This window comes from Azoarcus sp. KH32C (assembly GCF_000349945.1).
In the GTDB taxonomy this organism is placed as follows: Bacteria; Pseudomonadota; Gammaproteobacteria; order Burkholderiales; family Rhodocyclaceae; genus Aromatoleum.
Map to the genome: position 1 here is coordinate 2,801,000 of NC_020516.1, position 57,671 is coordinate 2,858,670.

A 57,671-nucleotide genomic window follows, 5' to 3' on the forward strand; every position below is an offset into this window, starting at 1 on the left:
GATACCGCTCCGAAAGCGCCGCTGCAGATGGCAGCCCAGCTTCCGGATGCGGCGCTTTTCTTCCCTCCCTCTTCAGGACAAGATCATGTCGACGACAGCCTTGCGTACGCACCAGCTGATCTCTGATCTGCAAAGCCACGGCTTCCGCTTCGAAGGCGTGCCCGACGGCATCCACAGCCGCCGCGGCGGCGCCGGCCCGTCGGACCATGCAGCGGTCACGATCGAAGGTCACCCGATCATGATCCCGATCCACACCGGCCGCGCGATGCATTCGCCCTACCAGGCCTCACGCCCGGACGCGAGCGGGCACGCGACGATCAGCCGCGACGGCCGGACCGTGGCGCGGATCGCCTTCCCGCGCCAGCCGCGCTTCTACCGTCTGCAGACACTCGACGGCATCCCCTACAACAAGATCGCGACGCTGCACAGCACCGACGTGCTCGCGACGACCGTACTGCAAACCTGCATCCGCTACCAAAGCCGCAGCAAGAGCTGCCAGTTCTGCAGCATCGGGCAGTCGCTCGCCGCCGGCCGCACCATCGCGCGCAAGACGCCCGCACAGCTCGCGGAGGTCGCACGCGCTGCGGTACTGCTCGACGGCGTGGGCCACATGGTGATGACGACCGGCACGCCACCGACGCCGGACCGCGGCGCGCAAATCATGTGCGAGAGCGCCGCGGCGATCCGCGCGGCCGTCGACCTGCCGCTGCAGGCCCAGTTCGAACCGCCGGACGACTTCGCGTGGTTCCGCCGCGTGCGCGACGCGGGCGTCGACAGCCTCGGGATGCATCTCGAAGTCGTCACCCCGGCACTGCGCCAGCGCCTCATGCCGGGCAAGGCGACGATCCCCGTGGAACGCTACGACGAAGCCTTCGCCTCCGCGGTCGAGGTTTTCGGCCGCGGCCAGGTCTCGACCTACATCCTCGCAGGGCTGGGCGACAGCCGCGAGGCGATCCTCGACGCCTGCCGCCGGCTGATCGACATCGGCGTCTATCCCTTCGTCGTGCCCTTCGTGCCGATCGCCGGTACGCCACTCGAAGACCACCCGGCGCCGGACGCGGCCTTCATGGACGCCCTGCTTGCCCCCCTCGCCGACCTGCTGCGCGCGGGCGGCCTCAGCGGCGGCGGGATGAAGGCCGGCTGCGGCAAATGCGGCGCCTGCTCCGCGCTGGCAAGCTACGAGGCAAAGCCATGAACGGACCGCTGCCGCTCGCGGCCCGCATCCAGCTGCCGCGCCACTACCGCGTCGAACATGCCGACGCCGAGAGCCGCGCCGCCGCGTTGCACCTGCGGCGGGCGGTGTTCTGCGACGAACAAGGGCTTTTCATCGGCGATGATCGCGACGCGATCGACGACCACGCAATGCTGCTGGTCGCGCGTCCCGTCCTTGACGATGCCGACTTCGGGCCCGTCGTCGGTACCGTGCGTATCCACAGGATCGCGCCGCGCGTATGGCAGGGCTCGCGCCTTGCCGTCGCGGCCGAGTTCCGTCGCGTCGGCGCGATCGGCGGAGCGCTGATCCAGCTCGCGGTCCGCAGCGCCAACACGCTCGGCTGCGACCACTTCATCGCTCAGGTGCAGGCGCCCAACGTTCCATTCTTTCGCCGTCTGCACTGGAAGAGCGTCGAGGCGATCACGCTCCACGGCCAGCCACATTGGCTGATGGAGGCGGATCTCGCGCACTACCCGCCGTTCGCGCACGGCACAGCGATGCGCGTCGAAGTCCGCCGCGGAGTCTGACCATGCCGCACGTCCCCCTCTCGCTCGCCTCCCTCATCGACAGCCTGCGCCGACACAAGGGCATCGCGCACAAGCGCGACATCGACCGCGTGCTCGACGCACTCCGCGCTCCCGGTTTGCCTGAAGCTTCCGCCTGGATCGGCGACGACTGTGCCGCCCTGCCCCACGGCGAGGGCAAGCATCTGCTCTTCGCCATCGAAGGCTTCATGAACGAGTTCGTCGCGCACGACCCGTGGTTCGCCGGCTGGTGCGGCGTGATGGTGAACCTCTCCGACATCGCCGCGATGGGCGGACGTCCGCTCGCCGTCGTCGATGCCCTTTGGAGCGATGGCGAAGCGCAGGCCCAGGCGGTGATGGCGGGGATGGCCGCGGCATCGAAGGCCTTCGGCGTGCCCATCGTCGGCGGCCACAGCAACACCCGAACCGCCCAGGGTCAGCTCGCCGTCGCGGTGCTGGGCGAAGCGCAGCAGTTGCTCACGAGCTTCGCCGCCCGTCCTGGTGATCGCCTCGTCGCGGCGATCGACCTGCGCGGCGCCTACCGCGAACCCTTCGACAACTGGAACGCCGCAACCGAAGCGCCGCCCGAGCGCCTGCGCGGCGACCTCGGCTTGCTGCCGACGATTGCCGAAGCTCGCCTCGCCCACGCCGGCAAGGACATCAGCCAGGCGGGTCTCCTCGGGACCGTGCTGATGCTGATGGAGTGCTCGCGCGTCGGCGTCCGCATCGACCTCGACCGCGTGCCGCGCGCAGAAAACGTCCCGTTGGAGCGCTGGCTGCGCTCCTTCCCGAGCTTCGGCTACGTGCTCGCCTGCGCGCCGGATCGAGTCGGAGCACTCGTCGAACGCTTTCGGGCACGTGACATCTCCGCCGCCGACATCGGTGACATCGTTGAAGGCGCACGGCTGGAACTCACGCTCGCCGGCGGCATGGGCACCGAACACGGCGTGTTCTGGAACCTCGCGCAGGACACGCTGATGGGCATCACGCCCAGTCCGGCACACGTGGAGGCGATCGACCATGTCCCCGCCTGACGGCCCGCTGCGCATCGCACTGCTCACGCATTCGATCAATCCGCGCGGCGGTGTCGTGCATTGCCTCGAGCTTGCAGACGCCCTCACCGCGCTCGGGCACAGCGTCACCGTGCACGCCCCCGGCCCCGCGGGCGCTAGCTTCTTTCGCCCGACGCGCTGCCGCACCTGCCTGATCCCCGCGCGCCCCGTGACGGGCGGCCTGAGGTCCCTTGTCGAGGCGCGCATCCGCGACTTCGTCGCCCGGTTCGAGACACCCGGTCATGCGGACTTCGACGTCTTCCACGCCCACGACGGCATCGGCGCGAATGCCTTGTTCGAACTGCGGCAACGTGGGCTGATCTCCGGCTACGTCCGCACCGTGCATCACCTCGATGCGAGCTATGGCGACGCGGTCGTCGATGCGCTGGAAGAACGCTCGATCCGCCACGCCGCCCGGCTGCTATGCGTCAGCCCGACGTGGCAGCGCAAGCTGGGGGCACGCTTTGGTCTGAATGCGGACGTCGTCGGCAACGGCGTCGATACCGCACGCTTTTCGCCCGTGTCGAGCGATCCCGATGTGCGGCTGAAGGCCCGTCTCGGTCTCGGCGAAGGCCCGGTCTTTCTCGTCGTCGGCGGCATCGAGGAACGCAAGAACACCGTGACGACGCTACGCGCATTCGCCCGCCTGCGCCGCACGCTGACGAACGCCCAGCTCGTGATCGCCGGCGGTGCGAGCCTGCTCGACCACGGCGCCTGCCGCCGCGAATTCGACGCTGCGCTCGCGCAGGAAGGACTTGTCGCGGCCTCGCCGGACGGCGCCTATCACCCCGTCGTCCTCGCCGGCGTGCTCGCCGATGACGAGATGCCCGCCGTCTACCGCCTCGCCGATGTGCTGGTGTTCGCCTCCCTGCTCGAAGGCTTCGGCCTCGCGATCATCGAGGCGATGGCGTGCGGCACCCCGGTCGTCGTGTCGCGCATCGCCCCCTTCACCGACTTTCTCGGCAAAGACGACTGCCTGTGGGCAGACCCGTGCGACAGCGAATCGATCGCCAACGCGATGTGCCGCGCGCTGATGCCCGGCACCCGCACCCGCATCGCCGCGGCCGGACGCCTCGTCGCCGCCAGTCACGACTGGCCCGGCTGCGCCCGCCGCCACCTGCGCGCCTATGCCGCCTTGCCTTCCCCGACTACCCCGACGGAGCTCCACCATGCCTGAAATGTGCTTCCAGATCCGCTGGCCCGACGGCCAGGAGGAAAACTGCTATTCGCCCTCGCTCGTCATCGGCGACTTCCTCACCCCCGGCCAGCAATACCCGGTGCGTGACTTCGTCGCCCGCTGCGAGCAGGCGCTCACCGAGGCGAGTAGTCGCGTGCAACAGAAGTACGGCTACTTCTGCTCGAGCGCGATGGACCAGCTCGGCCGCATCCAGGAACGCGCCGGACACTTCGAAACCGACCCGGACGGAAGCGTCGCCGTCGAAGCCTTCAAGCCGGGACGACGCTGAGCGGCGCCCTCCCAAAGCCCCCCAAACCACAACGAACCCACCCCGCAGGAGTCCGACATGAACACCCTCTTCCCGCAATCCACCCAATTGCTATCCCGCGTCCACTACCCCGTGATTGTCGTCGGCGGTGGCCAGGCGGGGCTGTCGATCAGCTACCACCTGCAGCAGAACGGCATCGACCACGTCGTCTTCGAAAAGAACCGCGTCGCCCACTCGTGGCGCAACGACCGCTGGGACACGTTCTGCCTCGTCACACCGAACTGGCAATGCCGCCTGCCGGACTTTCCCTATCAGGGCGACGATCCGCAGGGCTTCATGCTCAAGGACCAGATCGTCGAATACGTCGAGGCCTTCGCACGCAAGACCGAACCGCCGATCGTCGAAGGCGTCGGCGTGCAGCACGTCGTTCGCGGCAAATCGGGCAGACTGGAAGTCAGCACCAACGCCGGCCACTTCACGACCGACCACATCGTCGTCGCGACCGGCGGCTACGACATCCCCATCGTGCCTGCCTACGCGGCGAGCCTGCCGGCGCACATCAAACAGATCCATTCGGTCGACTACCGCAATCCCGAATCGCTGCCGCCGGGCGAAGTGCTGGTCGTCGGCTCCGGCCAGTCGGGCGTGCAGATCATGGAGGACCTGCATCTCGCCGGCCGCAAGGTGCATCTGTGCGTCGGACCCGCACCGCGTTCGCCGCGCGTCTATCGCGGCCGCGAAGCCACCGAGTGGCTGATGGAGATGGGCTACTACGAGCTCACGATCGACCGCCATCCGCTCGGCGAAAAGGCGCGCGAAAAGACCAACCACTACATGACCGGACGCGACGGCGGCCACGAGATCGACCTGCGCAAGTTCGCGCTCGAAGGCGTCAAGCTCTACGGCAGCATGGCCAACATCCGCGGCGCCGAACTGGAGTTCCTGCCCGACCTCACGCGCAACCTCGATGACGCCGACGACGTGTACGTCAGCATCCGTCGCGACATCGACAAGTACATCGCCGCCAACGGCATCGACGCACCCGAAGAAGCACCGTTCGAGAAGGTCTGGACGCCGGAAACCGACCCGCTGAAGCTCGACGGCGACGCCGCCGGCATCACATCCATCGTGTGGGCAATCGGCTTCCGTCCGGACTATCGCTGGATCGAACTGCCGGCCTTCGACGGGCGCGGCAACCCGAAGTACAGCCGCGGCGTGTCGCCGGTGGCTGGCCTCTACTTCCTCGGGCTGCCCTGGCTCAACACCTGGGGCTCGGGCCGCTTCCTGGGGGTCGCCGACGACGCCCGCCATCTGGCCGGAACCATCGCCCAACTGATCGAGAGCGCGGCAAGGGCCAGTGGGGACGGAGGCGATGCACCACAGGCCGCCGTCGCCTGACCCGCTCACGGAGTCCGCATCATGCTCGACACCACCCTTCTGGCGCCGCACCGCGTCGCGATTTCACCCGGCCGCTACCGCGTCGGCATGCCGCAACTCGCCCTGAACGGTCTCTCCGAGAGCTGGCTGCTGGCCGAATGCGGCGACCGCCACTGGCAGTTGCTGGCGCGAGCTGGTGGCACACCGATCGCGCAGCTGCGCGACGCCGGCGGACGGCAGGTCTACCCGGCCTTCCGCTCCGTGCGCCTGCGCAATGCCGACCTTGACGCGATCGCCGAGAACGACGTGCTGGAGATCGCGAGCACGCTCGGCCGCGTCAGCCGCACCCAGTTCTACAGCAAACACGTGGTCTCCACCTGCAATGGCTTGCGCGGGGTTGTCGAAATGCTGTCCGTATTCGTCGCGCGCGAAACGGCCGGGGTGAACGCCTCGGCCGTGCGTAGCGCGGTGAACGGATTTGACGAGGTTGCGGATTGCAACGAAGGGCTACGCTTCGCCGCGCACTACCGCGCCTCGGTGCAGGCCCGCCGCGGCCATGACACTCGCAATGGGCTCCACGACTGCAGCTACGCCCCCGTGCCGATCCGCCCCTGCCCTTCGGTGCACTTCAACGGCGCAGGCTTCCTCTACTTCGCGCGCTTTCACGAGCTCGTTGATCAGGCCGAATGGGCGTGGTTCGGTCCGCACACAGTCCCCGGCATCGCGACCGATCGCCAGATCCAGTACCACGGCAATGCGGATGTCGGCGCGATGCTGATCGTTGAGTTGTGTCAGATGGAACAGGGAGGCTCACTGGGGGAATATCACGCCAGACTCATACGTGCTGATGACAAAAAAGTCATTGCGGACATCACGACACGACGGCGCGCGGACCACTGAGCAGGAACGCCCGGCAGCCGGGCGTTCCTGTAAGAAAATCGAGTTTTCGACTCTATTGCCTAGTTGTCGACTTTAATGACCAGTTTTCGACTTTATTTGTCAGGAACAACGATCGACCTCGGCCACCGGCTGGACCTCGAAGTCGTCGCCGAAGGCGTCGAAACCGAATCGGCGTGGAAACGACTCGTCGATCTCGGCTGCGATACCGCCCAGGGCTACTACGTCGCCCGGCCGATGCCCGCGGAGCAGTTCAAGGATTGGCAAGTCCGTTACGAATCCGCGCTCGCGTGATTCATGCGCTGCTTGTTCACGCCTCCTGTAGCGGTACTTACCCTAGCCGCTTACAGGCCGATGGCGACGCGCACACCCTCATCGATGGCGCGCATGGCATCAAGTTCGGCGGCCTTCGATGCGCCGCCGATGACCGAGACTTCGACGCCACGACGCCGCAGCGGCTCGAGCAAGTCGGAGCGCGACTGCTGGCCCGCGCAGACAACGACGGTGTCGGCAGGGATCACACGCGGTTCATCGCCGACCACGATCTGGATTCCGGCTTCGTCGATGCGCTCATATCGCACGCCTCCCAGCATGTGCACTCCCTTGCGCTCCAGGATCGCGCGGCGGATCCAGCCAGTGGTCTTGGCGAGGCCCTGGCCCAGCCGCGTCGGCTTGCGCTGCAGCAGCCACACCTCGCGGGGAGACGCCGCGTCGCGCGCCGGCACTAGGCCGCCGCGTGCCTGCACGTCGAGGTCGATGCCCCACGCGGCCGCGAACCGCTCCGTCGGCGTTTTACCTTCCGGGTCTGCATGGGTCAGCAGCTCGGCCACGTCGAACCCGATCCCACCCGCGCCGATGACGGCCACCCGGCGGCCGGCCGTGACCCGCCCGGTGATGAGGTCCGCGTAGCTGACGACCGATGGATGGTCGATGCCGACGATGTCCGGCAGACGTGGCATGACACCGGTCGCCAGCACCACGTGGTCGTAGCCCGCGTCCGCCAGCTCGTCGGCGGCAATGGCACGCCCGAGGCGCAGATCGACGCCGGTAGCTTCGAGGCGGCGCGAAAAGTAGCGCAGCGTGTGCTGGAACTCCTCCTTGCCCGGGATGCGACGGGCCAGGTTGAACTGGCCGCCGATGGCGGCTGCCGCGTCGTACAACACCACGTCATGGCCGCGTTCAGCCGCGGTCACCGCACACGCCAGTCCGGCCGGACCTGCGCCGACGACGGCCACGCGGCGGCGCCGCCGCGCAGGTTCGATGCGAAGCTCGGTCTCGCGGCCCGCGCGCGGGTTGACCAGGCAGGAGGTCTGGCCGCCGGTGATGGCCTGGTCAAGGCAGGCCTGGTTGCACGCGATGCAGGTGTTGATCTCGTCGGCACGGCCGGCGGCGGCCTTGCGCACGAAGTCCGGGTCCGCCAACAGTGGCCGCGCCATCGAGACCATGTCCGCGTCGCCGCGCGCGAGGATGGCCTCGGCCACCTCCGGATCGTTGATGCGGTTGCTCGCGACCACCGGGATGCGCAGCTCGCGCTTCAGGCGCGCGGTGAGGGACACAAAGGCCGCCCGTGGGACCAGGGTCGCGATGGTCGGGATGCGCGCCTCATGCCAGCCCACGTAGGGGTTGATCATCGTCGCGCCGGCGTCCTGTATGGCGTGGGCGAGCGTCACGATCTCGTCCCAGGTGCAGCCGCCCTCCACGAGATCGAGCATCGAGATCCGGTACGCGACGATGAACGGCGCAGGCGTCTGCCGGCGCACGCGCTGCATCACCTCCACCGCGAAGCGCATGCGGTTGGCCGCGCTGCCGCCCCATGCATCGGTCCGCTGATTCGCCCGCGGGGCGAGGAACTGGTTGATCAGGTAGCCTTCGGCACCCATGATCTCCACGCCGTCGTACCCGCCCTCTCGGGCCAGCTCCGCCGCCCTGGCATAGTCGTCGATGGTGCGCTCGATGTCGTCTTCGCTCATCTCGCGCGGAGTGAAGGCCGACAGTGGCGAACGGATGGCCGACGGTGCCACGCCTTGAGCATGCCGCGCATAACGGCCGGCGTGCAGCAGTTGCATGAGAATCCGCCCGCCCTCGGCATGCACCGCGTCGGTGATGTGCAGGTGGCCGGCAACGTTGGTAGCGTCAGCTAGTGTGGCCATGCCTTCGAACATGTTGCCTTCGGCGTTCGGCGACAGGCCGCCCGCCACAATGAGCCCCACGCCACCGCGGGCCCGCTCACTGTAGAACTCTGCCAGGCGCTCGAAGCCGTTCGCCGCCTCTTCCAGGCCGGTGTGCATGGACCCCATAAGCACGCGGTTCGGCAGGACGATGCCGCCTGGTAGCTCGATCGGGCTCAGCAGGTGCGGACAGGGCACCGGGCCGTGCATCGGCGCATTGAACAATTCTCCCATCCGGCGGCTGGATGCGTGGTGTGAGGCAATGGAATGCATGCGTTTGTCTCCTGGTGTCGGGCGGACCCGCCTGTTGGGGGCTTGGTGTCACGCGAACACAGGTTAGACGGCGCCTGGACCGGAGTCTTGCGCGAGCTTGCTACCCCTTTTCAGCGCAGCGTGACGCGCATCTTCGAGAGCAGCGCCACCGGCTTGTACGAGAGCTTCGTACGGCGGAAGCTGGCCAGGTCGAGGTCCTGCTCGAAGTTGAGCCAGGCCAGCTGCGGCATCGCCTGGCAGTAGTGCTGGAACATGTGCTGATAGAGACCTTTGAAGCCGTCCATTCCCTTGGCGAAGCGGATCACCGACACGCCGGGGCGGATCGGCTGCGCGAGCACGAAGCCGACCGCACGCCCTGCGACGCGATGCAAGAAGCCGTGCAGCCCCAGCGTGCCGCAGAGCGCCAGCGCCTCCAGGCAGGCGGCGTCGTCAGCCTCGCCCCGCTGCTTGCCCTTGGCGGCCATCCAGGCTTCGAGCACCTGCCGGGCCTCGTCGGCCATGGTCTCGTCATAGGGCGTGGCGTCCACGCGATGCGCGGCATGCAACTGCTTGACGAGATTGCGCTTCTTGTTCAGGCCGGCGCCGCGATAGTGGCGAAAATGCTCCGCGGGATACAGATAGTCCGCATCGTCGCGGGAGCTATGCAAGGCAAAGCGTTGCGTGTCCAGCCGTGCAGCCTGGAGCTCGCTCAGCGGGCCAAAGGCATCATGGCCGCGGAGACGCTCCCGCAGCAATTCGTGCGGGGCGGACTGCAGGTTGAACAAGGGGATCAGAAGACGCGCGCCATCGTAGCCGCGCCCCGCGATGCATGGCAGCGGCGCACGCAGCAGCCGCCAATCGTGGACACCCCGGAAGAGGTAGAGGTTGGCGAACCAGGGGTCGGACAGCGTCCGCTCCGGCGGCCCCTCCTCCGCCCAGCGCGCCCTCAGCAGCGGCTCGACCTCGGTACGGTGCGCCAGCGAAAGCGGCTCGCCCGTGCATTCGAGGTCGCGGCCGCCGGCAAGGTCGGCAGCGTTCATCCTGCGTAGGCAAGCTGTCGAACGCCCGGCTTCGGGCCCTCGGCGGGCGGCCCAGCAAAGCACTGCGCCATGTGCAGCCAGTCACTCACCGGCCCGTCGGTGTACTCCAGGGAGGTATCGTGAACGTGGCGGCGCTGGGTGACCAGCAGGCAGAAGTCTTCTGCCGTGCCGCTCACGCGATGCGGGGACCCGGCATCGCCCCACTCCCAGATGCTGCCGTCCGGCGCCCGCAAGGCGACGTGAGGAACGATCTCGGGGACGGGCTGCCTCCGGTTCGCGAAGGTCCAGCCGAAGGTGGTGAAACCCAGATGCGCGATGTGCTTCAGCCGCGCCGTCGGCGGGCGTCGGCGGCGCATCACGTCCCACACGTCCTGCCCATGCGCCCAAGTCTCCATCAGGCGGGCGCTGGCGAATGAACGCGCGCTCATTAGCGGCCCGTACCACGGCAGCCTCGCCGTCGGGGCAAGCAGGGACAACTCGTGGGCCAGCGCCTCATGGCGTTCGCGCCAGAGTGCGAGCAGGGCCGGACCGTCGAGCTGGCCGAAGGTCTCACGCTGGATCGCGCTGAACTCCGCGCCGCCCGAGATGCGGGCGTTCAGCGCCGCCGCCTCGGACACGAAGCGCTCGGGCTCGCGCACGGCCTGCAGTGCGGTCTCGTCGAAGTAGCACAGGTGCGCAATCTCGTCCCATGGCGTCCAGTCGTAGAAGGCACTGGGAGCCCTCCATTGTGCCGCCGTGAGGGTGTCGCACAGAGCGGCGAGCTCTCGGTACTCGGCCAGCAGGTCGAGCGCGGTGTCATTCTTCATGGTGGTCCTATCTCCTCAGCGTATTGACCTTCGCAGCGCGAGTCTTGCGCCAACTGGCTGCCGGGACGCGGCCCTCACCCCTCCGACGGCCTCCTCGGCTCGCGGTGCAAGGCAAGGCGGCGGCAGCCGGCGATAAATTCTTTCGGTTGCAGACCAAAGACTTGCCGCACCGATCGGCTGAAATGCGCAGAGTCCGCATAGCCGATGCGAAGAGCAATGTCGGTCAGGTTGGTCTCCTCGGTGACATGCTTCAGCCAGCCCCGCGCACGCTTCCAGCTTCGGAAGGTCCGCAGCGGGACACCGACTTCGCTGCTGAAGAGATGCAAAAACCGATGGAAGGACAGTCGCGCGCGATCTGCCAGTTCCTGAGCGCTTGCGTCCAGGTTGTCGTCGTCCTCCAATGTCTCGAGCGCCGCAATGATCCGCGGATCGAGCGCCGGCTTGCGCATCGTCGTGCCGAACACGAGCGCGTCGAAGGCCACGTCATCGGCGGGCAGCAGGTCGACCTGTGACGCAAGGCGCTCATGTGCTGCACACAGGCGCTCCAGCAGTCCGCCGAAAACGGGCTGCGCCGTGTCGAGCATCCCTTCGCCCTGCAGCACCGCCCGCAGTGGATCGTCAAGTCCTGCCGCATCGATCGTTTCCGGTTCGATCAGGATGTCGCACACGTGGCGTGCCGCGCTCATCAGGCGGTGAGACCGGTATGGCGGTACCACGGCGAGCCGGCCCTCGTGCCATCCGGCATCGCCGCCCGTTTCGATGGATAGGCGCAGCGTCGTGTCGCACGAGAAGTACAGGGTCCACGAGCCGAGCCGGCGCAAGGTCGGAGCCCCCAGGGGACCGCCGTAGAACACGCGGCCCGGCGTGATCCACATGAAGCGGGTGGAAGCGCCCTTCGCGACAGTGTGTCGGAGCGGAGTCGGTCGGTTCATGAGGAGCTTCCCCGCAATGCGTCCCGCTTGGGGCCCGTTTACTTTTTCGTGCTTATGAGGAAACTCGCCAATGCGGGGAGCAACAGAATCGCCCCGAACACATTCACCAGGAACATGAAGGCCAACAGGATGCCCATGTCTGCCTGGAGTTTGAGTGGCGAAAACACCCAGGTGGCCACGGAAATCGTCATCGTCACCGCGGTGAACAGCGATGCGGCACCCCGCTGCCTCAAGGCCTCGACGAAGGCATCGCGCAAACTATGGCCTCGCGACTCCATCTCGTGCCGGATCCGCTCAAAAAGGTAGATGCCGTAATCGACACCCACACCGACACCCAGAGCGACAACGGGCAAGGTGTTCACCTTCATTCCGATCCCGAGCCAGGCCATGATGCCTTGGCACCATAGCGTCACCAGAGCCAAGGGCAGAATGATGCACAGCGTTGCACGCATCGACTTGAGCATGACCAGACACAGCACCCCGACCGCTCCGAACAATGCGAAGTTGACCCACTTGTCCGCGGCGGCGACCGATTCGTTGGTGGCCGCCATCACTCCGACATTGCCACTTGCAAGACGAAAGCGCAGAACGTCATCGTCGTACTTGGTCTTGAATGCTTTGACGTCGTCGATGATTGCGTCGATGGTCGCCGCCTGATGGTCGCGCGTGAACACCGAGATCGGCATCGCGGTACAGGTCGAGTTCATGAGTTCGTTGCCCAGACGCGTCGCGAAACCAACGCCTTGTGCAATCTGCGCCTTGCTCTCAGGCAAGGCGTACCACTTCATGAAGGCCTCGGCATAGGACTGGGTTACAGAATTGACGAACCCCGCGAGGCCACGAACGGCGGCGACGCCATCGTTCTGGCGCAACATGAGTTCGAACTCCTCCACCCGGTCCATCACTGCACGATCTACACACGGTGATTCCTGTCCTTTGGCTTCGGCGATGATCTGCAACACATCGACGCCAACGGCAAAATCCTTCGTGATCAGCGCGACATCGCGGTTGTAGCGCGACTGCGGACGCAGTTCGGGCACCCCCTCCCCCAGGTCACCGATCTGCAAGCCACGCGCCAGGTGCCAACCCCAGCCGAGAGCGATAACAGCGATGGAAATCGCGACGGCGCCACCACGCCGGGTTGCCAGGACGCCAAGCTTGCCCCAGAAGGCGTCGCCAAAGCTCTCATGGCCGGCCATCTGTCTTGCCGACGCTGCAGGCAGACGGCGATAAGACAGGAGGATAGGGAGCAGCAGCTTGTTCGTGATGATCATGACCGTCACACCGAGTGTCGCGGTAATGGTCATTTCCTGCACCATCTCGATCTGCACGAATGCGATGACAAGGAAGCCGACAGCGTTGGCAAGCAGCGCCACCGCACCGGGAACGAACAGTTTTTGGAACGCGATGCGCGAAGCACTGACGCCATCGGCCCCCGACAGCATCTCCTGCTTCCACACGCTCGTCATTTGCACGGCGTGAGATACGGCGATGGCGAAGATGAGGAAGGGCACGAGGATCGACATCGGATCGAGTTCGAGTCCGAGCAAAGGCAGCAGGCCAAGCAACCACACGACCGGCACGACCGCGCAGATCAGAGCGTAGGCGGCAAGCATTGCCGAGCCGGAATACCAGTACAGCAGAATGGCGGTGATGGCGAAGGCCACGGCAAAGTAGCCGATTACGCCCCTTGCGCCATCGGCAATGTCGCCGGTCGATTTTGCGAAACCGACGATATGTATCGAAACCGCATCGTTCTCGTGAGCGGCACGAATTGCCTCGAAGCGGTGAGCGGCCTCCCGCAGATCGAGCCGCGCTCCGGTGTCGGGATCGCGCTCCTGTAGAGTCGCAACCACCAATGCTGCAGTTCCATCGCTGGCCACGATGCGTCCGCCCCAATCAGATTTCGCAACGTTCGCTCGCACCTCGGCAAGTTGCGCGTCGGTGCCTGAAAAGTCGGCGGCAATGATATTGCCGCCGCGAAATCCGTCCTCGACGACCTCCGTATACCTCACATTGGAGGTGAACAACGACGTCACCGAACTGCGCTCGACGCCCTTGATGTAAAAGACCTCCTCCGTCACCTTGCGCAGCGTTTCCAGGAACGGCCCGGTATAGATATCTCCCTGGCGCGCCTTGATCGCGACCAGCATCTTGTTCGCCCCGCCGAAATCGGTCTCGTACTCCTTGAAGGTCGTCATGTACTCGTGTTTCAGCGGCACCATCTTGGAGAACCCGGCGCCGACCGACAACTGCGCTGCCGAGTATCCCAAGAGGATCGTGATCAACACGAACAGTGCGAGCAGCGGATTCCGCCAATGAAAGATGCGGTAGGAGATCCTGCCCACCAGGTTGTGAGCGAACCTGCGCTCCTCCAACCCACGCTCGTCGGCGAGGATTTCATCTCTTTTCACAAGCGTTCTCCAATAGTTGCCGGCAGTGGACGCAGCCCCTGTGCGCCGAAGCCGACCACAACGTGATCAGGACGCTCGAACACCCCGGAAATCCCCTTTCCGCCGACCTTTTCGAGTGTGAAACTCCTTCCATCATCACGGCTCGACGCAATCCAACCTGCATTTCCGGACAAGACGACTGTTCCGTTGTCTAGAGAGGCTCCGCCGAAGAACGGAATTTCCGTCTTGATTTGGGCGGGTTCCCACGTCTTGCCCGAATCGTCCGACCGATAGACCCGACCGCGCATCCCGAAGATCAGCAGACTGCCGCTCGCCGTCTGCATTCCTCCGAAAAAGGAGCCGCCATAGGGACTCTCCAGCGCAGCGAAAGTCTGCCCCCCGTCGGACGATCGAGCGATGGCTCCCGACTCGCCCAGGAGCAGCAGATCCGAGTTCGCCAGCACGACAATCCGATTGATATGGCGATCGAAGTCCTCGTCGATCACGCGCGAACGCGTCCACGTTCGTCCCGCATCGGTCGAGCGCAACAACATGCCGAATGCGCCGTAAGCGAGGACCGTGTGGTCGTCGACTGGAGTCAGACCGATAAAGGAATCCGTCCCCCCATCGCCCACCACGGCGTTCCAGTTTTCGCCTCCGTCCTGACTCCGAAACAGGACGCCGCCATGGCCCGCCGCGATCCAGTTGAGCTCGTCCAGCGCGATCACGCTGGTCAAGGTTCGCGTGGAGGACACGCGGCGACCATGCCACGTCGCACCGCCATCGCCGGACACGAACACCGCCCCGCGCTCGCCAACCGCTACGGCTCGCGTTCCGGCCCGCTGGGCGGCGAGCACCACCGTCCGGTCGCTGCGTAATCCGACGTCCGCCTGAACCGGGGCCGGTTCGGCCGCAGCGCACGGCCAGGCTGCCGTCAGCGCCGCAACCAACAGCGCCGTCGCTGAAATCCTCACGCTCACTCTGAATACCTCGTCTCGCGAAAGAATTGGGCGATTAGCGGGTGCCGGACCGACGCAGGGCGTCGGCCTGGAAATCGGACCACTGGCCCCGGACTCCGAAGCGGATCGGCGCCTTGACCTCGTTGTCGAGGTGCGAAGCGAGGTAGTTCCCGTTCGTCAGATCGTGCCAGACCTCAACGCTGTGCCATGGCACCAAGGCGTCGTAGTTCTGGCGGAAGCCATGGACGCCAACGCGCCAGAGTTCTCCGCGGGTGTCGTACGCGTCCTCGACCAGCACCATCCAGCTGTCTTCGTCGAGATAAAAGGTTCGCTTGCCGTAAATATGCTTCTGACCGGACTTGAGGGTGGCTTCGATAACCCATACCCGATGGAGCTCGTAACGCATCAGGTCGCTCTTGACGGTGTTCTTGTCCAGGACATCGGAGTATTTGAGCTTCTTGTCGCCGATCTTGTACGTGTTGTATGGCACGTACATTTCCTTCTTGCCGACCAGCTTCCAGTCATAACGGTCGGTCGCGCCGTTATACCCAAGGTACTGGTCTGTCACGCGCATCGCCTCCACGCCATCGGAAATGTTGTCGTAAGCGAGATCCGGAGCACGGCGCACCCGGCGCAGTCCCGAGTTATAGATCCACGCCGACCGTGCCTCCTTCACCTGATCCACCGTTTCATGTACGAGATACACCGTGCCGTCGAGCGTGGCGGGAGAAGTGAAGCCCCCGGCGAATACGAAGTTCAGATTCCCGCCCCGCGACGGGTCGACATTGCCTGCCGTCACCAGGCGCTCGGCGAAGCTGACCTTGTAGGTATCGCCATTGGCGCGCACCGGGAACCATGCATACTCGCGCTCAAAACCGCCGCCCACATAACGGAGGATATGGTTCTGAATAGCCTCATCTCCGGTTTTCGGAATCGGGAACGGAACGGTTGATGTCTGGCGTCCCTCAATGTGTCCCTCGCGCATGGAGATCTTCGTGCCCTCCGCCTTGATCGCATCGGCGACCGCCTGCGGCAGTGCAGCCGTGCGATGCGTGGGGTACACCGGTATCGTGAAGTTCGGGTATTTACGCAGCAACGCCAGCAGCCCGGCGGACAGCTTGTCCTTGTACTGCTCCGCGTTGGCCGCCGTGATGGTGACCGTCGGCTTTTCGTTCGCGAACGGATCGATGTAGCCCAGTTCAGGCTTCCAGCCCGCGGGGGGCGCGGTCAGTCCTCCGGACCACGGCGGAATGGTGCCATCAGCATTTCCCTCCTTGGCCGCTCCGGTCGGGGTGAGTTGAGTACCCAGCTTCTCCGCGTCGGCTTGCGAGAGCGCTGCGGCTGCAGTGCCGCAGATAACGCCGCACAGGACTGCCAGGGTGAGTTTTGAGATCCCGATTTTCATACCTTGTCTCCTCGTTTTCTTCGGCATTGCCGTCTCAGAATGTCGTGCTCACCGAGACGCTGTAGTAGTCGCGGTCGCGATAGGGGTCGAACTTCGCGCGATCTCCGTACTTCGTGTATCCGAGATTGATCGTGTACTTCTTGAGGTAGTCAGCCTGCACGCCCAAGCCGATCACAGTACGGTTCTCGAGGAACTGCCCGTCGCTCGAATAGCCCTTGACGTCGTGCGCCAGGAAAACGCCCGGAGAAATGGTGAAGCCGCTCCCGAACGCATTGCCGTAGGAAAGCCCGGCGCGCACACGATAGCCCCATGCGAAATCGGTGACGTAGCCGTCATTTTTGCAGCCGTCGCGCTGGGGATTGGTACCACCATCCGCGGTACACGTACTCCCTCCGTAAGTCGGATGAGAACCGGCGCCAAAAATGAATGCGCGACCGAACCGACGGCCGTCGTTCGGCAGGTCGTTCCACTGCATTCCGACCTCTGCGGCGAGCACTCCCTGCTCGGCGCCGAGCATGGCGGGGAGTACCTTGACAGTGTTGAACTGGAACTGGCTCTTCTTGACCCGCTCGTATCCGTGAACCGCGGCGCCGGCGCCACTGCCCGTCGCGACGATGTTCTCGGGGCCAGCCGGGCCAACGCCACGCAGGAGTCCGGCGACGAGATCGTTGCCGTTGATCTGGATGGGCTGATTGGGGGAATGACTGAGCTCTGCACCAAGGGACCAGCCAGCGAGATTGGTCGACAGGCTAACGCCATACAGATTGATACCGTCGGGATACTCCCAGAACCCGGTTCCCGCCTTGACCCCGGCTGCACCGAGCGCGGCCTCATGAGCCGCCAGTGGGTTCAGGAACGGCGCGATGCCGCTGGCGCCCCAGCTTCCCGCCTTCGTCGAGATGATCGGCGTGCGCGAGTTGAAGCGCATTGCGTACACGCCAAGCTCCGCGTCGACCGCGTCCACCGGAATCCGCAGGGCCAAACCCCATTGCCCACCGTCCTGGCCGTCCTTCCCGTCCGATAGGGGAACGTATTGACCGGTAGCGAGGGAACCGGCATTGCCGCGCGCCGCGTTGACTGTCGTCGCCACCGCCCTGCAACCGGAACCGGCTGATGTCGTAATCTGCCATTCCGCCGCCGACCAGTACCCGCCGCAGCTGTCAATGACGGTCTCTTCCCACTTGAGCTGGTAGAAGGCCTCCAGCGACATCCCGCCACCGAGGCCAAGGTTGCCATAGAGACTCCAGACGGGCAGCAGTGCCTCCTTGATCTCCGTGGCGGGCTTTCGCAGGGCAGGGGCATCGACCGGGTTGAGCTGGTTGAGCCCCTGAATGAAGAGGCTTTCCCCCCAATTCACCACCTGACGTCCGACACGTGCCTGGAGTGGCTTGTCGCCAAGATCGAAGGTGTTGAACACATAGGCATCGAGCAGCGCCACGCCGTCGTACTTGTTGAGCGCGGGCTGGCTCGCATCGGACAGCCGATTCCCGGGTCGAAAGCCGTTGTCGCCATTGCCCAGGCGAACATCTTCGTCCTTCAGCGCCTGGTCGTACCACGCTTTCGCACGCATGAAACCACCCATGTCGCCCTTCTTCACCGACAGTTCCGACACGAGCTTGACCAGCGTTGTAATACGGTCCCCCTTGTCCCAGTTCAGGTTGCCGCTATCCGTGTTCGATCCTCCCTTACCCGGCTTCGAGTAACCGGCCGCGGCGCCGTCTCCGGCGCTGTAGAGCTTCGGGTCCGGCGACTGGGCGCGCCAGCTTGCGCCGATCGATACGGTATTGTTGAAGGTCCCCCGCCAGCCGTCGTCGGTTTCGAACTCGAACGCCGCGACAGGGGTGCTGAATGCCAGCACCAATACTGATGCGACGCCCGCTCTCCCCTGCGTGCCTCGAGTTGCTCGCTGATTTCGCTGCTTCACCGTGGTCTCCTCGTCATTGTTATCGGCCAACGGGCTAAGGCTGGTTCCGCGGGACCGCTTACCCAAAATGCTCGTCGGCACATCCAACGTCGCACTCGGGCCGGTTTCGCGACTCGGCCAACCACGCCCATCTGGGAGGGAACCTTATCGAACGCGCAGGTGTGTCCGCATTCCCCCGGTTGGGGGGAGCGATTTGAGCGCGCCCCTCCCCCAACAAGGGGCGTGATCGCTTCCGATGTGCCGGGGGAAGATATCGACCGCGAGTCGCACGAACCGCGCAGGCGCGGACGGGGAATAAGGCAGCATGATCGCGCGGTCGGCACTAGGCGTTCCGATCAGCGTCTGCACTGAGCCGGCTAGACTATCGAGGGAACCAGAATGATTGCACGCACGCTCTTCCGCGAGGAGCATCGGCGGTTCCGTGAGGCCCTGCGGAGCTTTATCGAGACCGAATTTGTAGTCGATTACCGCCGCATTCGCGATCAGGGTCATGTCGATCGCGAGACATGGCGCAAGACCGGTGCGGGCGGCCTGCTGGGCACGGTACTTTCGCAGACATGCGGCGGCGACCTGGCGGGCGGGCTTCGCAGGATCGTCCTTCTCGAGGAGCTGGGGCGAGCCGATGCTCCGGAGTTGCTAGGCATGCTGCTCCATTCGGACCGGGCAGCAAGGCTCATTGCCGGTCATGGCAGCGACGCTCTGAAGCGAAAGTACCTGCCGCGGATGGCCGCAGGCGAGTTGATTGGCGCATTGGCCGATGACGACTCGCTCGACCCCTTGGCTCACACGGGGTCGGATATCACTGCGGTACGCAGGGGCGATCACTATGTGGTGAATGGCGTCAAACGGCTCGTAGCAAACGGGCATCCAGCCGATCTGGTGGTCCTCGCGGTGGCGTTCGATCCGTCGAGGCGTGCCGATTCTGCGAGCTTGCTGGTGGTGGATACCTCGATGCCCGGCTTCAGCAAGGGCCCGAGAGTCGGTGACTTGGCATGCGGATATCTTGGCCTGGCCGAGCTGCACTTCGACGAGGTGCCTGTACCTGCAGAAAATCTGCTCGGCGAGGAGAACGCCAGCTACCGTTATCTGGAGCAAGAAAGGCCGGGGTACTGCATGGAAGCCGCAATCTGCGCAGTTGCTCGAATGGAGGCCGCGCTCGAGAGCACGGGCCCGTGCACATGCGAGGGTGGCTGCCGCTCAAGCACCGCCGGGAATCCGGCAAGCGTCCGTCCCCCATTGTGTGAGACGAGAACCGAAATACGTGTTGCGCGCGTATTTGTCGATCGTTGTATAGAGTTGCTTCTGGCCGGCGTGCTTTCCTCAGCAGACGCTTTACTGGCGCGGCAATGGATTTCGCACCTCGCCCGCAGGGTCCTGCAGACGTGCCGCAAGTTCGACCATAACGGGGGCCTCTGGCTGAGTTTGCTTGTAGCGGAAGCGGTGGACCGATCCGAATCCGGCTGATCCGTCAGCTTAATCGGCAAGCACCAGGTTCAGGCGCCGTCCCACGATAACCGCATGGGTGCGACACAGCGATGGCCAGGGCGCGAACGCCCTTGGCCCTGGAACTCGAACCGGAAGGTTCAGAAATTACCACAGTTAGACGGCGCCGGGAGTCCGTCGAATCGGCTCTGAATGTACGAGAGGGCCAGCGGTACCGACGCAATAAGCGCGGCGAGGTGCGTGGGTGCCGTCAGCGCGGTGAACTGTACCGTCGCGCCACGGTCGCACCAACTGACGGCCATATCGTGCCCGGGCTGGTAAGGCGCGATATCGTCGAGCGGGGTGTGCACGACGAAAACCGGGACGGTCGGCGCAACGAGTCCCAACAGTTGCTGATTCACCGGTGAAGCGAGCGGTTGCTCGGCGAAGTGCGCGGGAATCGAGCGACCGTCATTGGTCAGTGTCGAGGTTTGCAAGAGGGCGTGCTGAGCAAGCGTCTGCACCCAGCATTCATTGAGCGCCTGGGATGCAAGCAGCCGGCCGACCGGATTGAGCATGTTAAGGAAGCCCGCTTTCGGATAGGCTGCGTTCATACCGTTTACCATATACAGCAGGACGCCGGCGGCCGGCTTGCCGTCCAGGTATTGCGCCAATTGCTGGAGGTTGGCCGGGGCGGCTCCGACGTAGGCCCCCGCCACCTGCAGCTCCGGCGCATAGCTCACCTGCAGTTGAGCGGCAGCGCCCGACGCCAGGCCGCCTTCCGAATAGCCCCAGAGGGCAACCGGCCCCACAGCGGGCAGAAAGGCCGAAGTCAGGCGCTGCGCTGCACGGATCGAGTCCAGCACTGCGTAGCCCAGGGCGTTGCGATTGAGGTAGCTCGGTACCCCTGGCGTGCCCATCCCCTGATAGTCGGAAATTGTCACGCCGTAGCCAGCGTCCAACAGTGCGGTAATCGCAGCGAGTTCATACTCCGTCGGGTTCGCTGTGGTGACTTGATATGACGGCGCACACTGGTCCCCCATTCCCTGCGTGCCGACAGCAAAGCCGATAATCGGGCGCAGCCCGGATCCGGCCCACGACAACTCGGGTGTGATCACTGTCCCGGTGACCGCCACGCGCGCGCCGTTGGTGTCCCGGGTGCAGTACATGATGCGCCGGGCAGAATATGGTGTCTGGGTCGGGAGCACGAAATTCGACGGCTCGTCCTTGATGACGTCCCCATCATTCAAACAATAGGGCGCCAGTGGAGACGGCGGGTCGTAGAAGCCGCCCAGGACACCGGCCCGTGCCGGCTTGGGGAGCATGACCATCGAGACGATGGCAACGATCGTGGCAAAAGCGGCAATCAGGCTACGACTAAAAGGAATACGCATGATCTCTCCTGAGTGTTGGAATGACTGCTCCGCACTCGGCTATGCTGTCGGTTGCGGGGGTTGTCGTACTCGTCTCAACCCGATGAGGACCATATCGACACGCTGGTGCGCCCGCATTCCCCCGATTGGGGGGCGAGATCAATCGGCAGGCACCAGATTCAGGCGCCGTCCCTCGATAACCGCGCGGGTGCGGTTATCGACCTCAAGCTTGATGAAGATGCTCTTGATATAAGACTTGACCGTTTCCGGGCTCACCCCGAGCGCCGCAGCGATGCGCTTGTTGGAGCTTCCGGTGCCCATGAGTTGCAGCACCTCGGTCTCCCGACGCGAAAGGGGCGTGTCGATGCTCCGTGAGCTCGCCACACCGATCGTGGAATCCTCTTCCCTCGTCCGCACGTGCACAAGCAGCTGTTCCGCATAGGAGGTCAGGCGGCGACCGTCCGGCAGGGCGACCAAGCGATCACGCACGTACTCGAGCGCCGGCTCCAGCACAAAGCCATGATCGACGATGGTACGAACGAGAGCCCCCTTTCGTCCCCACTCCAACACCTGAACCAGTCGCTCGTAGGCCCGGTCTCGCTCACCGCATCCGAACTCTGCCGCGGCAAGCAGGCTGCCGACCCTGCACGCAAAGTACAAGTCTCCGGCCTTGAGGCTATCGTCCCACGCCGGTTGGAGGAACGCCGCCGCGGCAGAAAAGCTTCCTCCCGTCAGCTCGACATGGGCGTGTGCGAGTGCGTGGTAGGCTCGCAGACGATCCGCGATGGCGTACTCGCCACCTGGAGCCGCCATCGCAAGACGTTCCAAAGTTGCCAATGCATGCGACATCGTCCAATCGTCCCCCTCTTCCAGGCACAGCCGCACGCGTTCGACGACCAATGCCGATCGCATCCTGGGCCAGGGTTCGCTAGCGGCAACCGCTTCGCCCTGCTCGATCAGTTCGTGCGCGAGCCTGCGATCCTGCTTGCAGCGGGCGATACGGACCAGAGTGGTATAGGCGCGAAGCGGAATCTCGAGAAAGCCGGCGGCATTCACTGCATCGAGCCGGCTGGCGACAAGCCGCTCGGCCTCATCCAGCCGATTGGACTCGTAAGCCAGTTGCCCGAGCAGGACCTCCGGCGTCGCCGCAAGACTCGACTTCGGCCGCAAGTCGCGCACGGCGACCGCTCGCGCCTGGATAAAGCACGCCTGTGCCTCGGCGAGCTCAAGGCGGCGGGACAGGGCAAGCCCCTTGACCATGTGGCGGTACACCTCCGTCGGCGCGGCACGCGACTTGTCGCCATTCTCCATCACGTACCATGGCATCTCCCTGACCTGATCGTGGCGTCCGGCCATGAGATGGCTGAAGCAGATGACGTTGCCCACCGTGTTTTTCGTCCATGCGTCGGCAAGCGGATTCTCCATGTACGCCAGGCCGTACTTCAATCCGGCGTCCGGTGCGTCGGACAGGCCATGGGCCACGGTACGGATCGCCAGGCATTCGCGCCGGGTGGCGTCTTCGCGTTCATCGCCGACGACGTCCGCTTCGATCTCGTCGACCCAGGCGAATACATCGCTTCGGCGGGGCGCCAGCGCGAGCGACCAAGCGATGGCCAGGCGGAGGGAAAACTGCGGACGCATCAGCTCCTTTGGGAGCCAGTTTCGCCAACTCAACACCTCGCGGATATCGCCGGCCCTGATCATGCGCATGGCACACGCCTCGATCCATGAGGTTGCCAGTTCGACCTCGCCCGCTTCGATAGCGTGACGGATGGCATCCGCGTACCGGCTCCTCTCATGAAACCACTGGGCCGCCCGGCGGTGCAGCGTCCTGATGTCTTCCGTCGGCAGACGCTTAGATTGACGCCGCAAGTATGTCGCGATCAGTGGGTGGTAGCGGAAGGCCGCCTCACGCCCGGCTTCCACCTCGCCCCCGGCTTCCGCCTCGACCAACTGGTATCGGTAATGCAGCGTTTCAAGAATTGCCGAGGCGTTGTCGGTTTCGAGCACTGCATCGCACAGATCGGGTACCAGCGACTTGAGGACCGAGCTCTTCACCATGAAGTCGCGCAGGTCCGAAGGAAAGCGCGCGAATATTTCACCCAAATAGGGTTCGATGTCCCGCCCGCTGCTACGCATGGCACGCAGGATTTGCTCGGGTGATGCTCCCGAACGCAAGGAGGTGGCGGCGATGCGCAGCGCCGCGGCCCAACCGCCGGTCTCGTGCTGGAATGCCTGGATATCGTCATCGGACAAGCACGCCGACTCCAGCTGGAAGAATCGGCCGGCCTCTTCGAGCGAAAACCGCAACTGGCCGGCATCGATTTCCAGCAGTTCGCCAGCGGCACGCAGGTGCCCCAGCGGCAACTTCGGCTCTTCGCGCGAGGTGATCACCAGACGGAAGTGACGCGGCGCGTGAGCGTGAAGGAAGCGGATTGCACAGTGAATCTCGTCGTTCACCAGCAAGTGGTAGTCGTCGATGAAGAGACACAACTCCTCCCCACTCTCGGCAATACCATTGACCACGGCCGCAATCACCGCATACACCGGGGCGAGGCGGCTGTCATTTAGCATATCGAGGGCGATAGCGGCTGCGCCAGGACACGCCACCTCGATGGCGCGCGCAAGGTAGAGCAGGAAGACGGCCGGTTCGTTATGCTCCGCCTCGGCTCGCAACCAACTCACCGCCAGTCCCGTCGACTGCTGCCGGGTGCTCCAGTCGACTGCCAGCGTCGTCTTGCCATAGCCTGCGGGCGCCGTGATTGTCACCAGGCGGGCTTCGCTCCGCGCGAGCAGGTCGATCAGCCGCGGCCGCGCGATGCGCGTTCGCATGACGGGAGGGACTTCCGTCGTCGTCGCCATTGGAACGAATGGGGATATGCTCACTGCGCCGCTCCACTCAACTGACAGGAACACGAGCCTGCGCCCGAGGGGCAACAGGCCCAGCCAAAGGCGGCCTTATCCGATCGCCCGGTCCTTCCCTTCCCAGTACGGCGCGCGCAACGCACGCTTCATCAACTTGCCCGACGGATTGCGCGGGAGCGCGGGCAGAAAATCGATCGACTTCGGGCACTTGTAATGAGCAAGGCGCTGGCGTGCGAATGCAAGCAAGTCGGCAGCGTCCGCCTGCACGCCTTCCTTCAATACGACGCAGGCCTTGACCGCCTCACCCCACGTCGGATCCGGCACGCCGATCACTGCCACGTCGGAAACTGCCGGATGAGCGCTGAGAGCGTTCTCCACCTCCGTCGGATAAATGTTCTCCCCTCCCGAGATGATCATTTCCTTCAAACGATCGACGATGAACAGATAGCCTTTCTTCAGGTAGCCGACATCACCACTGCGCAGCCATCCGTCAGCGGATTCCGGAATGACTTCGGAGGTCGCTTCCGGATTCCGGAAGTAGCCCTTCATCACTGAGGGCGACCGGATCCAGACTTCGCCCGCTTCCCCCTCCTCGCAGACCTGCCCGTCGTCGCTGCGCCTGATGCTCAGTTCGATGCCCGGCAAAGCACGTCCGGCGGAACGCAGCAGCTCCGGATCGGCATGATCATCCGCCCCAAGACAGGTGGCGATCCCTGAAAGCTCCGTCATCCCGTAGATCTGCACCAGCGAACTGCTCGACACCGCCTGAACTTCCCGCAAGACGGCTTCACTGACCGGCGATCCTCCGTAACCGAGGACTCGCAAACTGGGCAGGCTCTTGCGCTTTGCAAGCAGCGCTTGAACGAGCATGCGGATCATCGTCGGCACCATGACCGCGTGGGTCACGGCATAGCCCTCGATCGTTTCCAATATTTGCTCCGGGGCGAACTCGGGGCGAGTGACAACCACTGCTCCGACATGTAGCCCTGTCAGAAAGACGACGCTCCCCGATACGTGGAAATTGGGCAAGACATCGAGCAGCACCGTCCGGTCGCTGGCTCGAATGCCGAAACAGTCGCCGATCACCGAACACTGGTAAAGGAGGCCGGCGTGGGTGATCTCGACCCCCTTCGGTCTGCCTGTGGTGCCCGAGGAGTAAAGCTGCAACACCGTCTCGTCGCTGCGCGAGGGGTACTCCGGATCCACCGGATCGAAACCGGCAGCCCATGCCGCGAGCGATCCATCGAAACCGGGCTCGGCAATCAGAAATTTCTCGACACGCGACAGGTCGAGACTCTTGATGTTGGGGAGGAACGCACTGTCGACGAGGAGCAGCCTTGCCTCGCTGTGACCGATCACGAATTCGAGTTCCGACGGTGCCAGGCGCCAGTTCATGGGCGTACACACGGCCCCCATCTTGGCGGCGGCGAAAAGCACTATCAGACACTCGGCGCTGTTGCGGGTAAGGCAGCCGACACGGTCGCCCGATTTGATCCCGAGAGACAGGAGGCCTTGAGCGACGCGATTGCTCTCCTCATCGAGCTCCGCGTAGGTCCAGCTGCGGAAGGGCGAAACAACGGCCGTCGCCGCTCCCGTGCAACGGCCCCAATGACGTACGATCTGTGCAATGGATGTGAACATGGTAGTCATCGGATCAGCCAAGAAATAGACCTTCAAACTGACTGCGAAGGACCTGCTTGCGTATCTTGCCGGTGGCAGTGACCGGCAATTGCTCGACGAAGCGAATGGCCTTCGGCACCTCGAACTTTCCTAAGCGCTCTCGACACCAGGCGTCCAGCTCCGCTTCGCCGCACGGCATGTCCGGCTTCAGCACGACCACGGCGCAGATCGCCTCGCTCCAGTGCGGATGTGGCAGGCCCAGCACCGCAACACTCGCGACGGCCGCGTGACCCAGGATCGCCGATTCGACCTTGATGCTCGCCACGTTCTCACCGCCAGTCTTGATCATGTCCTTCTTGCGATCGAGAAACTGAAGTTGGCCGCCGTCATCGAACTTGCCGATGTCGCCGGTATGATGCCAGCCGAACTTCTGAGCCGCGGCGGTTGCCTCGGGATCCTTGAAGTAGCCGAGCATCACATTCGGACCACGATGTACGATCTCGCCGACCTTGCCGGGCGGCAGCAGATTCCCCTCGTCATCCATGACGGCGGTCTCCACGATCGACGACGAAACGCCCCAATAATTGGCATTCCGCCCGTCATTCAGGGACGGTCGATAGGACATCGTGACCGGGTAGATCTCCGTCTGCCCGGTGGCAAGCATCAGGTTCGGACACATTGTCTGGCTGATCGCAGCAACGAGCTCTTGTGACATCGGCGCCATCGCATAGACGCACAAGCGAAGCGACGAGAAGTCCGCAGTCCGGGCCGACGGGTGGGCCAGGACCGCCCCGTACATCATCGGAAGTCCGACGATCACAGAAACGCGCCGCTCGACAATGTCGGCGATAAGGTTCCCGGCGTTGAAGCCTCTTGCGATGACGAGGCTCGCCCCTGCCGCCAGGGCGGCAGCACCGGCGTTATGCTGGCCGCAATGGAACAGCGGCAACATGCAGGTGACAACGTCCGCGTGGCTGTAGCCGAAGGTCGCAATGTTGGCGATCAGGGCATGGTGCACCGAGCCGTGGGAGTGAACGACGCCCTTGGGATTCCCCGTGGTGCCGCTGGTGTACATGATCAGCGCTGGCTGGTCGGCATCGATGTCCACCTCCGGCAGGTGGTCGGGCCTGCCGTGGAGCGCATCGGAAAACGTCATTGTCGAGACGGAGGTCTTGCCGGTAGCGCGTGTGACGACGACCGGCAGGCCGAGCTCGGTCAATAGCGCAGCCATCTTCGGCTCGAGGCAAACCTCCTCGTCCACGACGATGCCGACGACTTCCGCATGGCGAAGGATGTAGCCGATTTGCGCCACATCCAGCTTGATGTTGACCGGGACCCATACGGCGCCCGCCTTGTGGATGCCGTTGATGGCAACCACCAATTCGGCCGAATTTTCGCAAAGGGTCGCGACTTGACCACCTTTCGGCAAGGCCGCGCAGAGGAAATGGGCGAACTGCGAACTGCGCGCATCGAGTTCGGCGTGGGTCAGGCGCTCGTCGCCATCGATCACCGCAATGCGCGCACCGGCGCGTTGCGCACTGCGATGCACGATGTCCCCCAGGGCGATTCGGCCGATGCGCCTGGCCTCCGCGCTCTTCTGAATATCGATCACACTTGTCTCCTCACAATGGCCCGGATTCATGCGATCAAGCAGTCCGGGGCTTCATCTCTTGCGCCGCGGCCTCGACCATCGACTTGATGCTCTCGGATGCGCCGCCACCGTCGCAGGGGACAATTGCGCCGGACACGTAGGACGCTGCCGACGACGCGAGGAACATGGCAAGTTGAGCGATGTCTTCAGGCGTACCCATACGACCGAGCGGCACCGCGCTGTTGACCATCGCATCGCCTTCTTCCCCTTGAGGCGCCAGGCGGCGCATGCCTTCCGTACCGGCGATCGGCCCGGGAGAGATGGCGTTGACCCGCACGCCCGCCGCGCCCCACTCGATCGCCAGCACGCGGGTCAGTTGGTCGACGCCGGCCTTGGCCGCGCAGACGTGAGACTGGAAGCGCATCGGGATCATGGACTGCGGCGCCGTGATATTGATCACCGAAGCCCCTGGCCGGGCGAGGTACTGAAATGCCTGGCGCATGACATGAAAGGTGCCGTTCAGGTCGATGTCGACGACGACCTTGAAAGCATTCGAGGAGAGGTCGTTGGCCTCCGCCAGGAAATTTCCCGCCGCGCCGGAAACCAGCACGTCGATCGGGCCGAAGCGCTCATGGGCCAGCGCCAGCGCCCGGCCGACCGCATCGAAATCGCGCACGTCGGCCGTGACGCCCAGCACCTCACCTCCAAACTGCCGCAGCGCTTCGACGGCTGCGTCCACGTTCTCCTGCTTGCGGCTGGCCACGCATACGCGTGCACCGCTGCGTGCGAAGGCCTTGGCGATACCAAGGTTGATCCCCGTGGTGCCACCGAAAACGAATACGTGGCGACCGGAAAAATCGAATTTGATGTCCATGAATGTCTCCCGGATCAGCGCGCAGCGCGCAAGAGTTCTTCGGCGATGATGACGCGACGGATCTCGTTGGTCCCGCCGCCGATCGTTCCGATCTTGACGTTTCGGTATGCACGATTGACTTCGGTCTCCCAGATGAAGCCGTTGCCGCCGTGGATCTGCACCGCCTTGTCGGCCACGCTCAGGGCCATCTGGCTGACGGTCAGGATCGAGGCGGCGCAAAGTTTGTGGATGTCGCCCCGGCCGCCGCCGCCCGTTTCGAGATCGTTGCACGCCATCAGTGCACGATAGGCGATGGCGCGCGACGCTTCGATTTCGGCGTACATGTCGGCCAGCATCCCCTGCACCAGCTGGAAGCTGCCGATCGTTCTGTTGAACTGCTGACGCGTATTGGCGTAGTCGATGGAGAGATCCAGACAGCGCTGGGCCGTGCCGAGAAAGGGCATCGAGAGGAAGGCGCGTTCGATGTCCAGCCCGCTCATCACCACCGCCACGCCTGCGTTTTCGCCGCCGATCAGGTTCGCCACCGGAACCCGGCACTCGTCGAAGACCAGCTCGCCGGTCGGGCAGCCGCGCCAGCCCATCTTGACGAGCTTCTGCGCGACCGAGTAACCCGGCATGCCCTTTTCCACGATGAAGGCGGAAATCCCCTTCGCACCCGCTTCCGGATTGGTCTTGGCGTAGACGAGGATCACGTCCGCGATCGGGCCGTTGGAGATGAACATCTTGCGGCCGTTGAGCACGTAATGGTCGCCCTCCCTGCGTGCCGTCGTCCGCATGCTGCCCATGGCATCCGAACCGGCTCCCGGCTCGGTCAGTGCCAGCGCCCCCACCCACTCGCCGGAACACAGCTTGGGGAGATAGCGCTGCTTCTGCTCGGCATTGCCGTTGCGCAGGATGTTGTTGAGGCAGAGGTTTTCATGCGGTCCCCACACGAAGCTGGCATTGTGGTTCCAATAGCCGAATGCCTCGGCGACCATGCCCGCGGAAAAGAGGTCCATGCCCGAGCCGCCATACTCTTCCGGAGCAGTGATGCCGAAATAGCCGTTCTCTCCGAGCAGTTTCATCAATTGCGGCGGACACCAGTCCTCGTCGTCCATCCGCGCCAACAAAGGCGCCAGTTCCTTCTGTGCAAAGCGGAACGCCTGGTCGTAGATCCCGCGCTGGTCCGCGGTCAGTTCGAACTGCATTGAATGGATGCTCACGTTGTCTCCTTTTTTATTCGCATGAGGAAGCCGCTCAGATCCGAAGTACGCCCTGCCGGCGTTCGGCGAAGGGCGCATTGAGCGAAGCCGACAAGGCGATGCCCAGGGCGTTGCGCGTATCGACCATGTCGAGCACGCCGTCGTCGCGCAGTTCGGACGTCTGGTAATAGACGCTGTTGCTGCGCGTGTAGTCGTCGTGGATCTGGTCGTGGATGGCTTTGATGGCTTCCGGCTCGAGCTTTTTCCCTTCACGAGCCAGCGCAGCAATCTTGATTTGCGACAGCGTCTTCGCCGCCTGCTCCGCGCCCATCGTCGCGCATTGGGAATGAGGCCAGGCAAAGAGGAAACGCGGCTCGTAACCCCGTCCTGCCATGCCGTAATTGCCGGCGCCGAACGAGGCGTGGCACAGCACGCTGAACTTGGGCACGCGAAGATTGCTCTGCACCATGATCATCTTCGCGCCGTCCTTGGTGATGCCGCGATGCTCGTAATCGCGCCCGATCATGAAGCCGGTGATGTTGTGCAGGAACAGCACCGGCACGCCGTCGCGGTCGCACAGCTCCATGAAGTTGGTCGCCTTCTCGGCGGCCTCGCTGAACAGCACGCCATTGTTGGCGAGGATGCCGATCTTGTAGCCCCACAGGTAGGCATAGCCGCAGACCAGGGTGGTACCGTAATCGGGCTTGTATTCGTGGAACAGGCTGCCATCCACCAGGCGGGCGATCACCTCGCGCATCTCGAACTGCTTCTTGATGTCGTCCGGAATGATGCCGTAGAGCTCTTCGGGGTCGTAATACGGCGCCTCGGGTTCGCGCATGTCGACCGCTTGCTTGTCGCGGCGGCGCAGCGTCCCGACGATCTCACGCGCCATCGCGATGCCCTGGGCCTCGGAATCGACGGCATAGTCGGCGGTACCCGAAATGCGCGTGTGCACGTCGGCGCCCCCCAATTCGGCCGCCCCGATGTCCTCGCCGGTGGCCGCTTTCACCAGCGGCGGCCCCCCGAGGAAGACTCCGCTCGTGCCGCGCACCATGATCGAGTAATCCGACAACGTCGGGACATAGGCACCGCCCGCGGTGCAGTGACCGAGCGCCACCGCGACCTGCTCCACGCCCGCCGCCGAGAGCCGGCACAGGTTGTAGAAAAGATGGCCGCCCTCGTGGAAGATATCCATCTGCATCGGCAGATAGGCACCGGCGCTATCCACCAGATGCACCACCGGGATGCGGTTTTCCAGCGCAACCTTCAGCGCGCGGATGGTCTTCTTTGCACCGAGCGGGTACACCGCACCGCCCTTGATGCTCGAGTCGTTGGCCACCACCATGACCTCCCGGCCATTGACGACCCCGATGCCGGTCACCATCCCGGCGCCCTTGATGTGGGCGTCGTAGTCGGCGAGGTTGGCGGCGAGCGCGGACAGCTCGAGGAAAGGCGTGCCGGGATCCAGGAGCAGATCGACCCGCTCGCGCACCAGCAGCTTGCCCTGATCGCGCAGCCGCTTGATGTCGCGCTCGGGACGTTCGGAGCGCACCTCATGCAGCTTCGCTCGAAACTCGTCACGCACGCGCAGGTTGTGGTCGCGGTTGGCCTTGTAGCTCTCGGAACGGGTATTCACCCGGGATTCGATGCGGCGCATGCTCAGTCCTCCTTGGGCGCCAAACGGATCAGTACCGCGTCGCGGTCGAAGACCTCGCCCCGGGCACAGTTGATTTCGGCCACCACCCCATCCCGTGCCGCTTCCAGATTCATCTGCATCTTCATGCTCTCGATCACCATCAGGACCTGTCCCGCCGCCACGGCGTCGCCTGCTGCGACCCGCAGCTCGACGACGGTGCCCGGCATGGGCGCAATGCATGCATCGCTGGCGTCTGCCGCTGCCGACGCGTCACGCACCGGATCGTGCAGAACAACGGTCCAGGCACGGCCGAAGGCATGCACCAGCGCCTTGTCGCCTCGCTGAACGACACGAACTGAATACTTCCGGTCATCCAGAACGACTTCATGACTTCCATCGGTCTGTAGGCTCGACGCCACGCGGTACGGGACACCGTCGATTTGAATGCGGGCAACCGACGCATCACGCACGAGTTCGACCTCGCTGTTGCCGACTCCTGCAACTTCGGCGGTAAGGCTCATTGATTGCTCCAGGCGCCCATGGCGGCGCAGATGGCCGGCGGGGTGAAGCGCGCATCGGCCAGGGTTCGATTGGTAAGAAGCGCCGCCGACAGCACGACCGCGAGCTGCTCGGGTGTCGGCACGAGATCTTCGAGAGCTGCCTTGTGCTCCTCGAGGAAACTGGTCGTCGTGTCGCCCGCCGCAAAGGCATCGTGGGCCAGTACCCGCCCGAGATAAGTCGCGTTGGTGGTTACACCCAACACCGCCATCTCTTCGAGCACCGCGCGCATCTTGGCAATGGCTTCCTCGCGGGTCGTGCCATGGACGATCAGCTTGGCCAGCATGGAATCGAAGGACGAACCGATCGTGTCCCCTTCCCTGACCCCCGAGTCGAGACGAAACCCGTCCATCTCCGGCGAATCGAAACACTCGAGGCGCCCCGTGGCCGGCATGAAGTCGCGAGCGGAATCTTCGGCACAGAGCCGGCATTCGATTGCGTGGCCATTGAGCTTGATGTCGTCCTGCCCATAGCCGAGGGCTTCGCCTTCGGCGACCCGGATCTGCTCCGCGACGAGGTCGAGGCCGGTGATCATCTCGGTGACCGGGTGTTCGACCTGGATCCGCGTGTTCATCTCGAGGAAGTAGAAACCGCCCTTCGCATCGACGACAAACTCCACGGTGCCCGCGGAGGCATAGCCCACGGCCTCGGCCAATGCCACGGCCTGACTGCCCATCTCCTGGCGCAGCCGACCGTCGACGAAGGACGAAGGCGCCTCCTCGATGATCTTCTGGTGGCGGCGCTGGATCGAGCATTCGCGCTCGCCCAGATGCACGACATTGCCGTGCTGGTCCGCCAGGATCTGGATTTCGATATGGCGCGGGCGCTCGATGTATTTCTCGATGAAGACGCGCGCGTCGCCAAAGGCCGCCAGTGCCTCGGCACGGGTACGCTCGAACGCTGCACGGCAGGCGCCCTTGTCGGCGTAATGGATGACGCGCATGCCCTTACCGCCGCCCCCGGCGCTCGCCTTGATGATGACCGGCAGGCCGATCTCGCGGGCCACTTCGTAGGCCTGGTCGGCATCGACGATCTCGCCGTCGAAACCGGGGATGGTGTTCACTCCGGCCTTCTGGGCGAGCCGCTTCGACTCGATCTTGTCGCCCATCGCTGCAATCGCGTCGGCGCCCGGGCCGATGAAGCGCACGCCGGCCGCTTCGAGTCGACGCGCGAACTCGGCGTTCTCCGAAAGAAAGCCGAAGCCCGGATGGACCGCATCGGCGCCGAGCGCCGCGCAGGCGGCCAGGATGTTGTCGATCGACAGATAAGCCGCGACGGGGGTCGGGCCGTCGATGCGGAAGGCCGCATCGGCAAGCTGAACGGGCAATGAGTCGCGGTCGGCATCGTGATAGACGATGACCGCGCGTTTACCCAGCCGGTGGCAGGTGCGGATGATGCGTGCCGCTATCTCGCCGCGGTTGGCGATCAAGACCGTGTTGATGGAGGTCATGTTTCCCAATTCCATGATTGATCCGTGTCAGGCCGAAGCCGCCGTGCTGTCGAGCAAGCCTCCGGAGGCGCACCACTGCGCCGGCACCCGGATCGGCAAGTCCATCAGCATTTGCGCCCAGCTCTTGCCTTGCGGGTCGTAGCGCAGGGAGGCGATACCGCCGCCGCCCAGCGCCCCCGCGAGCAGGAAGTTCAGCGCATGAATCCCCGGCAACTCCCAGCGCCGCACCTCCCCGGTGAGGTAGTGGGCAAAGAAAGCCGCCACGCGCTCCGCGGAAAGCTCGCGGCGCAGCACCGGCAGGAATTCGGGACGCCGGGCAATGATGCCGATGTTCGAATCGTTGCCCTTGTCGCCGCTGCGTCCCCAGGCCAGGGCGATCAGCGGAACCTCGAGCGTGTCGCCGGAAGCGCTCAGTTTCGTGCCCTCGACGGCACCCTCAGGCGCGCTGCGGGGCACCAGCTTCGTGCCGCGAGGCACATCGACGGACTGGGTCTCTCCGCCCACGTCCACCGTCACCGGCGCCTCGGCCTTGTCGATCAGGAAGGAAAACAGCCGCACAACGGGTGACGGCGTGGGCCGACCGCCGAAGAGACCCGTCGTGCCCTGGGCCATGGCCACGCCCGCCTGGGTCATTTCCTTCGCGAACAGCTCGAGCGCCGCCTTGTCGCCATGGCGCAAGCCCATCTTCAGGACCACCTCGCGTGCGCAGTCGGCGAAACGGCCTGCAGCGCCGTAGGTATCTTCCGCGCCGATGACCTCGATGGAGGTCTCACGGTAGTCGCCACGACCTGCCGCCTGATTGAGCTTGCGGGTACGGTCGATGATGGCAGCGCCCATGCGCCGCGCCTTGGCGGCAGCATCGCGGCCGGCCACCATCATGGTGGCGATCACCCGCCAGCCGTCGCTCCAGGTCGCGCTCACCTTGTAGCTGGGCGTCGGCGCGTGGCCGCGGGTATTACTGACCCGCACCCGATTCTCGCCAACTTGCTCAAGCTTCACCTCGGTGAAGTCGCAAACCACGTCGGGCAGGATGTAGTTGGCCGGATCGCCGATCTCATAGACGATCTGCTCGGCGACCGTTGCCGTCGACACCAGCCCGCCGGTGCCCTCCGGCTTGGTCACGACGAAGCTGCCGTCCGCAGAGCATTCGACGATCGGGTAGCCCATGTCCTCCCAGCCCGGCACGTCGGCCCAGTCGGTGAAGATGCCGCCGGTGCACTGCGGCCCGCATTCGATCACGTGTCCGGCGAGGCTGCCGGCGGCAAGCAGGTCGTAGTCGCCGTCGCGCCAACCGAACTCGTGCATGAGAATGCCCAAGGTCACCGCCGAATCGACACAGCGGCCGGTCAGCACGACGTCGGCCCCGGCATCGAGGGCGAGCGCGATGGCGCGCGCACCCAGGTAGGCATTGCAACTGAGCAGTTGAGACGGCAAAGGCTCGCCGGTAAACATCTCCCGCGGCGCCATAGCCTGAATCGCTTCCGCCCTCGGCATGAGGTCGTCGCCCTCCACCACCGCCACACGGAGGGGAATGCCGACCTTGTCGGCGGCGGCCACGAGCGCCTCGCGGCAGGCGCGCGGGTTTACACCCCCTGCGTTGGAAACCACGCGGATGCCGCGCGCCCGAATTTCGGGCAGCAAGGGGACGAGGGACTCCACAAAATCCGGCGGATATCCACCGGCCGGATTCTTCGCCCTGGCGCGGGCGAGCAGCGACATCGTGATCTCGGCGAGATAGTCGGAGACCAGATAGTCGATCCTGCCGCTCCTCACCAATTGCGCGGCGGCGTAGCTGCTGTCGCCCCAAAAGCCGGATGAGCAGCCGATGGCAATCGTGTCCTTGCGCGGCTTCATTGCGCCACCCCTTCTGCCCAGCGCGGCGCGCGCTTTTCCGCGAATGCCGCCCGCCCCTCGCGGGCCTCCTCGGTGGCGGCAAGCTTTTCGATCATCAGATCCGCATAGACGAGCGTCTGATCGAACGACATGTCCTGCATCACGTCCAGCGCCTGCTTACCCATTCGCAGAGCCGTCGGCGCATTGCGCAACAGCTTGTCGACCACCACGCCGAGTTGGGCATCCAGGTCCGCCCTCGGTATCGCGCGATTGACCAATCCGCATTGCTGCGCTTCGGCAGCGGTCAGCGGATCGCCAAGGAAGGCCATCTCCCAATAGCGCCGGCGCGGGAGCTGGCGCATCAGATACGCCGAAATCATCATCGGAAACACACCGACCTTCACTTCGGGCGTTCCGAAGCGCACGTCGTCCGCGCAGTACGCAAGGTCGCAAGCGGCGACCAGGCCCAAGCCGCCGCCGAGTGCAGAGCCGACAATACGACCGACGATGGGCTTGCGGCAGGCGCGCATCGCGCGAAAGACGCGCACCAACGGGTTTTCGCCGCCGGCCGCCGAGAAGGTGCTGGCGCCGGCGGCGTCCTTGAGGTCCGCACCGGCACAGAAGGTCTTGTCGCCGCCGGCCGTCAGGACGACGACCCGCACGAGCTCGTCGCTCGCGGCCAGTTCGAAGGCATCGACCAGGGCGTCGGTCAGCGCCCGGTTGATCGCGTTGTGCGCTTCGGGACGATTGAGGGTGAGCCACAGAGCAGCGCCCCGGCGCTCGATGAGTAGGACTTCAGACACGGGATCTCCTTCCGGTAATCACTTGAAGTTCGAAAAATCGGCTGGACGCTTCTCGAAGAAGGCGGCGATCGCCTCCTGCAGTTCGCGAGACTCATAGCCCGCCTCGAGCGCCTTGCCCTCCATCACCAGTGCGGTTTCGATGGCAGCGCGATGGCCCGCTTTCAGCAGGCGCTTGCTCTCCCTCATCGAGCGCGGCGGCATGTCCGCGAGGGCTCGCGCCGTCTCGCGCGCCTTGGCCAGTACGTCTTGCGCAGGGGTGATCGCAGTCACGATTCCGGCGCGCAGCGCCAGATCGGCATCGAAGGAGCGCCCGAGCAACACCATCTCGGTGGCCCGGCGTATCCCGGCATAAAGCGGCGCGAGGTAGCTGGAGCCGAACTCCGGCACCAGGCCGAGCCGGACGAAAGGCATCTGGAACGTGGTTCCCTCCGCCGCGTACACGAAGTCGCAATGCAGGAGCAGCGTGGTGCCGCCACCGATCGCGTAGCCATGCACGGCTGCCACGATGGGCTTGTCGAAATCCACCAGCCGCGCTACCAGGCGGGCAAAGCGCGAGCGCAGATAGCCGTCGGGAAGCGGGCCTTCGCGGAAGGCATCGAGGTCGCCACCCGCGCAGAACCCGTCGGCCTCCGAGTACAGCAGCACGGCGCGCACATCGCCATCGGTCTGCGCCTCGTGCAGATGTTCCTCGAGCGCATCGAACCACGCTTCGTTCATCACGTTGCGCCGCCCCGACTCGCCAAGACGCAACTCAAGAATATGGCCCGCCCGTGCCACCCGGATTGTCATTTGATGCTCCTCCAAGGGTTTCCTGTCGCCACATCGGCGTTCATCCAATGTGGTGCCAGTCTAGGGAGCTCAAATTAAAAAAGCAAGCGCTTGGTTTGTTAGCGCAACGGCGATGCGCTATATTCGCGCATTCGCAATTCGACTGAAGGAACGGAAAACATGGCGAGACCGAAACGCGCCGACATCAGCGACGTCAACCGGCGCAACGAACTCATCGCCACGGCGGCGAAGCTATTCAAGGAGAAGGGTTTCCACGCGACGACGACGCGGGATATCGCAAAGGCGTCGAACATGACGGCCGGCAGCCCCTTCTACCACTTCGCAAGCAAGCAGGACCTGCTCTTCGCGGGGGTCGAATCCAGCCTCCTCGACTGCCTTTCCACGCTCGAGGCGGTCGACCCGACGTCGATGCCTCCAATGGATTACTTTCGCACCCTCACCCGCTTGCACCTCGGGCGCCTACTCGACACGGACAGCGGTGTCGTCCCCATGGTGGTCGATGAATGGAGGCATCTGGAGGGCGAGCACCGCGAACAAGTCATCACCATCCGGCGGCGGTTCGAGCGGCTGTGGCGTGGAGCTTTCGAGCGGGTGAAGGAGGCCGGGCTGGTTCCGCGTGCAGACACACGGGCAGTGGCGTACTTCCTGAGCGCCCTTCACGGAGTCGTGAACTGGTACGCGCCAGGTGGGCCCCTGTCGCCCGAGCAGATCGCCGACGACTTGGTCGACTGGCTTACCGGCTTCCCGGAGCGCTCCGCCAAGATTCGTTGAACCGTCGATTCCCGTTCATCCGGGCTTAGCCAGCGCGAACAAGCTCACGTCATAGGTCGCAGGCAACAAGCCATCGGCTCTCCGATGCCTTTCGTAGCGGCCGACAAGCGTGCGCCAGACGCCCTTCCCCAGCAGTTGATGGCGACGCTCCGGACCCACCTGATGAGCGCCGATGGCTTTGATGTCTCTCAGAAGCCCGCCCAGATCAGGAGCGAGGGCGAAGACGGTTTCGACTCCCTGTCCAGCCACCTCCAGCCCTGCACTAGCCGCCCGAGCTGTAAGCTGTTCCAGCGGCTCGAAGTGGATGACGTGCTGCGCGTCGTCGACATGGGAAAAGGCCTCGCTCAATTCCCATAAGGTACGCGGCCCCAAGGTCGCAAGCCAAGCACGCCCTCCCGGCCGCAATACCCGGGCAATCTCCGTGAGGCTGCGTTGCGAGTCACACCATTGCAGCATGAGACTTGACCAGAGCACATCAACCGACCGGGTGGCCAGCGGGAGCTGCTCGGCGTCCGCACATAGCGGAATGCAGCCATCCGCATCGGTTGCCGGCATGCGAAGCAGCATCGCAGGCGCAAAATCCATCGCGATGATTTCGGCATCCGGGAATCGGGCGCCCAAAAGCCCCAACGCGTAGCCCGTACCACAGCCGGCATCGACGACGCGCCGGGCGCTGCGGGTCACGGGATGGCGGTCGGCAAAATCCAACAGGCGTCCACACACCTCGCGCTGAACCACAGCCGCGGCATCATATGTTTCGGCCGCGCGGTCGAAAGCCGCGCGGACACTCTGCTTGTCAGGCTTGGACACCTCCGCCGCTCCTCTCCACGAACGCAACTCCGCTCACTGTTCGCCGACCTTCCCGCGTCGTCCCGCTCAACTGTCCGCAGCTGCCTCCGCCCTGAGCCCCAGGCGCTGGAAGAACTGCCGATCCTCGTCGAAGTCCGGATTGCCGGTCGTAAGCAACTTGTCGCCGTAGAAGATGGAATTCGCGCCGGCCAGGAAACAAAGCGCCTGTACTCCTTCCCCCAGTTCCCGGCGGCCGGCCGATAGGCGTATCCGGGATTTGGGCATCGTGATCCGTGCCGCCGCGACGACTCGCACGAATTCGATCGGATCCAGGGGCGGTGCATCCTCCATCGGCGTGCCAGGGATGGCCACCAGGTTGTTGATGGGCACGGATTCCGGATACGGCTCCAGATTGGCCAGCTCGGCGATGAGGCCGGCCCGCTGCGCACGGCTTTCGCCCATGCCGAGGATGCCGCCGCTACAGACCTTGAGACCGGCCTCGCGCACCGTCGCAAGGGTGTCGAGGCGGTCCTGATAGCTGCGAGTGGTGACGACCTGGCCGTAGTAGCCCGGATCCGTATCCAGGTTGTGGTTGTAGTAATCAAGGCCCGCGTCCTTGAGGACTTGTGCCTGGTGGGGCTTAAGCATCCCTGCTGTGAGGCAACTCTCCATGCCGAGGCCTACGACCGTCTCGACCAGGCGGCCGAGCGCGGGAAGATCCCGGTCCCGCACTTGACGCCAGGCAGCCCCCATGCAAAAGCGCGTGGCCCCCGCCTCCTTGGCGGCGACGGCGGCAGCCCGCACGGCCGCCTCGTCGAGCATCGGCTCGGCCGGAACTCGTCCGTCGTGGTGGGCCGACTGGGAGCAATAGCCGCAGTTCTCGGCGCACCCGCCGGTCTTGATCGACAGCAGCGTGGAAAGCTGGATCTCAGTCGGGTCGAAGTGTTGCCGATGGACCTCCTGGGCGCGGAACAGGAGATCCGGCAGAGGCAGATCCAGTAGGGCGGCCACATCCGTCACCGACCAGCGGGCGGTATGGCAATCGCGCATTTGAGCTGCGGGTTCGCCGCGGCGATGCATGGTGATGGGTTCGGTTTGCATTTGATGGTGTCTCCTCTTGCCTGCTGACGGAAGAATAAGCAGCACGGAGCAACCACGTGCGCCAATGAGGTTGCAGATTCCGCCAGACAGCATTAGCACCCCGCGCCGCCACCTGGACGCAACTCGCCCATCTTCACCCCCATCCGGGGGATAGAAAGCTCCGTATTTGCGCTCGACGATCGGTATCGAAGGATGCCTGTAGTCACAACCTGACGAGCGTACCCCCTCACAAAAGTTGCAAATACTGCCAACTATCCCGCGCGTTTGTCGGTGGACGGGCAAGTCGCCCGACGCCTTTCGCGACGAAGTGGAAGCAGAACCTCGCGAGGAGTGACAGGCCGCCGGTTCCCCCCATTCAGGGGGTAGGCGCACTCCAACGCACGCTCGATGATGGAGACAAGCAGCGCCCACCCCAACGATCGGGCGGCGCGTCTCATGCCCATCATTCAGAAAGGAGATGTGATGAACTCCAACTTCCGTCGCATAGCGGTGCTCGGGGCCGGGGTCATGGGTGCGCAGATTGCTGCGCACCTCGCGAACGCCGACGTTCCAGTGCTCCTGTTCGATCTCCCGGCACCCGAAGGCAATCCGAACGGGATCGTCCTCAAAGCGCTACAGGGCCTGCAGAAGATGGAACCGGCACCATTCGTCACCCGCGACCGGTTGAACTACATCGATGCCGCCAACTACGACCAGCATCTCGACCAGCTTCGGGAGTGCGACCTGATCATCGAAGCCATTGCCGAGAAGCTAGAACTCAAGGAACGCCTTTACCAGCGGATCGCACCCTTCATCTCACCCGACGCAATCTTCGCCACCAACACTTCCGGCTTGCCGCTCGCACAGTTGTCCGCAGTGCTTCCGGAACACCTCCGGAACCGGTTCTGCGGCGTGCACTTCTTCAATCCGCCACGCTACATGCCGCTGGTCGAGTTCATTGCCGGTCCGCAGACGGATGCGGACGTGCTCGACCGACTCGAGCCGTGGCTGGTATCACGCCTCGGCAAAGGCGTCGTCAGGGCCAAGGACACCCCGAACTTTATCGCCAACCGCATTGGCGTGATGTGGATGCTGACCGTCATCCACCACACAGAACGGCTAGGCCTGGATTTCGACGAAGTGGATGCCCTCACGGGGCCGAAGATCGGCCTGCCGAAAAGCGCCACTTATCGCCTGCTGGACGTCGTCGGCCTCGACACGATCGCCAACGTCATCGAAGGAATGCGCCGCAATTTGCCCGACGATCCCTGGGCTCCCCATTTCAGCGTACCGGCCTGGGCTGCCGCGCTGACCGGCCGGAGGCAACTCGGACAGAAGACCGGCGGCGGCATCTACCGGAGAGAGGGGCGCGACACCAAGGTTCTCGATCACGCCACAGGCGACTTCCGCCTCGCAGGCGCCAAGATCGCCCCGGAAGTCGACGGCATCCTGAAGATCGGCGACGCTGCGGCGCGCCTCACGGCCTTGCGCAGCAGCGATCACCCGCAGGCCCAACTCTTGTGGTCCTGCCTGCGCGACATCTTTCATTACTGCGCGGCGACTTTGGCCGAGATCGCCGACTGCGCCCGAGACGTCGACTACGCGATACGCTGGGGCTACGGATGGAAGCAAGGACCGTTCGAAATGTGGCAGGCGGCCGGGTGGCAGACGGTGGCGAGCATGATCCGGGAAGACATCGAGGCGGGCAAGACCATGGCCGCCGCGCCGCTGCCGGCATGGGTAGCGACCCGCAACGGGGTCCATGAGGCAGAGGGATCATGGTCTGCAGCCGCCGGACGGCTCATGCCGCGCTCCTCGCTGCCGGTCTATCGTCGGCAGATCTTCCCCACCCAACTGTTGGGCGAGTCAAGGAACCATGGCGACACGGTATGGGAGAACGAGGCAGTGCGGCTGTGGACGCTGCCCGCCGTTGATCCGCGCATCCTGATCGCGAGTCTGCAAACGAAGTCACATGCGGTGAGCAAGGCGGCGCTTGCCGGCCTCTGCGAGGGCGTGACGCTGGCCGAACGTGACTACGACGGGCTGGTGCTCTGGAACGAACCGCCCTTCGCCGTAGGTGCGAATCTCGTCGAAGTGCTCGCATTGATCGATGACGGCAAATTCGACGAGCTCGAGCGCTTTGTTGCCGACTTCCAGCGGACCGCGGGATTGCTGCGTTACAGCCAAGTACCGACAGTCGCCGCGGTGCAGGCGACGGCCCTCGGCGGGGGATGCGAGTTCCAGATGCAATGCACGCATCGGGTGGTTGCCCTCGAATCGCGCATCGGGCTCGTCGAAGCCGGTGTCGGCCTGATCCCGTCCGGCGGAGGATGCAAGGAGCTCGCCCTGCGCGCCGCTTTCCTGGCTGGCCAACAACAGTACGGCGAACCGAACCCGGCTGTGTATGCAGCCTTCCAGCACGTTTCCACCGGCAAAGCCGCGAAGAATGCGCTGGAGGCCCAAGGCATGGGACTTCTGTCGCCAACCGACACCGTTCTGTTCAACGCGCACGAAGTCCTCTACGTCGCCATTCGCAAGGCGCGAGCGCTGAACGAGTGCGGCTACCGCCCTCCCCTGCGCCCGCGCAGCGTCAAAGTCGCCGGACGCGGCGGCATCGCCACACTCGATCACGGGCTGGTGAACATGCGCGACGGCGGCTTCATCTCTCCACACGATTATCGCGTCGCTCACGCCATCGCCGTCGCCTTGTGCGGAGGCGATATCGAAACCGGCTCACTGGTGGACGAGCAGTGGCTGCTCGACGTCGAGCGTCAGCAATTCATGACCCTTGCCCGGACTCCCGAATCGCGGGCTCGAATCGAACACATGCTCAACAACGGCAAGCCTTTGCGAAACTGATCCGCATAACTGATCCGGAGAATCCTTTCATGAATACTCGATATCAGGACGCCTATCTCGTTGCCGTCGCCCGTACCCCGGTTGCAAAGCGCAACGGCATGTTCCGCCACGTCCGCCCGGACGACATGCTGGCCCACGTGCTCAAAAACGCAGTAGCCCGGGTACCCCACCTCGATCCCCGGGAGATCGCCGACGTCTACGTCGGCTGCGCAATGCCTGAAGGCGAGCAGGGGATGAACGTCGGCCGCGTCGGAGTCCTGCTGGCCGGCCTGCCGGACAGCGTGCCGGCAGTCACGATCAATCGCTTTTGCTCGTCGGGCCTCAACGCCGTCGCCATGGCCGCCGACCGCATCCGTCTCGGCGAAGCCGACGTGACGATCGGCGCCGGCGCCGAGTCCATGTCGGTCATGCCTCAAATGTTCGGCAAGGGACTTTACGCCAACCCAAAATGGATGCTCGACGAAAACATCGGCATCGCGTACGGCATGGGACTCACGGCAGAGCGAGTCGCCGAGCGCTGGAACATTTCGCGCGACGACCAGGATGCGTTCGGCGCGTCGAGTCACGAGAAGGCGTTGGCAGCCATCTCCGGCGGAAGGTTCGACGCCGAGATCGCGCCATACACGGTCACCGCCCAGCTGGTCGGCACATGCGGCTCCGCAAAAACGGTGGAGACGGTGTGCAGCACCGATGAAGGCCCACGCCCCGGCACAACCAGGGAGAGCCTTGGCAAGCTCAGGCCGGTATTTGCCGCAAAAGGTTCGGTGACGGCAGGCAACGCCTCGCAGATGTCCGACGGCGCCGGTGCCGTCGTGCTGATGAGCGAGGCCGCCCTCAAGCGATATAACGTCGAACCGCTGGCACGCTTCGTAAGCTTCGCCGTCGCCGGTGTGCCCCCCGAAGTGATGGGCATCGGCCCGATCGAAGCGATTCCCCGCGCTTTGAAGGCGGCGGGCCTGAAACAGTCCGACATCGACTGGTTCGAGCTCAATGAAGCCTTCGCTTCGCAGGCCCTCGCGGTCATGCGCACGCTCGACATCGACCCCTCCAAGGTTAACCCGCAAGGCGGCGCCATCGCGCTCGGCCACCCTCTCGGCGCAACCGGCGCAATCCGCGTGGCGACCCTGCTCAATGGCCTGCGCCGGGAAAAGAAGAAGTATGGAATGGTCACCATGTGCATCGGGACCGGGATGGGCGCCGCAGGAATCTTCGAGGCGCTCTGACGAATGCTGAACCGACACCAGAAGTCACGATGAGTCACTATGCTGCGCCGATCCAGGCAATGCGCTTCATCATTGAAGATGGCGTCGGCATCGACGGGATTGCCACCCTGCCCGGCTACGAAGATGCAAGCCCGGATGTTGCGGCGGCGATTCTGGAAGAGGCAGGGAAGTTCGCCAGTGAGGTGCTCGCCCCGCTGAACCGGGTGGGCGACAGTATGACCGGCCCAAAATGGCGATGTCGTGCAGCCTAGCAGAGGCGGATCGTCGGCACCTCCACGACGGCGGCGTCGGCGAAACGGTGCGCCGCACCTCCGGTAGTCGAATCTATCTGGGGAATACATACCGGGCCGCAGAAACACACTCAAAAAAGCAGCACCAGGCAGAAGTCGCTTCGGACAAGGCTCCGAGTTCGACTCCCATAGACTTACCCCCAATTTCTGGGCGGTGGCGACTAGCGGGCTCGGGCGGATTAGCGGCGCTGGGGGCTGGTCGGCTGTTCATACCCGCGCCGGCCCACCCCAGTTCAGTTCGCCTGCCGCACCGGGGTGCCCGAAGTTCGAGCGGTCTGCGTTTGCTCCGCCCCATAAGTCTTCACGAGGTAGTCCACGATCTCCGGGATGTCCTCGTCGGCAACCGGCGCGCCGAAGACCTTCTTCATCTTCTTCACCGTGGCATCCCAATAGCCGCGCGGGCTCGACGGCGGCTGGTAGGCGACGTACTGCGCCGAGTGGCAGATCAGGCAGTTTTGCTGCGCCAGCCGATAACCGGACAGATCGCTCTGCTTGTAGGTCGCGGTATCCGGCGGCAGCGCGATTTCGAGGGCGTTGGCGGCGAATGCGGAAAGGCTTGTCGCGAGGACGAGCACCGAGGCGCGGAGCTTCTTGCTCTTGAGTATTTTCATCGCGCTCTCCTCAGGCCACGACAACGCGCGTGGTTTCGACGACGTTGCGCATGTAGCCGGCCGGATTCCACAAGCCGTCCATGGGCTGGCTCTGGCCGATGCGGTTGATCGCACGGACCTTGAGTTCGTAGGTTCCGCGTTTTGCGGGCTTGAACGGCGCCTGCCATTCGCGGAACGAGTACTTTCCGAGGTCCTTGCCCAGGCGCGCTTCGATCCAGCTTTGCCCTCCGTCGGCGGAGAACGCCACGCCGGTGACGCCGTAACCGCCGTCGAAGGCGATGCCCCGCACGACCGTCTCGCGGCCGGCCGGAAGCTTTGCGCCTTCAGCGACGCTGGTGATGAACGAGCGCACATTGAAGCGGCTGATCGGGATCGTCTTCGTCGGCGCGGTGCCCGGCTCGACGCAGGCGCAGGCGTTGTCGGGGATCCGGTAGGCGGCGGACATCCAGAAGCCATCGAAAGGCGTGTCGAGGACGCGGATGTCGGAAAGATGCTTGACCCAGTAGGTGCCGTAATATCCCGGGACGACCAGGCGGAGCGGATAGCCGTTGAGCATCGGCAAGTCCTCTCCGTTCATTGCCCACGCGAGCATCACTTCGCCGTCGAGCGCGTGGTCGATGTGCAGGGCCTTGATGAAGTCCGGCCCGCCTTCCAGCGGCGGTCGATCCAACCCGTCGAAGCTGACCTGCACGGATCCCGCCTGGACCCCTGCTTTTTCGAGCACCTTCTTCAGCGGCACGCCGGTCCAGCGTGCGTTGCCCATCGCGCCGTTGGAGAGCTGTCCGCCGTTGGCGCGCGGGCTGAAGTGGCCGCGACTGTTGCCGGAGCATTGATTGACGGCGACGATTTCCACCGGATCCGCGAGCCGCTTGAGGTCGTCGAGCGACAGTTCCAGCGGCGTGTTCACCTTTCCGTCGACGCGCAGCCGGTAGGTTTGAGGAGCGATGGAGGTCGGGATCGCGCTCCAGTGGTAGCGGACGAAAAATGCATCGTTGGGCGTGATCGGCCCTTCGCTGAAGACCGGGAATGGCGTTTCGAGCTGCGGCGGCCGGCTCGTCAAGACGATCAGCGGCCGCTTTTGCGGAAAGGCGATGAGTTCGCGGCCGCCGTTGTCGAAGGGAAGCTCGACGTGATCTGTCGTGGCGGCGAGTGCGCGGAGCGCGGGATGCGTCAGGGCGGTTCCGGCGCCGATCGCGCCGATTGCCCTGAGCACGCGACGACGTGCGAGGTCCTGTTCCATGCGGGTCTCCTTGTCGGGGGTAACTTTTTTGTAGGTCGTGTGCCCTATGGGCGCAACGCGTAAACAACAGCGGCGGTCGAGGAATATTCCGTGCTTACAATTTCTTTGCCCGGAAGGACGCATGAGCGCGGACTATCATGCGACGGCGTGGCGCGGGAGGATGAGCGGTGACAATGGGTGAAGACGAGCTTCGCCGGATTCTGGAAATTGCGGAAGACGCGATCATCTCGGTCGACTCCGCGGAGCGGATCGTGCTGTTCAACCGGGGCGCCGAAGCGGTGTTCGGATATTCGCGCGACGAGCTCATCGGGCAGCCGCTGAACACGCTCATCCCGCAACGGTTTTCCGGCGCGCATTCGAAACATCTGCAGGACTTCGCGCGCTCGCCCGACGTTGCGCGCGCGATGGGGCAACGTAGCGCTGTCGTCGGCCGCCGCAAGGACGGGAGCGAGTTTCCTGCCGAGGCCTCGATTTCCAAGCTGGCGATCGACGGCAAGCAGATCTTCACGGTCATCCTGCGCGACGTCACCGAGCGGCACCAGGCAGCCGAGGCCTTGCGGGCGTCGGAGCATCTCGCGCGCGGGCAGCTGGATGCGCTGATGCACACGCTCGATGCGTTTGCTCGCGAGTCCGATCCGGACCGGCTGCTCGAGCATGTACTTCGCACCATCATCCAGGTATCGGATGCGCACAGCGTGTGCGTCTGGGATCGGTGCGAGGATGGGGGATCGCTCGATCTGCGGGCCGCGATTGCGTCGGGCGACACACAGCTCAGTCGCGACACGAATCATCCGGCGCAAAGGCTTCCGGCCGTGCTGGCGCGCTATCCGGCGTGGACCGAGCTCCTGCGTACAGGCGAGCACGGCTTGCTCGACGACCTCGACGAGCCATCTGCACGGATGTACGTCGGATGTGGCGCAGAGGCGGTTTGGAACCGCGTGCTCGACGACGGGGACGGCGATCCGGCGGTGCTTTCCCTGAAGGAGCGCTTGCGTGCGCTGGAGCTGCGCGCGGTTCTCTTCATGCCGATGACCGTCGCCGGCCGCGTCGCGGGGGTGATCGGCGTGTGCTTCACGCGTAAGCCTTCCCTCCTCCGCGACGACGTGGAATTGACACGCGCGCTCGCTCACCAGACGATGCTGGCGATCCACCTGCTGCGACTGTCGCAGCAAAGCCGCCAGGTGGCGGTGGCTGCCGAACGGAACCGCATGGCGCGCGACATCCACGACACCCTGGCGCAAGGCTTTACCGGCGTGATCGTGCAACTCGAGGCCGCCGCCGACGCGCGGGCGCGCGGCCTCGCGCAGGAGTCCGAGGCGCACCTCGCGCGTGCCGGCAACCTCGCCCGCGAAAGCCTGCAGGAGGCGCGGCGCTCCGTGCATGCCTTGCGTCCGCGCAGGCTCGAAACGGGCGACCTGTGCGAAGCCTTGCGGCGCCTGATGAGCGAGGTGACGGCCGGCACTTCGATCGTCGCGGAGCTGACACTCGAAGGCGAATCGCGCCCCATCCCGCCCGCATGGGAGGAGAACGTCCTGCGCATCGGGCAGGAGGCGCTGACGAACGCGCTGCGGCACGGGCATGCGAAGCACGTCGCGGTGCGGATTTCCTTTTCCGACCGCGAACTGAGGCTGCATGTGCGCGACGACGGGAGCGGATTCGATCCGGATCGCGTTCGCGACGGCTTCGGGCTGCTGGGAATCCGCGAGCGGGTCAAGGAGATGGGGGGCGAAGTGAGGGTGGATAGCACCTTGGGCGCGGGCACCGAAATCACGGTCGTCCTGCCCATCGCGAATGTGATGGCAAGTGGAGCATGAGCATGGTTTCGAGCGGACCGGCGGACAGGGGCGCCGACAAGATCCGGGTACTGGTCGCGGACGACCACATCACGGTGCTGGAAGGACTAGCCGCGATCATCGGACGGCAGCCCGACATGGCCGTCGTCGGCGAGGCGGCGAACGGGCGTGAAGCGGTCGAACAGTGGCTCGCCCTGCGTCCCGACGTCGCGATGCTGGACATGCGAATGCCGGTGCTGGACGGGGTGGGGGCACTCGAGGAAATCCGCCGGCACGACGCCGCGGCGCGCGTCATCATGCTGACCACCTTCGACACGGACACCGATATCGCCAGCGCGATCAAGGCCGGGGCCAAAGGCTATCTGCTGAAAGACGCCCCACGCGACGACCTGCTGGCGGCGATCCGCTGCGTGCACGCGGGCGAGACGTCGATCACCGCGTCCCTCCTGACCAAGCTCGCGAACGGTATCAGCAGCGAAACGCTCACCGGGCGGGAGCTCGACGTGCTGGCGCTCCTCGCCCAGGGCAAGAGCAACCGGGAAATCGGCGCCAATCTCTTCATCAGCGAAACAACGGTCAAGTCCCATCTGCGCAGCATCTTCACCAAGCTGAACGTGCTGAGCCGCACCGAAGCCGTCACGGTCGCGAACCGCCGCGGCCTGGTTCATCTGTAACCCCCCTCCTCCTCCTTCTCCTCCGAAAGGAGGAGACCAGCCTCCTCCATTCCCGCGACCGCAAATTCGCCGGGATGGTCAATGGTGCTCGCATTCGCGACGGACCATCCTATGCACGTCAATCGCATGCAAAGGGATGGCCGTCATGAGCATGAGTTCGACCGACAAGGGCTTGCTGACGCCCGACAACTGCGCCGTCGTCTTCATTGACCTGCAGCCGCAGATGCTCGGCGGCGTGCTCAGCAGCGGCAGCGGCGAGTTGCTCGACAACGCCGTGCTGCTGGCCAAGGCCGCGAAGGCTTTCCGGGTGCCGGTCATCCTGACGACGGTCGACTTCCCCGGATTCGGCGGAGATCTCGTGCCGGAGCTGGTCGAGCTCTTCCCCGGGCAGGAACGCATCGCCCGCACCAGCATGAACGCGTGGGACGACCCTCGCTTCGTCGCAGCCGTCAGGCGCTGCGGTTGCCGGAACTTCGTCGTCGCCGGCCTCTGGAGCGAAACGGCACTCGTGTTCGCGGTGCTGCAGATGCTGGAAGAAGGCTTTGGCATGTACGTCGTCGAGGATGCGTCGGGCGGGACGAGCCGCTGTGCGCACGACGCCGCGATCCGCCGCGCCGAACAAGCGGGCGCGGTGTCGCTGACCGCCTTGCAGTTCCTGCTCGAACTGCAGCGCGACTGGTCGCGACAGGCGCACCGCGCCGAAGCGATGGCGATTGTGAAGGAGCACCGCCCTGCCCTTATAGATCATTGCAGCAAAGACCCAGGCTCATTGTCCTGAGCAGCGATGAGGATCGGTCGCAGGAGCGACCCGATGCCGATCAACCCGACGGAGAAATCGCATGACCCCGTACCAGAAGCTCTACACCCCTGAAGACGCGGCAATCGTGTTCATCGACCACCAGCCGCAGATGCTGTTCGGCGTCTCCAATATCGACCGCGCCACGCTGATCAACAACGTCACCCTGCTCGCCAAGGTCGCCAAGGAATTCAACGTGCCGACGGTCCTGACAGCCGTCGAAACAGAGTCTTTCAGCGGCTACATCTGGCCGCAACTGCTCGACGTGTTCCCTGGCCAGCCCGTGGTCGAGCGCACCTCGATGAACTCGTGGGACGACAGCGGCTTCCGCCAGGCCATCGAGGCCACCGGCCGCAAGAACATCATCATGACCGGTCTGTGGACGGAAGTCTGCGTCACCTGGCCGACGATCGAGATGCTCGGCGCGGGCTACAACATCTACGTCGTCGAGGATTGCTGCGGGGCGACCTCGCAAGCCGCGCACGACGCCGCACTGTCGCGCATGGTCCAGGCCGGCGCGGTGCGCCTGACCACGATCCCGGCGCTGCTCGAATTCCAGCGCGACTGGAAGAACCGCGAGCATTACGACGCGCTGATGGGCATCCTCAAGCAGCAGGCCGGTGCTTACGGTGTCGGTGTCGAGTACGCCTACACGATGGTGCATAAGGCTCCGCAGTCGGCCAAGACGCCGCAGGTGGTTCCGCACAAGGAACACTGAGCAATCCGCGGCAGGGGCCTGCGGGCCCCTTTCATTGAGTCCCCCGGAACCGACCATGTCCATACACGTCGCAATTACCCGCCGCGTACGCGCCGGCTGCGAGGCCGAATTCCAGCAGGCGCTGCGCGAATTTTTTCAGACTTCATTCGGGCACAGCGGCGTGATGGGCGCGAGCCTGCTCGTGCCGCCGCCGGGCTCGGACGCGCGCGAATACGGCATCCTGCGCACCTTCCGCAACGAAGAGGAGCGGGATGCCTTCTACGAGTCACCGATGTTCAAGACCTGGGACGAGCGGGCGAAGACGATGACCGAAGGCGAGCCGGTCTATCGCCGCCTCGACGGGCTCGAAGCTTGGTTCCGCTCGCCGGGCCCTCCGCCTCCGCGATGGAAAATGGCCCTGCTCACCTGGCTCGCCGTCTGGCCGGTGAGCATGATCGTGTCGGCGCTGTTCGCCCCGCTGTTCGGCCAGCTCGTACCGAAATTCATCTTCGCCGGCGTGGTTGCCGGCGGAATCGTCATCGTACTGACCTGGGCCGCGATGCCCCTGCTGGTCAGGATCGCCCGTCCGTGGCTACACGGCCCAAGCCCGCAGTCCGACAAGCCGGGCGATCGATAAACGCAATACGGGAGATGCCACATGTCGGCAGACTTGATCCTGCATAACGGACGTATCCATACGGTCGATCGCGACAAACCTGCCGCAAGCGCGGTCGCGATCAAGGACGGGAAATTCCTCGCGGTGGGCGACGACGCGACCGTGATGGCCAAGCGCGGCACGACGACGCAGGTGATCGACCTGCACGGTCGGCGCGTGATCCCCGGCCTCAACGACTCCCACCTGCACCTGATCCGCGGCGGCCTCAACTACAACCTGGAGCTGCGCTGGGAAGGCGTGCCCTCCCTCGCCGACGCGCTGCGGATGCTGCGCGAGCAGGCGGCCCGCACACCCAGCCCGCAATGGGTCCGCGTCGTCGGGGGCTGGACCGAGTTCCAGTTCGCCGAAAGGCGGATGCCGACGCTGGACGAGATCAACGCCGTCGCGCCGGATACTCCGGTCTTCGTCCTGCACCTCTACGATCGCGCACTGCTCAATCGCGCCGCGCTGCGAGCCGTGGGCTACGGCAGGGACACGCCGGCGCCGCCGGGATGCGAAATCCAGCGCGATTCCTCCGGCGAACCGACCGGCATGCTGATCGCCCGCCCGAACGCGCTGATCCTGTATGCGACGCTCGCCAAGGGCCCGAAGCTGCCGTTCGAGCACCAGGTGAACTCCACCCGCCTCTTCATGCGCGAACTGAACCGCTTGGGGGTGACGAGCGCGATCGATGCGGGCGGCGGGTTCCAGAACTATCCGGACGACTATCGCGTCATCGATGAGCTCGCACGCGAGCAGAAGCTCACGGTGCGCATCTCCTACAACCTCTTCACGCAACGGCCGAAGGAGGAGTTGGCGGATTTCCAGAACTGGACGAGTACGGTCACGCTTCGTCAGGGCGACGACTTCTACCGGCACAACGGCGCCGGGGAGATGCTGACCTTCTCGGCGGCGGATTTCGAGGACTTCCTGGAACCACGGCCGGACCTCGCGCCGACGATGGAAGCGGACCTCGAGAAGGTCGTGCGCCATCTCGTCGAGCACCGCTGGCCGTTCCGCCTGCATGCGACCTATGACGAATCGATCGGCCGCATGCTGGACGTCTTCGAGAAGGTCAATCGCGACATTCCCTTCGCCGGACTGCCGTGGTTCTTCGACCACGCCGAGACCATCTCGGCGCCGAACATCGAGCGGGTGAGAGCGCTCGGCGGCGGCATCGCGATCCAGCATCGCATGGCTTTCCAGGGCGAGTACTTCGTCGATCGCTATGGTGCGGAAGCCGCACGTCACACGCCGCCGATCCGGCGCATGCTGGACGCAGGCATTCCCGTCGGGGCCGGCACCGACGCCACGCGCGTCGCGAGCTACAACCCGTGGACGGCGCTCTATTGGCTCGTGGCCGGACGCACCGTCGGCGGGCTCGAGCTCTACGGTGACGAAAATCGGCTGTCGCGCGAGACGGCGCTCGAATTGTGGACCGCCGGCAGCGCCTGGTTCTCGTCCGACCACGGCATCAAGGGCGCGATCAGGAACGGTCAGCTGGCCGACCTCGCGGTGCTTTCCGACGACTTCTTCAGCGTGCCCGAGGAAGCAATCAAGAGCATCGAATCCGTGCTGACGGTGGTCGGCGGCAAGGTCGTCTGGGGCAGTGGAGAATTCGCCCCGCTCGCCCCTCCCCCGCTGCCCGTGTTGCCCGACTGGTCCCCCGTCGCGCGCGTGCCTGGGCACTATCGGCCTGCGCCTCCTGCGGCTCAACGCGCCGAACTCCACCAGTGCGCCGGGGCTTGCACGGTGCATGGTCATCGGCACGATCAGGCGCGCAAGTCGAACGTCCCGGTGTCCGACTTTGTGGGGTTCTGGGGTGCGCTCGGCTGCTCCTGCTGGGCGATCTGAGGCGGGCCGATTAAGCGGCAGCGGCCAGCGTCGTCACGGCATCAGATCCTGACGACGTCGGCCCATTCGGGATGGCGTTCCCGCTGTGCACGCACGAAGGGACACAGCGCAAGGATCTTGTAGCCGCCCCGCCGCGCGTCCTCGACGAGGCGTGCGGCAAGCTTTCCGCCGACGCCCATGCCGCGCATCGCGTCCGGCACTGCCGTGTGATCGGCGATCAGCAGCTCGGTGCCCGCCTTGCTGAAGGTCAGCTCGGCCTCCTCGCCCACCCCTGGAACCCGCGCGACGTAACGTCCCTTCGACTCCGTGTCCTCGCGCTCGATTGTCACTTCTCCTTGCAGGCGCGGCGCTTCCGGTTTGTCCATGATTTCTCTCCTGTCGCTATCAATCAGATGTAGCCCAGAAGCGGGTCGCTTGCATCCTTGCGACTGGACATATGGGCCGTTCTTACAGATCGAGCAATTCGCCGAGGCGGACTACCGTAACACCCGGACGCAACTGGCGCAGTGATGGCATGACCAGCACGCAGTTCCGATAAGGCGTACGGATCGGCTCGCCCTCGCGCCACGCGATGATCGTACCCGCCTCCGGAAAGGTTTCGAGCCCGTTGTAGTTGCCGGCGAAGCGGAAGTCGAAACTGGAGGCGACCACAGGCTCTGTCACCCTCACGACCTTCTGTGCTGGCTCAGGCTGGCTCAGCCAGCCGGGCGGGAGTTCGGTCGACTCGACGATGCCATGCAGGACTAGAAAACCTGCCGTCACCTCGCGGCCGACCTCCGCCGCACCCGCCTCCCAGTGTTGCCCGCACTCGATGAGCAGTGCGTTCTTGGGGCTCGCCGGATCGCCGAAGGCGGCGTAGTCGCGCATGCGGCGGCCTTCCGGATGCCCCTCGTCGCAGACCACCCATGCCGGCGTGCCCAGGGCACGCGCAAGCGCGAGCCCCTTCTCGAGGGGGCCGCATACCGACAGCGGCGCGCTGCGCTCGTGCATTGAGTGCAGGTCGAGCAGGAAGTCGACCTGGTCGATGACCGGGCGCATCTCGCGCGCACGACGCAGCTCGACCGAGTCGCGCGAGCGGTCGTCCAGGATGGCCGGAGTCCACACCCGGTTGAAATCCTGATCGACGAATCGGGAGGCGTCCGGATTGGCCGGGTCGAAGCGCTCGTAGGCGGCAACGTTGGCGAAGGCCAGGGTCAGCCGCCCCCTGCGCGGCCGGATGCCCACGTCGAGAAGTTCCTTGACCACGATCGCCCCGCACACCTCGTTGCCGTGGGTGAGCGCGTTGACCATCACGTGGGGGCCGGGGACACCGCTGTCGAAGGTGTACACATAGGGAATGCCCGTGTTGCCCTCGGCAAAGGGACGGATGTCCGGGAACTCGAGCTCGATCGGATAAGGGGCATCCGGGCCCGTCTGGGGACTGGGGGTTGAGGTCTGCATTGTTGTTCTCCGTCGGGTCGGGCTGTGGGCCGGTCAGCCGGCCGAGTTTTCCAGTGCGGCTGCGATCGCCTTGCCCAGCTCGGTGGTCGAAGCCTTGCCGCCCAGGTCGGCGGTGCGCGCCCCCTCCTTCAGCACTTTCTGGATGGCGCGCACGATCGCGTCGTGGGCACGGCGGCCGGCGCCTTCACCGCGGCTGAGGAAGTCGAGCATCATGCCGCCCGACCAGATGGCGCCGATCGGGTTGGCGATGTTCTTGCCATAGATGTCCGGGGCGGAGCCGTGCACCGGCTCGAAGAGCGAGGGGAAGCGGCGCTCCGGGTTGAGGTTGGCCGAGGGTGCGAGGCCGAGCGTGCCGGTGCACGCCGGACCGAGGTCGGAGAGGATGTCGCCGAAGAGGTTGGAGGCCACCACCACGTCGAAGCGCTGCGGCTGCAGCACGAAGCGCGCGCACAGCGCGTCGATGTGCTGCTTGTCCCAGGTAACGTCGGGGTAGTGCTGCGCCATCTCGGCCGCGCGTGCGTCCCACCACGGCATGCTCACCGCCACGCCGTTGCTCTTGGTCGCGACGGTGACGTGTTTGCGCCCGCGCTGGCGCGCCTGCTCGAAGGCGAACCGCAGCACCCGCTCGGTGCCGTGACGGGTGAACACCGACTGCTGCATCACCAGTTCGCGCTCGCTGCCCTCGAACATCGTGCCGCCCACCGCGGTGTATTCGCCTTCGGTGTTTTCGCGCACGATCAGCATATCGATGTCGCCACCGCTGCGCCCGGCGAGCGGACACGGCACGCCGTCGAAGAGCCGCGCCGGGCGCAGGTTGATGTACTGGTCGAACTCGCGCCGGAACTTGAGCAGCGAGCCCCACAGCGAGACGTGGTCGGGCACGGTCTCGGGCCAGCCGACGGCACCGAAGTAGATCGCATCCACCTCCGCGAGCTGTGCCTTCCAGTCGTCGGGCATCATCTTCCCGGTCTGCTGGTAGTAGTCGCAGCTCGCCCACTCGATGTGCTTGTACTCAAGTTCGATGCCGAATAGCTCGCCCGCGCGGTCGAGCACCCGCAAGCCTTCGGGAATCACTTCCTTACCAATGCCGTCGCCGGGGATGACGGCAATCCTGAATGAAGAATCCATGTGCGAACCGCCTCGTTGTTGGGATGAGAGGGAACGGGACGCGGCGCCTGGTAGAAGGCCCGCAGTCCCGGACTCGGCGCGTCGGGAGAACCGTCGCGATGGCTTCATGTTAGCCAGGGGGCGGCGGCGCGAACTCTCGTAACGGGACGCTCCGATCGCAGGATCGCGCGTTCTGGACAGGAACTTCGGAAGCTTGTGCCGCGGTGCGCCGGAAGGGGTGGCACGGGCGCTCAGGGATGGGAGGAAAAGAGCTTCTCGATGGGATAGAAGTCCTTCACGATCGGCGACTTGATCACGATGAAGCTGAAATACTTGTCGATGCCGATCCGCTGCTCGAGCAGGTCCTCGACGATGCTCTGGTAGTGCACCACGCTGCGGGTCACGAACTTGAGCAGGTAGTCGAAGCCGCCGCTCACCAGGTGGCACTCGACGATCTCGTCCACGTTCCGGATGTAGGACTCGAACTTGATGAAGTCTTCGCGGCGATGGTCGGACAGGGTGACCTGGGTGAACACCAACTGCACAGGCCCCAGTTTCTCGAGCTGGACGTGGGCACCATAGCCGGTGATGTAGCCCGCCTTCTCCAGGCGCTTGACGCGCGTCAGGCAAGGGCTGGGCGACAGGCCGACGGCATCCGCCAGATCGACGTTGGGGGTCCGCCCGTTGCGCTGGAGATGGCTGAGGATGCGCACGTCGAGACGGTCCAGTTTTGGGGCACCGTTCATCATCGGGGGCTGCTCGCCATCAGGTTTTCTAATAATTTCATGGTAACAAACCGCACCGTGGCGGGCCAGTGGCCGCGGTGCGGTACGTCTCCTTAGCGCAGTGCGCCGCGCACGCCGGGCATATCGAGCACCGTGTCCAACGTGCACCGGACGCGCTCGAACAGCAGGTCGAAGTCGATTTCGGTGTAGCACAGCGCAGGCGCGAAACCCAGCACGTTGTCGCCGAAGGCGCGGAAGATGACCCCGTTGCGGTAGGCGACATCGAAAATCCGGTCGGCGAGCTTGAGCCCGGGATCGAAGCGGGCCTTCGTCTCCTTGTCGGCGACCAACTCGAGTGCCCCCAGCAGGCCGCGGCTGCGCGCATCGCCCACCAGCGGATGATCGAGGAGCCCGCGCAGGCCTTGCTCGAAGCGCGATGCGTGCCGGATGCCGTTCTCAAGCAGCCCCCCCTCGTGATACAGGCGCAGCACCTCCAGGGCTACCGCCGCGCTCACCGGGTGGGCCGAATAGGTGTGTCCGTGGCCGACCGGCAGATCGTTGCCGCCCGCCTCGGCGATGGCCTGGTAGATCGCCTCGCTCATCAACACCGCGCCCATCGGCGCGTAGCCGGCGGTGAGGCCCTTGGCCACGGTCATCACGTCCGGCGTGACGCCTTCCGCCTCGCACGCAAAGAGCGGACCGGTCCGTCCGAAGCCGGTGATCACCTCGTCCACCGCGAACAGGATGCCGAGCTCGCGGCAGGCGTCCTGCATCGCCTTGAGCCAGCCCTTCGGCGGCACGATCACGCCGCCCGAGCCCTGCACCGGCTCGCAGAAGAAGGCGGCAACGCGGTCGCGGCCGATCTCCTGCACCTTGTCCTTGAGCGCGGCCACCGAGGACCGAATGATCGCCTCCGGATCCGACCCCACCGGATTGCGATAGGGATAGGGCGACGGGATGCGGTGCTGGTTCGGCAGCGGCACGTCGAAGTTGCGGTGGAAAGCCGGGATCGCGGTGAGACCGGACCCCTGCGCCGACGAGCCGTGATAGCCGCGCTCGATGGTGATGAAGTGCTTCTTCTCCGGTTTGCCCAGCGCGTTGTAGTAATGGACGATGAAGCGGATGGCGGAGTCGACCGCGTCGGATCCGCCCAGGGTGAAGTAGACCTTGCGCAGCGACGGCGGCGCGAGCTCCACCAGCTTCGCCGCGAGCCGGATGGCCGGCTCCGAGCCGAAGTGGAAGTAGCCGGTCGCGTACGGCAGGCGGCGCATCTGCTCTTCGGCCGCGCGGACGATGCTCTCGTGGCCGTAGCCGACGTTCACGCACCACAGGCCGGAGAACGCGTCGAGGAGTTCCTTGCCGTTGCTGTCCGTGAGGTAGGCGCCGTGGCCCGATTCGAGCACGGCAACGCCGCGCCGCTCGTGGGTCCGGTAATTGACGACGGGGTGAATCAGATGGTCGCGGTCGAGGGCGACGAGGGTTTCTCTTTGCATGGTCTGTCTGCCGAGTGTTCGTTGAAGGGCGGGCTGAACGAGGGCAAGCGCGCTCACCGGCGACCCTCCGTTTGGAGGCGGGGAAAGGCCCTTGCGACGGAGTCATGGTAGCCATGGCCCTGCGGCGGTAGATTCCGACGACCGGGAAGCTGGTGCGCGGATATCGCGAATACGACGCCGATTCGGCATATCGTGCCGAGCCCTTCCCTTCAGCGCGAAAAGCGCGCCACCGTCAAGCTCAACTGCGTCGCGAGATCGCGCAGGTCCTGCGCCGCCACGCCGACCTCCTTCTGCGTGGAGGCGGTTTCGGCCACCGATTGCGCCACCTGCTCGATCCGTGCGGCCACCTCGCTGCTCGCATTGCGCTGCTCCCCGAGCGCGAGCGAGATCGACTCGACGTTGTGCAGGGTTCGCGCTATCGCGTCACGGATTACGGCCATGGTCTCGCCGGCCTCGAGAATGTGCCGTTTGCCCTGCGCCACCTGTGCGCACGCCGCGCCCATCTGCTCGCGGGTGCCGCGGGTTCCGTCTTGTATCGTCGTGACGAGCTTGACGATCTCGCCGGTCGACACCGACGTGCGTTCCGCGAGCTTGCGCACCTCGTCCGCAACCACGGCGAAGCCGCGCCCCTGCTCTCCGGCGCGCGCCGCCTCGATCGCGGCATTGAGGGCGAGCAGATTCGTCTGCTCGGCGATCTCGCGGATGACCACGCCAATCCTGCCGATGCTGTGCGAATCCTCGGCGAGGCGCGACATGCGTTGTGCGCCGTCCTCCATCACCCGGTCGATGCGCTCGAACTCCTCGGCGGCTTCGCGGATCATCTGCAGCCCGGACTCGCCCGCCTGGTTCGCGTGCTCCGCGACGCACCGGGCCTCGCCGGCGTTGTCGGCGATCCGGGCGATGCTCGCGGAAAGCTCCTGCAGGGCCGCTGCCATCGATTCGCTCGCCTCGCGCTGCCTCGCGGTGCGTTCGGTCACCTGCACGGAAGCGGCGGCGAGCTGCGCGGCGTTGCTGCCGAGCCGGCCCGCCCCGCCCGCGATCTGGCCGACCACTTCGCGCAGGTTCGCCCGCATCCGATCGATCGAGGCCATGACACCGACCGGTGCGGTCCTCGAACCGGACGTGGCGGCCAGCCGTCCGTTGGCGATCTCGGTCGCGACGTGATCCAGGTCTCGCGGCTCGGCGCCGAGCT

50 protein-coding genes (2 of these 50 running past the window's edge) are annotated in these 57,671 nt (G+C 64.9%); 20 read left to right on the top strand and 30 right to left on the bottom strand.

Going from position 1 to position 57,671, the window contains the following annotated elements; translation table 11 throughout:
* From AZKH_RS12250 to AZKH_RS27865, 9 genes are all read left to right on the top strand, one after another.
* On the top strand, nucleotides 1-126 hold the 3' end of the coding sequence (locus tag AZKH_RS12250; RefSeq protein ID WP_015436091.1) for a Nit6803 family nitrilase. It extends 897 nt beyond the left edge of the window; the window shows 126 of its 1,023 coding nt (coding positions 898-1,023); the start codon falls outside the window, past its left edge; the stop codon is at nucleotides 124-126.
* Nucleotides 86-1,195, top strand: a complete 1,110-nt coding sequence (locus tag AZKH_RS12255; RefSeq protein WP_015436092.1) for an MSMEG_0568 family radical SAM protein — start codon at nucleotides 86-88, stop codon at nucleotides 1,193-1,195. The genes AZKH_RS12250 and AZKH_RS12255 overlap by 41 nt, the downstream gene beginning before the upstream one ends.
* A complete protein-coding gene (locus tag AZKH_RS12260) occupies nucleotides 1,192-1,740 on the top strand; it encodes an MSMEG_0567/Sll0786 family nitrogen starvation N-acetyltransferase (RefSeq protein ID WP_015436093.1) in 549 nt (182 codons plus the stop codon). Before AZKH_RS12255 ends, AZKH_RS12260 begins: the two co-directional genes overlap by 4 nt.
* 2 nt (nucleotides 1,741-1,742) lie before the next feature.
* Complete coding sequence (locus tag AZKH_RS12265; RefSeq protein WP_015436094.1) at nucleotides 1,743-2,771, top strand: sll0787 family AIR synthase-like protein; 1,029 nt, start codon at nucleotides 1,743-1,745, stop codon at nucleotides 2,769-2,771.
* Entirely contained in the window at nucleotides 2,758-3,966 is a 1,209-nt protein-coding gene (locus AZKH_RS12270) for an MSMEG_0565 family glycosyltransferase (protein ID WP_015436095.1), read from the top strand. The genes AZKH_RS12265 and AZKH_RS12270 overlap by 14 nt, the downstream gene beginning before the upstream one ends.
* Nucleotides 3,959-4,255 (top strand): MSMEG_0570 family nitrogen starvation response protein, encoded by a 297-nt coding sequence (locus tag AZKH_RS12275; RefSeq protein WP_015436096.1) that lies wholly within the window; start codon nucleotides 3,959-3,961, stop codon nucleotides 4,253-4,255. Before AZKH_RS12270 ends, AZKH_RS12275 begins: the two co-directional genes overlap by 8 nt.
* Before the next feature lie 57 nt (nucleotides 4,256-4,312).
* Nucleotides 4,313-5,632, top strand: a complete 1,320-nt coding sequence (locus tag AZKH_RS12280) for an MSMEG_0569 family flavin-dependent oxidoreductase (protein ID WP_015436097.1) — start codon at nucleotides 4,313-4,315, stop codon at nucleotides 5,630-5,632.
* Nucleotides 5,633-5,653: 21 nt separating this feature from the next.
* A complete protein-coding gene (locus tag AZKH_RS12285) occupies nucleotides 5,654-6,511 on the top strand; it encodes a Pnap_2097 family protein (RefSeq protein ID WP_015436098.1) in 858 nt (285 codons plus the stop codon).
* 75 nt (nucleotides 6,512-6,586) lie between these two features.
* Nucleotides 6,587-6,802 carry an EAL domain-containing protein gene (locus tag AZKH_RS27865; RefSeq protein ID WP_015436099.1) on the top strand — a complete coding sequence of 72 codons (216 nt, stop codon included), beginning with the start codon at nucleotides 6,587-6,589 and terminating at the stop codon, nucleotides 6,800-6,802.
* Nucleotides 6,803-6,852: 50 nt separating this feature from the next.
* On the opposite strand, the gene AZKH_RS12295 is transcribed toward AZKH_RS27865, so the two are convergent.
* The 8 genes from AZKH_RS12295 to AZKH_RS12330 all read right to left on the bottom strand — a co-directional run bounded on the left by AZKH_RS12295 (nucleotide 6,853) and on the right by AZKH_RS12330 (nucleotide 18,387).
* Complete coding sequence (locus AZKH_RS12295) at nucleotides 6,853-8,949, bottom strand: NADPH-dependent 2,4-dienoyl-CoA reductase (protein ID WP_015436100.1); 2,097 nt, start codon at nucleotides 8,947-8,949, stop codon at nucleotides 6,853-6,855.
* Nucleotides 8,950-9,059: 110 nt separating this feature from the next.
* A complete protein-coding gene (locus AZKH_RS12300) occupies nucleotides 9,060-9,968 on the bottom strand; it encodes a phosphatidylglycerol lysyltransferase domain-containing protein (protein WP_015436101.1) in 909 nt (302 codons plus the stop codon).
* Complete coding sequence (locus AZKH_RS12305; RefSeq protein ID WP_015436102.1) at nucleotides 9,965-10,774, bottom strand: TIGR03084 family metal-binding protein; 810 nt, start codon at nucleotides 10,772-10,774, stop codon at nucleotides 9,965-9,967. Before AZKH_RS12305 ends, AZKH_RS12300 begins: the two co-directional genes overlap by 4 nt.
* Nucleotides 10,775-10,848: 74 nt before the next feature.
* Nucleotides 10,849-11,706, bottom strand: coding sequence for an AraC family transcriptional regulator (locus AZKH_RS12310; protein WP_015436103.1), 858 nt, complete (start codon nucleotides 11,704-11,706; stop codon nucleotides 10,849-10,851).
* A gap of 38 nt (nucleotides 11,707-11,744) precedes the next feature.
* The gene (locus AZKH_RS12315; RefSeq protein ID WP_015436104.1) at nucleotides 11,745-14,120 is read right to left on the bottom strand and encodes an RND family transporter; all 2,376 of its coding nucleotides are present in this window, start codon (nucleotides 14,118-14,120) and stop codon (nucleotides 11,745-11,747) included.
* A complete protein-coding gene (locus AZKH_RS12320) occupies nucleotides 14,117-15,079 on the bottom strand; it encodes a hypothetical protein (RefSeq protein WP_015436105.1) in 963 nt (320 codons plus the stop codon). The genes AZKH_RS12315 and AZKH_RS12320 overlap by 4 nt, the downstream gene beginning before the upstream one ends.
* Nucleotides 15,080-15,113: 34 nt before the next feature.
* Nucleotides 15,114-16,463, bottom strand: a complete 1,350-nt coding sequence (locus AZKH_RS12325) for a DUF1329 domain-containing protein (protein WP_015436106.1) — start codon at nucleotides 16,461-16,463, stop codon at nucleotides 15,114-15,116.
* Nucleotides 16,464-16,497: 34 nt separating this feature from the next.
* Entirely contained in the window at nucleotides 16,498-18,387 is a 1,890-nt protein-coding gene (locus AZKH_RS12330) for a DUF1302 domain-containing protein (RefSeq protein ID WP_172642467.1), read from the bottom strand.
* 378 nt (nucleotides 18,388-18,765) lie between these two features.
* Between AZKH_RS12330 and AZKH_RS12335 the strand changes: the two genes are divergently transcribed.
* Nucleotides 18,766-19,851: an acyl-CoA dehydrogenase family protein gene (locus tag AZKH_RS12335; protein ID WP_015436109.1), complete on the top strand. Its 1,086-nt coding sequence runs from the start codon at nucleotides 18,766-18,768 to the stop codon at nucleotides 19,849-19,851.
* Between the two features lie 119 nt (nucleotides 19,852-19,970).
* On the opposite strand, the gene AZKH_RS12340 is transcribed toward AZKH_RS12335, so the two are convergent.
* From AZKH_RS12340 to AZKH_RS12395, 12 genes are all read right to left on the bottom strand, one after another.
* Complete coding sequence (locus AZKH_RS12340) at nucleotides 19,971-21,203, bottom strand: lipase family protein (protein ID WP_015436110.1); 1,233 nt, start codon at nucleotides 21,201-21,203, stop codon at nucleotides 19,971-19,973.
* Nucleotides 21,204-21,341: 138 nt separating this feature from the next.
* Nucleotides 21,342-24,014, bottom strand: coding sequence for a LuxR C-terminal-related transcriptional regulator (locus tag AZKH_RS12345; RefSeq protein WP_015436111.1), 2,673 nt, complete (start codon nucleotides 24,012-24,014; stop codon nucleotides 21,342-21,344).
* 126 nt (nucleotides 24,015-24,140) lie between these two features.
* On the bottom strand, nucleotides 24,141-25,697 hold the full coding sequence (locus AZKH_RS12350) for a long-chain-fatty-acid--CoA ligase (RefSeq protein ID WP_156822100.1): 1,557 nt from the start codon (nucleotides 25,695-25,697) through the stop codon (nucleotides 24,141-24,143).
* Between the two features lie 4 nt (nucleotides 25,698-25,701).
* Complete coding sequence (locus AZKH_RS12355) at nucleotides 25,702-27,279, bottom strand: class I adenylate-forming enzyme family protein (RefSeq protein WP_015436113.1); 1,578 nt, start codon at nucleotides 27,277-27,279, stop codon at nucleotides 25,702-25,704.
* Between the two features lie 34 nt (nucleotides 27,280-27,313).
* Nucleotides 27,314-28,132, bottom strand: a complete 819-nt coding sequence (locus AZKH_RS12360) for an SDR family oxidoreductase (RefSeq protein WP_015436114.1) — start codon at nucleotides 28,130-28,132, stop codon at nucleotides 27,314-27,316.
* A gap of 14 nt (nucleotides 28,133-28,146) precedes the next feature.
* Nucleotides 28,147-29,334, bottom strand: coding sequence for an acyl-CoA dehydrogenase family protein (locus tag AZKH_RS12365; RefSeq protein WP_015436115.1), 1,188 nt, complete (start codon nucleotides 29,332-29,334; stop codon nucleotides 28,147-28,149).
* A gap of 34 nt (nucleotides 29,335-29,368) precedes the next feature.
* On the bottom strand, nucleotides 29,369-30,970 hold the full coding sequence (locus tag AZKH_RS12370; protein ID WP_015436116.1) for an acyl-CoA carboxylase subunit beta: 1,602 nt from the start codon (nucleotides 30,968-30,970) through the stop codon (nucleotides 29,369-29,371).
* A 2-nt stretch (nucleotides 30,971-30,972) separates the two neighbouring features.
* The gene (locus AZKH_RS12375) at nucleotides 30,973-31,470 is read right to left on the bottom strand and encodes a biotin/lipoyl-containing protein (RefSeq protein ID WP_015436117.1); all 498 of its coding nucleotides are present in this window, start codon (nucleotides 31,468-31,470) and stop codon (nucleotides 30,973-30,975) included.
* Entirely contained in the window at nucleotides 31,467-32,957 is a 1,491-nt protein-coding gene (locus tag AZKH_RS12380) for an acetyl/propionyl/methylcrotonyl-CoA carboxylase subunit alpha (RefSeq protein ID WP_041657251.1), read from the bottom strand. The genes AZKH_RS12375 and AZKH_RS12380 overlap by 4 nt, the downstream gene beginning before the upstream one ends.
* 27 nt (nucleotides 32,958-32,984) lie before the next feature.
* Nucleotides 32,985-34,811, bottom strand: coding sequence for an acyclic terpene utilization AtuA family protein (locus AZKH_RS12385; protein ID WP_015436119.1), 1,827 nt, complete (start codon nucleotides 34,809-34,811; stop codon nucleotides 32,985-32,987).
* Complete coding sequence (locus tag AZKH_RS12390; RefSeq protein ID WP_015436120.1) at nucleotides 34,808-35,593, bottom strand: enoyl-CoA hydratase-related protein; 786 nt, start codon at nucleotides 35,591-35,593, stop codon at nucleotides 34,808-34,810. The genes AZKH_RS12385 and AZKH_RS12390 overlap by 4 nt, the downstream gene beginning before the upstream one ends.
* 18 nt (nucleotides 35,594-35,611) lie before the next feature.
* Nucleotides 35,612-36,382 carry an enoyl-CoA hydratase/isomerase family protein gene (locus tag AZKH_RS12395; protein WP_015436121.1) on the bottom strand — a complete coding sequence of 257 codons (771 nt, stop codon included), beginning with the start codon at nucleotides 36,380-36,382 and terminating at the stop codon, nucleotides 35,612-35,614.
* A gap of 159 nt (nucleotides 36,383-36,541) precedes the next feature.
* Between AZKH_RS12395 and AZKH_RS12400 the strand changes: the two genes are divergently transcribed.
* Nucleotides 36,542-37,153, top strand: a complete 612-nt coding sequence (locus AZKH_RS12400) for a TetR/AcrR family transcriptional regulator (protein ID WP_015436122.1) — start codon at nucleotides 36,542-36,544, stop codon at nucleotides 37,151-37,153.
* Between the two features lie 15 nt (nucleotides 37,154-37,168).
* On the opposite strand, the gene AZKH_RS12405 is transcribed toward AZKH_RS12400, so the two are convergent.
* Complete coding sequence (locus AZKH_RS12405) at nucleotides 37,169-37,963, bottom strand: methyltransferase domain-containing protein (RefSeq protein ID WP_015436123.1); 795 nt, start codon at nucleotides 37,961-37,963, stop codon at nucleotides 37,169-37,171.
* 66 nt (nucleotides 37,964-38,029) lie between these two features.
* Entirely contained in the window at nucleotides 38,030-39,043 is a 1,014-nt protein-coding gene (gene bioB / locus AZKH_RS12410) for a biotin synthase BioB (protein ID WP_015436124.1), read from the bottom strand.
* Nucleotides 39,044-39,505: 462 nt separating this feature from the next.
* Here bioB and AZKH_RS12415 point away from each other — a divergent pair, with 462 nt between their 5' ends.
* From AZKH_RS12415 to AZKH_RS12425, 3 genes are read left to right on the top strand one after another with little or no spacing between them, the layout of a single operon-like run.
* Nucleotides 39,506-41,881 (top strand): 3-hydroxyacyl-CoA dehydrogenase/enoyl-CoA hydratase family protein, encoded by a 2,376-nt coding sequence (locus tag AZKH_RS12415; RefSeq protein WP_015436125.1) that lies wholly within the window; start codon nucleotides 39,506-39,508, stop codon nucleotides 41,879-41,881.
* A 29-nt stretch (nucleotides 41,882-41,910) separates the two neighbouring features.
* Nucleotides 41,911-43,104 (top strand): acetyl-CoA C-acyltransferase, encoded by a 1,194-nt coding sequence (locus AZKH_RS12420; protein WP_015436126.1) that lies wholly within the window; start codon nucleotides 41,911-41,913, stop codon nucleotides 43,102-43,104.
* 29 nt (nucleotides 43,105-43,133) lie between these two features.
* On the top strand, nucleotides 43,134-43,355 hold the full coding sequence (locus tag AZKH_RS12425; protein ID WP_015436127.1) for an acyl-CoA dehydrogenase N-terminal domain-containing protein: 222 nt from the start codon (nucleotides 43,134-43,136) through the stop codon (nucleotides 43,353-43,355).
* Between the two features lie 272 nt (nucleotides 43,356-43,627).
* On the opposite strand, the gene AZKH_RS12430 is transcribed toward AZKH_RS12425, so the two are convergent.
* Together AZKH_RS12430 and AZKH_RS12435 are read right to left on the bottom strand one after the other, a co-directional pair.
* Nucleotides 43,628-44,005: a sulfite dehydrogenase (cytochrome) subunit gene (locus AZKH_RS12430; RefSeq protein ID WP_015436128.1), complete on the bottom strand. Its 378-nt coding sequence runs from the start codon at nucleotides 44,003-44,005 to the stop codon at nucleotides 43,628-43,630.
* A 10-nt stretch (nucleotides 44,006-44,015) separates the two neighbouring features.
* On the bottom strand, nucleotides 44,016-45,245 hold the full coding sequence (locus tag AZKH_RS12435) for a molybdopterin-dependent oxidoreductase (RefSeq protein ID WP_015436129.1): 1,230 nt from the start codon (nucleotides 45,243-45,245) through the stop codon (nucleotides 44,016-44,018).
* Nucleotides 45,246-45,418: 173 nt separating this feature from the next.
* On the opposite strand from AZKH_RS12435, the gene AZKH_RS26360 reads away from it, so the two are divergent.
* The 6 genes from AZKH_RS26360 to AZKH_RS12465 all read left to right on the top strand — a co-directional run bounded on the left by AZKH_RS26360 (nucleotide 45,419) and on the right by AZKH_RS12465 (nucleotide 51,714).
* Nucleotides 45,419-47,059, top strand: coding sequence for a PAS domain S-box protein (locus tag AZKH_RS26360; protein ID WP_015436130.1), 1,641 nt, complete (start codon nucleotides 45,419-45,421; stop codon nucleotides 47,057-47,059).
* Complete coding sequence (locus AZKH_RS12445) at nucleotides 47,056-47,712, top strand: response regulator transcription factor (protein ID WP_015436131.1); 657 nt, start codon at nucleotides 47,056-47,058, stop codon at nucleotides 47,710-47,712. Before AZKH_RS26360 ends, AZKH_RS12445 begins: the two co-directional genes overlap by 4 nt.
* 145 nt (nucleotides 47,713-47,857) lie before the next feature.
* Nucleotides 47,858-48,490 (top strand): isochorismatase family protein, encoded by a 633-nt coding sequence (locus AZKH_RS12450; RefSeq protein WP_172642468.1) that lies wholly within the window; start codon nucleotides 47,858-47,860, stop codon nucleotides 48,488-48,490.
* Between the two features lie 61 nt (nucleotides 48,491-48,551).
* Nucleotides 48,552-49,226, top strand: a complete 675-nt coding sequence (locus AZKH_RS12455) for a hydrolase (RefSeq protein ID WP_015436133.1) — start codon at nucleotides 48,552-48,554, stop codon at nucleotides 49,224-49,226.
* 55 nt (nucleotides 49,227-49,281) lie between these two features.
* On the top strand, nucleotides 49,282-49,842 hold the full coding sequence (locus AZKH_RS12460; RefSeq protein WP_015436134.1) for an antibiotic biosynthesis monooxygenase: 561 nt from the start codon (nucleotides 49,282-49,284) through the stop codon (nucleotides 49,840-49,842).
* A gap of 21 nt (nucleotides 49,843-49,863) precedes the next feature.
* Nucleotides 49,864-51,714, top strand: a complete 1,851-nt coding sequence (locus AZKH_RS12465; protein WP_015436135.1) for an amidohydrolase — start codon at nucleotides 49,864-49,866, stop codon at nucleotides 51,712-51,714.
* A gap of 41 nt (nucleotides 51,715-51,755) precedes the next feature.
* On the opposite strand, the gene AZKH_RS12470 is transcribed toward AZKH_RS12465, so the two are convergent.
* The 6 genes from AZKH_RS12470 to AZKH_RS12495 all read right to left on the bottom strand — a co-directional run.
* On the bottom strand, nucleotides 51,756-52,079 hold the full coding sequence (locus AZKH_RS12470) for a GNAT family N-acetyltransferase (protein ID WP_015436136.1): 324 nt from the start codon (nucleotides 52,077-52,079) through the stop codon (nucleotides 51,756-51,758).
* An 82-nt stretch (nucleotides 52,080-52,161) separates the two neighbouring features.
* Entirely contained in the window at nucleotides 52,162-53,154 is a 993-nt protein-coding gene (locus AZKH_RS12475; protein WP_015436137.1) for a M14 family metallopeptidase, read from the bottom strand.
* Nucleotides 53,155-53,187: 33 nt separating this feature from the next.
* A complete protein-coding gene (locus AZKH_RS12480; protein WP_015436138.1) occupies nucleotides 53,188-54,282 on the bottom strand; it encodes a tartrate dehydrogenase in 1,095 nt (364 codons plus the stop codon).
* Nucleotides 54,283-54,512: 230 nt separating this feature from the next.
* On the bottom strand, nucleotides 54,513-55,007 hold the full coding sequence (locus AZKH_RS12485) for an Lrp/AsnC family transcriptional regulator (RefSeq protein WP_156822237.1): 495 nt from the start codon (nucleotides 55,005-55,007) through the stop codon (nucleotides 54,513-54,515).
* A 92-nt stretch (nucleotides 55,008-55,099) separates the two neighbouring features.
* Nucleotides 55,100-56,479 carry an aspartate aminotransferase family protein gene (locus AZKH_RS12490; protein WP_015436140.1) on the bottom strand — a complete coding sequence of 460 codons (1,380 nt, stop codon included), beginning with the start codon at nucleotides 56,477-56,479 and terminating at the stop codon, nucleotides 55,100-55,102.
* 209 nt (nucleotides 56,480-56,688) lie between these two features.
* Nucleotides 56,689-57,671, bottom strand: partial view of a methyl-accepting chemotaxis protein gene (locus AZKH_RS12495; protein ID WP_015436142.1) — the 3' portion only. 640 nt of this gene lie beyond the right edge of the window; the window shows 983 of its 1,623 coding nt (coding positions 641-1,623); its start codon lies beyond the right edge, outside the window; the stop codon is at nucleotides 56,689-56,691.

Coding starts and splice junctions, on each gene's coding strand:
- AZKH_RS12255 (WP_015436092.1), top strand. CDS start 86: ATGTCGACGACAGCCTTGCGTACGCACCAGCTGATCTCTGATCTGCAA.
- AZKH_RS12260 (WP_015436093.1), top strand. CDS start 1,192: ATGAACGGACCGCTGCCGCTCGCGGCCCGCATCCAGCTGCCGCGCCAC.
- AZKH_RS12265 (WP_015436094.1), top strand. CDS start 1,743: ATGCCGCACGTCCCCCTCTCGCTCGCCTCCCTCATCGACAGCCTGCGC.
- AZKH_RS12270 (WP_015436095.1), top strand. CDS start 2,758: ATGTCCCCGCCTGACGGCCCGCTGCGCATCGCACTGCTCACGCATTCG.
- AZKH_RS12275 (WP_015436096.1), top strand. CDS start 3,959: ATGCCTGAAATGTGCTTCCAGATCCGCTGGCCCGACGGCCAGGAGGAA.
- AZKH_RS12280 (WP_015436097.1), top strand. CDS start 4,313: ATGAACACCCTCTTCCCGCAATCCACCCAATTGCTATCCCGCGTCCAC.
- AZKH_RS12285 (WP_015436098.1), top strand. CDS start 5,654: ATGCTCGACACCACCCTTCTGGCGCCGCACCGCGTCGCGATTTCACCC.
- AZKH_RS27865 (WP_015436099.1), top strand. CDS start 6,587: ATGACCAGTTTTCGACTTTATTTGTCAGGAACAACGATCGACCTCGGC.
- AZKH_RS12295 (WP_015436100.1), bottom strand. CDS start 8,949: ATGCATTCCATTGCCTCACACCACGCATCCAGCCGCCGGATGGGAGAA.
- AZKH_RS12300 (WP_015436101.1), bottom strand. CDS start 9,968: ATGAACGCTGCCGACCTTGCCGGCGGCCGCGACCTCGAATGCACGGGC.
- AZKH_RS12305 (WP_015436102.1), bottom strand. CDS start 10,774: ATGAAGAATGACACCGCGCTCGACCTGCTGGCCGAGTACCGAGAGCTC.
- AZKH_RS12310 (WP_015436103.1), bottom strand. CDS start 11,706: ATGAACCGACCGACTCCGCTCCGACACACTGTCGCGAAGGGCGCTTCC.
- AZKH_RS12325 (WP_015436106.1), bottom strand. CDS start 16,463: ATGAAAATCGGGATCTCAAAACTCACCCTGGCAGTCCTGTGCGGCGTT.
- AZKH_RS12335 (WP_015436109.1), top strand. CDS start 18,766: ATGATTGCACGCACGCTCTTCCGCGAGGAGCATCGGCGGTTCCGTGAG.
- AZKH_RS12340 (WP_015436110.1), bottom strand. CDS start 21,203: ATGCGTATTCCTTTTAGTCGTAGCCTGATTGCCGCTTTTGCCACGATC.
- AZKH_RS12345 (WP_015436111.1), bottom strand. CDS start 24,014: ATGCGAACGCGCATCGCGCGGCCGCGGCTGATCGACCTGCTCGCGCGG.
- AZKH_RS12350 (WP_156822100.1), bottom strand. CDS start 25,697: ATGACTACCATGTTCACATCCATTGCACAGATCGTACGTCATTGGGGC.
- AZKH_RS12360 (WP_015436114.1), bottom strand. CDS start 28,132: ATGGACATCAAATTCGATTTTTCCGGTCGCCACGTATTCGTTTTCGGT.
- AZKH_RS12370 (WP_015436116.1), bottom strand. CDS start 30,970: ATGCGCCGCATCGAATCCCGGGTGAATACCCGTTCCGAGAGCTACAAG.
- AZKH_RS12375 (WP_015436117.1), bottom strand. CDS start 31,470: ATGAGCCTTACCGCCGAAGTTGCAGGAGTCGGCAACAGCGAGGTCGAA.
- AZKH_RS12380 (WP_041657251.1), bottom strand. CDS start 32,957: ATGACCTCCATCAACACGGTCTTGATCGCCAACCGCGGCGAGATAGCG.
- AZKH_RS12385 (WP_015436119.1), bottom strand. CDS start 34,811: ATGAAGCCGCGCAAGGACACGATTGCCATCGGCTGCTCATCCGGCTTT.
- AZKH_RS12395 (WP_015436121.1), bottom strand. CDS start 36,382: ATGACAATCCGGGTGGCACGGGCGGGCCATATTCTTGAGTTGCGTCTT.
- AZKH_RS12400 (WP_015436122.1), top strand. CDS start 36,542: ATGGCGAGACCGAAACGCGCCGACATCAGCGACGTCAACCGGCGCAAC.
- bioB (WP_015436124.1), bottom strand. CDS start 39,043: ATGCAAACCGAACCCATCACCATGCATCGCCGCGGCGAACCCGCAGCT.
- AZKH_RS12415 (WP_015436125.1), top strand. CDS start 39,506: ATGAACTCCAACTTCCGTCGCATAGCGGTGCTCGGGGCCGGGGTCATG.
- AZKH_RS12420 (WP_015436126.1), top strand. CDS start 41,911: ATGAATACTCGATATCAGGACGCCTATCTCGTTGCCGTCGCCCGTACC.
- AZKH_RS12425 (WP_015436127.1), top strand. CDS start 43,134: ATGAGTCACTATGCTGCGCCGATCCAGGCAATGCGCTTCATCATTGAA.
- AZKH_RS12430 (WP_015436128.1), bottom strand. CDS start 44,005: ATGAAAATACTCAAGAGCAAGAAGCTCCGCGCCTCGGTGCTCGTCCTC.
- AZKH_RS12435 (WP_015436129.1), bottom strand. CDS start 45,245: ATGGAACAGGACCTCGCACGTCGTCGCGTGCTCAGGGCAATCGGCGCG.
- AZKH_RS26360 (WP_015436130.1), top strand. CDS start 45,419: ATGGGTGAAGACGAGCTTCGCCGGATTCTGGAAATTGCGGAAGACGCG.
- AZKH_RS12445 (WP_015436131.1), top strand. CDS start 47,056: ATGAGCATGGTTTCGAGCGGACCGGCGGACAGGGGCGCCGACAAGATC.
- AZKH_RS12450 (WP_172642468.1), top strand. CDS start 47,858: ATGAGCATGAGTTCGACCGACAAGGGCTTGCTGACGCCCGACAACTGC.
- AZKH_RS12455 (WP_015436133.1), top strand. CDS start 48,552: ATGACCCCGTACCAGAAGCTCTACACCCCTGAAGACGCGGCAATCGTG.
- AZKH_RS12460 (WP_015436134.1), top strand. CDS start 49,282: ATGTCCATACACGTCGCAATTACCCGCCGCGTACGCGCCGGCTGCGAG.
- AZKH_RS12465 (WP_015436135.1), top strand. CDS start 49,864: ATGTCGGCAGACTTGATCCTGCATAACGGACGTATCCATACGGTCGAT.
- AZKH_RS12470 (WP_015436136.1), bottom strand. CDS start 52,079: ATGGACAAACCGGAAGCGCCGCGCCTGCAAGGAGAAGTGACAATCGAG.
- AZKH_RS12475 (WP_015436137.1), bottom strand. CDS start 53,154: ATGCAGACCTCAACCCCCAGTCCCCAGACGGGCCCGGATGCCCCTTAT.
- AZKH_RS12480 (WP_015436138.1), bottom strand. CDS start 54,282: ATGGATTCTTCATTCAGGATTGCCGTCATCCCCGGCGACGGCATTGGT.
- AZKH_RS12485 (WP_156822237.1), bottom strand. CDS start 55,007: ATGAACGGTGCCCCAAAACTGGACCGTCTCGACGTGCGCATCCTCAGC.
- AZKH_RS12490 (WP_015436140.1), bottom strand. CDS start 56,479: ATGCAAAGAGAAACCCTCGTCGCCCTCGACCGCGACCATCTGATTCAC.